This window comes from Dyadobacter sp. CY343 (genome assembly GCF_021390335.1).
GTDB lineage: Bacteria > Bacteroidota > Bacteroidia > Cytophagales > Spirosomataceae > Dyadobacter.
Window position 1 is genome coordinate 173,014 of sequence record NZ_JAJUXK010000001.1, and the last position, 57,671, is coordinate 230,684.

Annotated in this window: 46 protein-coding genes and 1 tRNA gene (2 of these 47 only partly in view); 16 read left to right on the forward strand and 31 right to left on the reverse strand. The window is 46.0% G+C overall.

From position 1 onward, the window contains the following. Window positions 1–397: the 3' end of a sugar phosphate isomerase/epimerase gene (locus LZG94_RS00655; protein WP_233789955.1), read on the forward strand. Its footprint begins 449 nt before the window's first position; the window shows 397 of its 846 coding nt (coding positions 450–846); its start codon lies beyond the left edge, outside the window; the stop codon is at window positions 395–397. 70 nt (window positions 398–467) lie between these two features. Here LZG94_RS00655 and LZG94_RS00660 read toward each other — a convergent pair whose 3' ends face one another. Then, on the reverse strand, window positions 468–2,045 hold the full coding sequence (locus LZG94_RS00660; protein WP_255700573.1) for a malate:quinone oxidoreductase: 1,578 nt from the start codon (window positions 2,043–2,045) through the stop codon (window positions 468–470). 237 nt (window positions 2,046–2,282) lie between these two features. Then, complete coding sequence (locus tag LZG94_RS00665) at window positions 2,283–2,837, reverse strand: collagen-like protein (RefSeq protein WP_215234039.1); 555 nt, start codon at window positions 2,835–2,837, stop codon at window positions 2,283–2,285. A 354-nt stretch (window positions 2,838–3,191) separates the two neighbouring features. Here LZG94_RS00665 and LZG94_RS00670 point away from each other — a divergent pair, with 354 nt between their 5' ends. Then, window positions 3,192–6,167, forward strand: coding sequence for a C25 family cysteine peptidase (locus LZG94_RS00670; RefSeq protein WP_233789959.1), 2,976 nt, complete (start codon window positions 3,192–3,194; stop codon window positions 6,165–6,167). Between the two features lie 70 nt (window positions 6,168–6,237). Further along, on the forward strand, window positions 6,238–9,561 hold the full coding sequence (locus LZG94_RS00675) for a C25 family cysteine peptidase (RefSeq protein ID WP_233789960.1): 3,324 nt from the start codon (window positions 6,238–6,240) through the stop codon (window positions 9,559–9,561). Window positions 9,562–9,564: 3 nt separating this feature from the next. On the opposite strand, the gene LZG94_RS00680 is transcribed toward LZG94_RS00675, so the two are convergent. From LZG94_RS00680 to gcvT, 8 genes are all read right to left on the reverse strand, one after another. Continuing rightward, window positions 9,565–11,514, reverse strand: a complete 1,950-nt coding sequence (locus LZG94_RS00680) for an asparagine synthase-related protein (protein WP_233789962.1) — start codon at window positions 11,512–11,514, stop codon at window positions 9,565–9,567. Window positions 11,515–11,547: 33 nt separating this feature from the next. Next, a complete protein-coding gene (locus LZG94_RS00685; RefSeq protein WP_215234035.1) occupies window positions 11,548–11,700 on the reverse strand; it encodes a lasso RiPP family leader peptide-containing protein in 153 nt (50 codons plus the stop codon). A 133-nt stretch (window positions 11,701–11,833) separates the two neighbouring features. Then, on the reverse strand, window positions 11,834–12,550 hold the full coding sequence (locus tag LZG94_RS00690) for a hypothetical protein (protein WP_233789964.1): 717 nt from the start codon (window positions 12,548–12,550) through the stop codon (window positions 11,834–11,836). A gap of 37 nt (window positions 12,551–12,587) precedes the next feature. Beyond that, on the reverse strand, window positions 12,588–13,229 hold the full coding sequence (locus LZG94_RS00695; RefSeq protein WP_215234033.1) for a uridine kinase: 642 nt from the start codon (window positions 13,227–13,229) through the stop codon (window positions 12,588–12,590). A gap of 49 nt (window positions 13,230–13,278) precedes the next feature. Beyond that, a complete protein-coding gene (locus tag LZG94_RS00700) occupies window positions 13,279–15,096 on the reverse strand; it encodes a two-component regulator propeller domain-containing protein (RefSeq protein WP_233789965.1) in 1,818 nt (605 codons plus the stop codon). Between the two features lie 50 nt (window positions 15,097–15,146). Next, complete coding sequence (locus LZG94_RS00705) at window positions 15,147–17,096, reverse strand: hypothetical protein (protein ID WP_233789966.1); 1,950 nt, start codon at window positions 17,094–17,096, stop codon at window positions 15,147–15,149. Between the two features lie 50 nt (window positions 17,097–17,146). Beyond that, window positions 17,147–17,857, reverse strand: a complete 711-nt coding sequence (locus tag LZG94_RS00710; RefSeq protein ID WP_215234030.1) for a 2-phosphosulfolactate phosphatase — start codon at window positions 17,855–17,857, stop codon at window positions 17,147–17,149. Between the two features lie 27 nt (window positions 17,858–17,884). After that, a complete protein-coding gene (gcvT, locus tag LZG94_RS00715) occupies window positions 17,885–18,967 on the reverse strand; it encodes a glycine cleavage system aminomethyltransferase GcvT (protein WP_233789967.1) in 1,083 nt (360 codons plus the stop codon). Between the two features lie 159 nt (window positions 18,968–19,126). Between gcvT and LZG94_RS00720 the strand changes: the two genes are divergently transcribed. Next, complete coding sequence (locus tag LZG94_RS00720; RefSeq protein ID WP_233789968.1) at window positions 19,127–20,299, forward strand: VCBS repeat-containing protein; 1,173 nt, start codon at window positions 19,127–19,129, stop codon at window positions 20,297–20,299. Between the two features lie 139 nt (window positions 20,300–20,438). On the opposite strand, the gene LZG94_RS00725 is transcribed toward LZG94_RS00720, so the two are convergent. From LZG94_RS00725 to panD, 4 genes are read right to left on the reverse strand one after another with little or no spacing between them, the layout of a single operon-like run. Continuing rightward, a complete protein-coding gene (locus LZG94_RS00725) occupies window positions 20,439–21,119 on the reverse strand; it encodes a zinc metallopeptidase (protein ID WP_233789969.1) in 681 nt (226 codons plus the stop codon). 9 nt (window positions 21,120–21,128) lie between these two features. Then, window positions 21,129–21,617 carry a D-glycero-beta-D-manno-heptose 1-phosphate adenylyltransferase gene (rfaE2, locus tag LZG94_RS00730; RefSeq protein WP_233789970.1) on the reverse strand — a complete coding sequence of 163 codons (489 nt, stop codon included), beginning with the start codon at window positions 21,615–21,617 and terminating at the stop codon, window positions 21,129–21,131. Between the two features lie 48 nt (window positions 21,618–21,665). Continuing rightward, entirely contained in the window at window positions 21,666–22,700 is a 1,035-nt protein-coding gene (locus LZG94_RS00735) for a lysylphosphatidylglycerol synthase transmembrane domain-containing protein (protein ID WP_233789971.1), read from the reverse strand. Between the two features lie 33 nt (window positions 22,701–22,733). Next, entirely contained in the window at window positions 22,734–23,084 is a 351-nt protein-coding gene (gene panD, locus LZG94_RS00740) for an aspartate 1-decarboxylase (protein ID WP_233789972.1), read from the reverse strand. A 205-nt stretch (window positions 23,085–23,289) separates the two neighbouring features. Between panD and LZG94_RS00745 the strand changes: the two genes are divergently transcribed. Next, window positions 23,290–24,765: a Gfo/Idh/MocA family protein gene (locus tag LZG94_RS00745; RefSeq protein ID WP_233789973.1), complete on the forward strand. Its 1,476-nt coding sequence runs from the start codon at window positions 23,290–23,292 to the stop codon at window positions 24,763–24,765. Window positions 24,766–24,916: 151 nt separating this feature from the next. Here LZG94_RS00745 and panC read toward each other — a convergent pair whose 3' ends face one another. Further along, window positions 24,917–25,759, reverse strand: coding sequence for a pantoate--beta-alanine ligase (gene panC / locus LZG94_RS00750; protein ID WP_233789974.1), 843 nt, complete (start codon window positions 25,757–25,759; stop codon window positions 24,917–24,919). A gap of 208 nt (window positions 25,760–25,967) precedes the next feature. Between panC and LZG94_RS00755 the strand changes: the two genes are divergently transcribed. From LZG94_RS00755 to LZG94_RS00770, 4 genes are all read left to right on the forward strand, one after another. Next, a complete protein-coding gene (locus tag LZG94_RS00755; RefSeq protein ID WP_215234021.1) occupies window positions 25,968–26,774 on the forward strand; it encodes a glycogen/starch synthase in 807 nt (268 codons plus the stop codon). 231 nt (window positions 26,775–27,005) lie between these two features. Then, window positions 27,006–28,844, forward strand: coding sequence for a glutamine--fructose-6-phosphate transaminase (isomerizing) (glmS, locus tag LZG94_RS00760; RefSeq protein WP_233789975.1), 1,839 nt, complete (start codon window positions 27,006–27,008; stop codon window positions 28,842–28,844). 134 nt (window positions 28,845–28,978) lie between these two features. Further along, the gene (gene gldD / locus LZG94_RS00765) at window positions 28,979–29,578 is read left to right on the forward strand and encodes a gliding motility lipoprotein GldD (protein ID WP_233789976.1); all 600 of its coding nucleotides are present in this window, start codon (window positions 28,979–28,981) and stop codon (window positions 29,576–29,578) included. Window positions 29,579–29,650: 72 nt separating this feature from the next. Then, window positions 29,651–30,367 carry a hypothetical protein gene (locus LZG94_RS00770; protein WP_233789977.1) on the forward strand — a complete coding sequence of 239 codons (717 nt, stop codon included), beginning with the start codon at window positions 29,651–29,653 and terminating at the stop codon, window positions 30,365–30,367. 3 nt (window positions 30,368–30,370) lie between these two features. On the opposite strand, the gene LZG94_RS00775 is transcribed toward LZG94_RS00770, so the two are convergent. Then, window positions 30,371–31,168 (reverse strand): SDR family NAD(P)-dependent oxidoreductase, encoded by a 798-nt coding sequence (locus LZG94_RS00775; RefSeq protein ID WP_233789978.1) that lies wholly within the window; start codon window positions 31,166–31,168, stop codon window positions 30,371–30,373. A 29-nt stretch (window positions 31,169–31,197) separates the two neighbouring features. After that, window positions 31,198–32,916 carry an IlvD/Edd family dehydratase gene (locus tag LZG94_RS00780; RefSeq protein WP_233789980.1) on the reverse strand — a complete coding sequence of 573 codons (1,719 nt, stop codon included), beginning with the start codon at window positions 32,914–32,916 and terminating at the stop codon, window positions 31,198–31,200. 161 nt (window positions 32,917–33,077) lie between these two features. On the opposite strand from LZG94_RS00780, the gene LZG94_RS00785 reads away from it, so the two are divergent. Then, window positions 33,078–34,280: a serine hydrolase gene (locus tag LZG94_RS00785; RefSeq protein WP_233789982.1), complete on the forward strand. Its 1,203-nt coding sequence runs from the start codon at window positions 33,078–33,080 to the stop codon at window positions 34,278–34,280. A 3-nt stretch (window positions 34,281–34,283) separates the two neighbouring features. Here the strand turns inward: LZG94_RS00785 and LZG94_RS00790 are convergent, their stop codons facing one another. After that, on the reverse strand, window positions 34,284–34,676 hold the full coding sequence (locus tag LZG94_RS00790) for a MerC domain-containing protein (RefSeq protein ID WP_215234014.1): 393 nt from the start codon (window positions 34,674–34,676) through the stop codon (window positions 34,284–34,286). Window positions 34,677–34,866: 190 nt separating this feature from the next. On the opposite strand from LZG94_RS00790, the gene LZG94_RS00795 reads away from it, so the two are divergent. After that, the gene (locus tag LZG94_RS00795; RefSeq protein ID WP_215234013.1) at window positions 34,867–35,277 is read left to right on the forward strand and encodes a Fur family transcriptional regulator; all 411 of its coding nucleotides are present in this window, start codon (window positions 34,867–34,869) and stop codon (window positions 35,275–35,277) included. Here the strand turns inward: LZG94_RS00795 and LZG94_RS00800 are convergent, their stop codons facing one another. Beyond that, window positions 35,278–37,608, reverse strand: a complete 2,331-nt coding sequence (locus LZG94_RS00800) for a TonB-dependent receptor (RefSeq protein ID WP_233789984.1) — start codon at window positions 37,606–37,608, stop codon at window positions 35,278–35,280. Between the two features lie 150 nt (window positions 37,609–37,758). On the opposite strand from LZG94_RS00800, the gene LZG94_RS00805 reads away from it, so the two are divergent. Beyond that, entirely contained in the window at window positions 37,759–38,517 is a 759-nt protein-coding gene (locus tag LZG94_RS00805; RefSeq protein WP_233789985.1) for a hypothetical protein, read from the forward strand. 21 nt (window positions 38,518–38,538) lie between these two features. Here LZG94_RS00805 and LZG94_RS00810 read toward each other — a convergent pair whose 3' ends face one another. The 5 genes from LZG94_RS00810 to LZG94_RS00830 all read right to left on the reverse strand — a co-directional run bounded on the left by LZG94_RS00810 (window position 38,539) and on the right by LZG94_RS00830 (window position 43,664). Further along, on the reverse strand, window positions 38,539–39,600 hold the full coding sequence (locus tag LZG94_RS00810) for a 6-bladed beta-propeller (RefSeq protein WP_233789987.1): 1,062 nt from the start codon (window positions 39,598–39,600) through the stop codon (window positions 38,539–38,541). 71 nt (window positions 39,601–39,671) lie between these two features. Beyond that, window positions 39,672–40,631 (reverse strand): 1-phosphofructokinase family hexose kinase, encoded by a 960-nt coding sequence (locus tag LZG94_RS00815; RefSeq protein ID WP_233789989.1) that lies wholly within the window; start codon window positions 40,629–40,631, stop codon window positions 39,672–39,674. A 105-nt stretch (window positions 40,632–40,736) separates the two neighbouring features. After that, window positions 40,737–41,510: an SDR family NAD(P)-dependent oxidoreductase gene (locus tag LZG94_RS00820; protein ID WP_233789990.1), complete on the reverse strand. Its 774-nt coding sequence runs from the start codon at window positions 41,508–41,510 to the stop codon at window positions 40,737–40,739. A 102-nt stretch (window positions 41,511–41,612) separates the two neighbouring features. Beyond that, the gene (gene clpX, locus LZG94_RS00825; RefSeq protein ID WP_233789992.1) at window positions 41,613–42,857 is read right to left on the reverse strand and encodes an ATP-dependent Clp protease ATP-binding subunit ClpX; all 1,245 of its coding nucleotides are present in this window, start codon (window positions 42,855–42,857) and stop codon (window positions 41,613–41,615) included. A gap of 132 nt (window positions 42,858–42,989) precedes the next feature. Then, complete coding sequence (locus LZG94_RS00830) at window positions 42,990–43,664, reverse strand: ClpP family protease (RefSeq protein ID WP_233789994.1); 675 nt, start codon at window positions 43,662–43,664, stop codon at window positions 42,990–42,992. A gap of 249 nt (window positions 43,665–43,913) precedes the next feature. Here LZG94_RS00830 and LZG94_RS00835 point away from each other — a divergent pair, with 249 nt between their 5' ends. Beyond that, window positions 43,914–44,291, forward strand: a complete 378-nt coding sequence (locus LZG94_RS00835) for a helix-turn-helix transcriptional regulator (protein ID WP_233789996.1) — start codon at window positions 43,914–43,916, stop codon at window positions 44,289–44,291. Window positions 44,292–44,350: 59 nt separating this feature from the next. On the opposite strand, the gene tig is transcribed toward LZG94_RS00835, so the two are convergent. Both tig and LZG94_RS00845 read right to left on the reverse strand, forming a co-directional pair. After that, window positions 44,351–45,700: a trigger factor gene (gene tig / locus LZG94_RS00840; RefSeq protein ID WP_233789998.1), complete on the reverse strand. Its 1,350-nt coding sequence runs from the start codon at window positions 45,698–45,700 to the stop codon at window positions 44,351–44,353. A 164-nt stretch (window positions 45,701–45,864) separates the two neighbouring features. Continuing rightward, window positions 45,865–45,946 (reverse strand) — tRNA-Leu (locus LZG94_RS00845). A 184-nt stretch (window positions 45,947–46,130) separates the two neighbouring features. Between LZG94_RS00845 and LZG94_RS00850 the strand changes: the two genes are divergently transcribed. From LZG94_RS00850 to LZG94_RS00860, 3 genes are all read left to right on the forward strand, one after another. Beyond that, a complete protein-coding gene (locus LZG94_RS00850; RefSeq protein WP_233790000.1) occupies window positions 46,131–48,416 on the forward strand; it encodes a bifunctional (p)ppGpp synthetase/guanosine-3',5'-bis(diphosphate) 3'-pyrophosphohydrolase in 2,286 nt (761 codons plus the stop codon). Window positions 48,417–48,539: 123 nt separating this feature from the next. Continuing rightward, window positions 48,540–49,043 carry a Fur family transcriptional regulator gene (locus LZG94_RS00855; protein ID WP_215234003.1) on the forward strand — a complete coding sequence of 168 codons (504 nt, stop codon included), beginning with the start codon at window positions 48,540–48,542 and terminating at the stop codon, window positions 49,041–49,043. Between the two features lie 73 nt (window positions 49,044–49,116). Next, the gene (locus LZG94_RS00860; protein WP_233790001.1) at window positions 49,117–50,412 is read left to right on the forward strand and encodes an adenylosuccinate synthase; all 1,296 of its coding nucleotides are present in this window, start codon (window positions 49,117–49,119) and stop codon (window positions 50,410–50,412) included. A gap of 163 nt (window positions 50,413–50,575) precedes the next feature. Here LZG94_RS00860 and LZG94_RS00865 read toward each other — a convergent pair whose 3' ends face one another. From LZG94_RS00865 to nirB, 5 genes are all read right to left on the reverse strand, one after another. Beyond that, a complete protein-coding gene (locus LZG94_RS00865) occupies window positions 50,576–53,518 on the reverse strand; it encodes a DEAD/DEAH box helicase (RefSeq protein WP_233790003.1) in 2,943 nt (980 codons plus the stop codon). Window positions 53,519–53,628: 110 nt separating this feature from the next. Beyond that, window positions 53,629–54,294 (reverse strand): response regulator transcription factor, encoded by a 666-nt coding sequence (locus tag LZG94_RS00870; protein ID WP_233790005.1) that lies wholly within the window; start codon window positions 54,292–54,294, stop codon window positions 53,629–53,631. 18 nt (window positions 54,295–54,312) lie between these two features. Then, window positions 54,313–55,743 (reverse strand): ATP-binding protein, encoded by a 1,431-nt coding sequence (locus LZG94_RS00875; protein WP_233790007.1) that lies wholly within the window; start codon window positions 55,741–55,743, stop codon window positions 54,313–54,315. A gap of 4 nt (window positions 55,744–55,747) precedes the next feature. Further along, entirely contained in the window at window positions 55,748–56,107 is a 360-nt protein-coding gene (gene nirD / locus LZG94_RS00880) for a nitrite reductase small subunit NirD (RefSeq protein WP_233790009.1), read from the reverse strand. A 173-nt stretch (window positions 56,108–56,280) separates the two neighbouring features. Continuing rightward, window positions 56,281–57,671 carry the 3' portion of a nitrite reductase large subunit NirB gene (nirB, locus tag LZG94_RS00885; RefSeq protein ID WP_233790011.1) on the reverse strand. 1,126 nt of this gene lie beyond the right edge of the window, so the window shows 1,391 of its 2,517 coding nt (coding positions 1,127–2,517); its start codon lies off the right edge, out of view; its stop codon occupies window positions 56,281–56,283.

Genomic DNA, 57,671 nt, shown 5'->3' on the forward strand with positions numbered 1-57,671 from the left:
CAACAGATATGAGACGGATATGGTCAATACCTGCGACCAGGCACTGCGCATGATCGCGGACGTTGGAAGTGATAATTTGCTCGTGCACCTGGATTCATTTCACATGAACCTGGAAGAAAAAGATCCCGCATTAGCAATAAGAAATGCCGGGAATAAGTTGGGGCTGCTGCATGCGTCGGGCAGCGACCGGGGTACGCCGGGTGGAGACCAGATCAACTGGGACCGCATATTCGCCGCGCTGGATCATATTCATTATCAGGGAGATATTGTAATCGAATCGTTTACGCCCGATGTAAAGATCATCGCCAAAGCTGCTTCGATCTGGCGGGTTATTGAGCCTTCGAAAGAATCGATTGCAATAGATGGACTGCACTTTTTGAGATCGCTTGCATTCTAGCTCTCGATAAAGTTTGGACATAAAAAAATCCCCGTTTTGAGCGGGGATTTTTTTATGTATCTGTCAATAATCAGGCAGTAAGCTCTGCTTCGAGGTGTGAAGTACTCAAATGCAAAACGTCAGTTGTCCAGGCTCTGGTTTTGGCTGCGAGTTCTTCATTCTTCGCAAGTGACTGACCGTAGGAAGGGATCATTTTCTTAAACTCATTTTGCCACTCGGCTGATTTCGCTTCCGGGAAACAGCGCGCGATCAGTTCCAGCATGATCGATACCGATGTAGAAGCGCCCGGAGAGGCTCCAAGCAATGCAGCAAGCGAACCGTCTGCCGCAGTCACCATTTCAGTACCGAATTCCAGAACACCACCTTCTTTCTCATCTTTTTTGATCACCTGCACACGCTGACCTGCTTTTAACAGATCCCAATCTTCCAGCTTTGCATCCGGCAAGTAATCCCTCAATGCTTCCACCCGATCCTCCGGCGACTGGCGTACCTGGTCGATCAGGTATTTGGTGAGCGGAATATTGTGTATTCCCGCCGCCAGCATTGGTTTTATATTATTGAGTTTGATTGATAAAGGCAGATCCAGGTATGAACCGTTTTTCAGGAACTTGGTAGAAAAACCGGCATAAGGCCCGAAAAGCAGCGCTTTTTGTCCGTCGATCATTCGGGTATCCAGGTGAGGTACGGACATCGGCGGTGAACCTACGGATGCTTTACCGTAAACTTTTGCCTGGTGTTTTTCAATGATCTCGGGTTTGTTGCAAACCAGCCACTGGCCGCTCACCGGAAACCCACCGAAACCTTTCCCTTCCGGAATGCGCGATTTTTCAAGCAACGGCAAAGAACCTCCTCCCGCACCGATGAATACAAATTTGGTCTGCACATAACGTGAGGCACGGCTGTCGCGTTCTTTCACTTCGATCATCCAGGAACCGTCTTTTTTCCGGGTAAGATCGTCGACTTCATGGTTGAGGAAAAGGTCCACACCTTCCTGTTCTTCAAGGTAATTGAACATTGCCCGGGTGAGCGTACCGAAATTGACGTCGGTACCCAGCTGCATTCTGGTCGCAGCTACTTTTTCATTTTTATCGCGCCCTTTCATCACAAGTGGGATCCACGATTTGATCTCTTCCTGGTCCTCGGTATATTCCATTCCCCGGAAAAGGTGGTGACTCGTCAGTGCAGTGTAGCGTTTGTGCAGGTAATCCACATTTTCATTTCCCCAGACGAAGCTCATGTGTGGAATATTGTAGATAAATGTGGCAGGCGATTCGATTACCCCGGTTTCCACAAGGTGAGCCCAGAACTCTTTCGAAACTTCAAAAGACTCGGCAATTTTCACAGCCTTTTTAGTTTCAACGGAACCGTCGGGAAGCTGCGGTGTATAATTGAGCTCACAAAATGCAGAGTGGCCGGTACCGGCATTATTCCATGCATCCGAGCTCTCAGCGGTTACCCGGTCCAGTCTTTCGAATATCGATATGGTAATAGCAGGATTCAACTTTTTGAGCAGGACGCCCAAAGTCGCACTCATGATGCCGGCTCCGATAAGAACAACGTCAGGCGTGCTCGTTTTTGAAGACTTTTTGGTATTCATAACGAATAAAGTATAATATGTTAGCGGGCGGCAAAACCCGGAAAAGTACAAAAGCTATTCTATAACAATCAACGTAATACCTTTCGTTTCGAAAATAGTATAAATCAAAAAAATAAAGTTATGGCAGGTTACAAGTTCTTGATTGGGGGCAATTAAAACTTTTTTAGTTGCAATAACTGGAATAAGTCGCTGCGCCCAAATCTTAGCGTGGTACAAAAACAAAGAAGCCGCTCCATTCAAGGGAGCGGCTTCCGAAAAATCTCTATATAAAAACAATACCAGATGCTGTTACTCTTTCAGTCCTAGCGCAGCCATAGCTTGCTTGTAATTTGTCCAGTCAACTTCTGCGCTTTGTCTTAGCTTATCTGCTGGGATAAACACAGCGCGAATCGCTTCAAACTGACGCTCGGGAGCAGCTTCCTGATCTTCCGACCAAGATAATGGACGAATGTCGACAAATATTGTATTGCCTCTCAAAAGCGTTACGAAATGGTAGTTAGTCGATTTGTTGTCCGCAAATCTTACGACACCCGGCTGCGCCCACCAGAATCCCTGGCTTTTGATAAATACGACAATAGCGCTTTTGTTAATCATTGCAGTGTCGGCAGCAGTCAAATTTGCTTTTCCAAGCGTGTATCCACCTTTCGTTGTAGTAACAGCTCCTGTTAAAATTTCTTTCGCTCCCATGCCATCGGCGCCAGCTTCACCTGGCTCACCTTTTTCTCCGGCAGCTCCTGGATCGCCTTTTGGTCCGGCCGGGCCGACTTCTCCCTGAGGGCCGTCGCAACCAAATCCAACACCAATCAATCCAATCCATGCAATGAACATTAGCTTTTTAATCATAATCGTATAAGTTTAGTTAAAGAGTTGTTGGTACTTGAGTAGAAAATGTTGAAAACAAATAAAACAGGAAATGTTACAAATACCTAGGATGCGCATCCACATAGGCCGCAAAATTAGGCTCTTTGCCCTGTTTTTTGTTGAATTGATACAAAAATTGTACCACCCACAGGGGTTACACGTTACAAATTAGCTACAATGAAAAACTTCGCCCAACCTTATAGTAAATTTGCTTCAATATTGAAGTTATTGTAGCTTTATTAATATTTTCATATATATTAAGTGTAGTAGGAAGTTTCGGGCGCGTCACCCGGTCGTGCTATGCAAAATTTATAACACTATCATAATCCAAGATTTATGAACACAAAAAATTTTACAAATTTTTTTTTCCTTCTCTCGTTCGGCCTCACACTATTTGGAGTTCAGCTACACGCGCAGACACCTTGGAGTGGCAAGTATGGGAATGAGTGGCTTGCAGGGAAATACGGCCAGTCATGGTTGAGGATCGGGGTTAGCAAAAGTGGTCTGTACAAAGTTGCATTGCCTGCAAACTTTCAGAATAAGCCCGGAAAACTGCATTTGTATCGTCGGGGAGTTGAAGTTGCCCTGGTTAGTGCCTCCAATACGGAGATCGAATTTTACGGTATCCCCAATGACGGAGCTTCCGACGCGCTGCTTTATCGCATGCCGACGTCCAGGAAGAATATGAATTTCAGTATATATTCCGATGAAAGCTCCTACTTCCTGACTTTCGATAATACGGACAGAACGCCTGCCGCTGTAGAGGCGCTAACGCCCGATGATGCCATCGCGAAGCAGGAATCGCACAAATTCACTTTTTACAAAGAATTTGTGATCGAGAATTCGCACATGACATCTTACCCAACCAGGCCTACCACACTGAACAGCTATTTCGAGGAAGGTAAAGCAGGTACCGGCACCAGATTGGGCAATAACCGTCCTCTGGCTACTGTGAATCCGAAGCCTGCCGTTTTTACATCAAATTACGTTGCAGAACCTTTCGCTTATGAGGTAAAAGCCCGGCACGGTTCTGCCGCACCGAAGCTGAACGTTCGTTTGAAGGGACGTGGGTATCTTTTTAGTGCCAATTCAACTGTTCAGGTTTGGGCAGGGAAGGATGCAGCCTCAACAGAACTGAGGGGTTCAACCACGGTTACTGGTTTTCTAGATAAAGATCTTAATGTGGACCTGCTTGATAAGGATATCGAGAATGGAAAGGGTATTCTTGGATTTATGTCGACCGGCGGAGCAACAGACGGTTTCTCAGTGTCTTACTACTCAGTTACCTACAACCAGAAGATCGATATGCAGACACTGGGTTCATACGAATTCAATTTTCCTGCATCTGCTTCGAACACGCGTTTTACGATCCTGAACCCGCCAGCTGGAACTCTCAGGTTCCTGGATATTACCAACCCCGACCAGCCAAGAGTGATCACAGGGAATGCTGCGAATATGATGATATCGCGGAATGGTAATGCACTCACGTTATTTGTAACCAAAGACGTTACGACAGTGCCTGCTACTTCGGTTACATTTCCGGCTATTTCACCTGCTAGTTCCGATTATTTGATCATTACGAATGAATTGCTCGCCACACCGGCTGCTGAATATGCGGAATACCGGAAGGATGATTCGCCAGGTAAAAAGTATAAGCCGCTGGTAATAAAAATCAAGGATGTATATAATCAGTTCAACTACGGAGAGCCTAGTCCGGTTGCGATCAGACGTTTTGTGGACTTTATGGTATCGGATAATAACAAGGATAAATATTTGCTCCTGCTGGGTAAGTCGATCACCTTTTACGAACGTACTGTACGGGAAATTCCTGAGGAAATCCCGACAATAGGCTTTCCAGGCTCCGATCTGCTGCTGGTTGACGGGCTGGGCGGCGCTCCTGACGACGTACCTGTGATTCCTTACGGTCGGATCGCGGCTGTTACGGAGCAACAAGTACGTGATTATCTTGAAAAGGTTAAGACCTATGAAAGTCAGTCCGAAAATTTAGGCTGGCGGAAAAATATCCTGCATGTAAATGGAGGAAAAGGCGAGGACCAGATTTCAGAGTTTCAAGAAAACCTGTCATTTATTGCAACAAGTGCGAAAATTGCGAGTGCTCCTTTTGCAGGTAAAGTTTACCCGAAAGTGAAGGATAAGACATTGGCAGCTAATGCTATTCAAAGTATCACACTCGCGCCGGAAGTGAACGGAACTGCACCGGGGATATCAGGTGTAGGGATGATTACTTATTTTGGTCACGGTGGAGTCGATCAAACCGACCTTGATTTCGGGTATGCGATGGATGATGCCAAAAATTATAATAATACCGGAAAGTACCCCGTGCTTTTCTACAATGGTTGTGGGGTGAATAACCTGTTCAACAACAGATTTAACCTTTTCTCTCAGCCCCTTACAAGTCCTTCTTTCAGGAGACCCATGTCACTTGACTGGCTGCTAGCACCGAACAAAGGCGCGATTGTGGTTTTTGGAAATGACTGGGATGCTTATGCAAGTACTTCCAATGAATATCTGGACAGACTTTATCTTGAAATTTTCCCAAAATCGGATGTAGATAGAAAAACGATCGGAGGTATTATTCAGGAAGTTGCTCTGAAAACCAAACTTGAAATGGGCTATTCTTACAGTGATGCTGTGAATGGAAGAACTGCTTCCTATTATGATTTCGACCGTGCCAATGTGCATCAGATCATTTTGCAAGGTGATCCGGCATTGCGTATCCTGATTACCTCAGGCGCACTTCCGGTAGAACTTGCTTCTTTCGATGCAAAGTTGGTAGAGCCAAAAAGAGTTGAGCTGAAATGGAGAACGGTTTCGGAAACCAACAACAGCCACTTCGCATTGGAAAGAAGTTATAATGGCAAGAATTTCACGGAGATCGGAATGGTTGAAGGTAAAGGCACTATCGATGAAGTTTCGGATTACCATTTCTTCGACACAAATCCACTTCCGGGAACAAGCTACTACCGTTTGAAGCAGGTTGATAAAGTTTCTGTAAAAGATGGCGCGACAATAGAAGGTAAGGCGACTTACTCACAAATTGTGTCGGTGACAAGAGAGAATACCAGCTTGCTTGTTCTTTCGCCAAACCCCACCAGAGATTTTATTAATATTGACCTGGATGCTCCTGTAAATATCGCACACTGGGACGTTTTGGATCAAAATGGCCGTGTTTATAAAAGAAACGGAAAAGGAACAAGGGTTGACTTGTCAAACCTGACCAGCGGCGAGTACATCATCAAAATTCAAACAGAAAATAATGATGTTTATTTTAGAAAGATTGTAAAGCAATAATAAAAGAAAAACACGGATAATGACGTATGTATATTATCCGTGTTTTTTTGTTTAATCCTGTCGAATATTAATGCACACGACTTTGAAAAATTTTACCTTCTCCATTCTCTTCTGTCTTCTTACCTCGGTTCCTGTTGTTGCCCAATGGGTCGCTCCCTACGCAAACAGCTGGATTTCTTACGGTAAACCTTACGTTAAGATTGCTGTTTCGCAACGAGGAATACACAAGGTTCCATTGGCTTCGCTACCTGCAAGCTTTCCAAAAAATCAGCCGGCTCAATTCCAAATCTGGCACAGGGGCAAACAGGTTTCTATTATTAGTGCTGATAATAATGAGATCACATTTTTTGGAGTGCCCAACGACGGATCCTCTGATTCGCTGTTGTACCGTCCGATGAGCAGCCGGTTAAATCCCTATTACAGCTTTTATTCTGACGAGAGCGCCTACTTCCTCACCGTTGGAGATATAGCCGGAGCCCGCGCTGAAAAAGTGACCAAGGCTCCCGATGCATCGATTAGTCCACTAGCCGCACACAATGCAATTTTGCTAAATGTATTCAAGAATGAATATTCATACAGCACAGAAAGTCCTATACGCGCACCACTATATAACAGCTTTTTTGAACAGGGAGCGAGCCATACAAGTAAGCCGATCCTTCGCGGAACACAGGGAACCTACCCATTTGAACTAACTAATAAAATCAAATCGTCTGCCCAAAAAGTAGCGGTTAAGATGCTGATGCAGGGCCGCAGCAATAACAGTCGCGCCATTGAAATTTACATTGGAAAAGATGCGCAGTCGCTCAGGCTGGTGAAAACGGTTAATAACTCTGGCTTCGGCGCTAGTGAGGCCGCATTTGATATTGAAGCTACTGACCTGGATGCGAATAATAAGGGGGTATTAGCTGTGAAATCGCCCAGTACTGAAACACTCGAAAGATTCTCACTAGCTTATTACAGACTGATCTATCCTTCCGCATTTGTCTGGAAGAGTCCTGCTACCAGTTTTTCTCTCCCGGGAATTGCTGGTCAATTTGGGCGAATCGCTATTTCCGGCGCACCCGACAATGCTACTGTATTAGATATTACTGATCTTGATAAGGTGAAAGTGATTACGGGGGACCCTAAAAATTTAATGGTGCCTGGGAACAGCTCCAAAACCTCCGAGCTCTTTGTTACAGGCGAGACATTCACCGTTCCTGCGGCCAAGATTACTCCGGTTGAATTTAAGAGTATAGACATTAAGACAATCAACTATTTTATCGTTTCCAGCGCGAACCTGAAAGATGGAGCTGAGCAATATGCGGCTTACCGGTCAAGTTCGGCGGGCGGCAAGTATAGTGCCAGCGTTATTTATATTCAGGATATCTATAATCAATTCAATTACGGAGAGCCCAGCCCGGTCGCGATTCGCAGATTTGTGGATTTCGCACTATCTACCACTGATAAAAATAAATATCTGCTCCTGCTCGGTAAGTCGAACACTCACAATGAAAGAATGAAGCGAGAGCTCCCAGACGAAGTTCCAACGGTTGGTTTTCCGGGTTCGGACTTCTTGTTAGTGGAAGGACTCGGCGGGGCGGATCAGGACGTTGCCCCAATACCTGTTGGCCGAATTTCAGCAATGTCTAATCAGAATGTGTTGGACTACCTGGAAAAGGTAAAAGATTACGAAGCAAACGAATCGGGCGACTTTGGCTGGCGCAAAACAGTTTTGCATTTGAATGGAGGTAAATCGACGTCGGAAATCAGCCAGCTTAAAAGCCAGTTGAGTTCTCTGACTCCATTTGTCACAGGCGGGTTTGTTGGCGGCAATGTGAAAGCTTTCGCGAAACAACAGGGCGTGCCGGGAGTAGAATCTGTCAATATCACACCCGAAGTGAATGAAGGCGCCGGACTGATCACGTACTTTGGTCACGGTTCGATCACTACTACCGACTTGGATATGGGCTACATTACCGATGTGGGCAGAGGGTATAACAATACGCATAAATATCCGATGATGTATTTCAATGGCTGCGGAGTCGGCAATATTTTCAGCGCCAGATTTAATACCAGCCCAACTGCCGGTGACCGGTACCCGCTTTCGCTGGACTGGCTTTTGGCACCGAAAAAAGGAGCAGTAGCCATTATTGCCAATTCATTTGAAAGTTTTGTGTCGCCTTCTGCAAAATATCTGGAAACACTTTATAAGACGATGTTCACAGATCCTGCCTCGATCAATATGTCGATTGGTAAGGTGATGCAATCTGTTGCTGAAAAGGTAATTGCAAGTGATCCAGGCGCTTATGCGATTTCAAATGTACATCAATCTCTATTACAAGGCGACCCGGCTTTGAAACTGGTTACCGTTGATAAGCCCGATTACTCGCTGGATCCGGACGAAAGTTTAATGCTCTATTCTCAAAGTGCAGATAAAAAGATCGGAGCTTCCGATTCAGTGAAATTATCAATCGCGCTGCATAACCAGGGCCGTTATATTCAAAGTGAAAAGGTTTTGGTTAAAATCATCTCCTATTTTAAAGCGGGTGAGAAATCTACCGAAAGAACAATTGCGGCATTTCCTTTACAGGATACACTCACAGTCACATTACCACGTGACCGAAATGTGGCGAGAATTGAAGTCCGCGTAGATCCGCTCAATACAATTTCAGAACTGGAAGAAACTAATAACATTGCTGAACTGGTGATCGACTGGGATGTTGCAGATAGTGAAAACCGCTATCCTCTGACCAAAGTGAAAGATCTGATAGCCCCTGTTCTGGAAGTGCAATTCAATCATGCGCCACTACGGAATGAAGCTTCAATTTCGGCAAATCCGGTATTGACATTTAAGCTGGAAGACAATAGACTGATTTCGCCGGATACATCTTTTATCGATATTTTTATAAAATCCTGCTGGGATGACAATTGTGAATACCGCCCTATTAAATACACAGCCGGCGAATTCAGAATGGACACTTTATCCAGTAGAGCATTTATGATCACTTTACTCAAAACGGATCTTCCCGAGGGAGAATATGAGCTGCTGGTGAATGTTTCTGATATGGCGGGAAATGTAAGTGTGCAGCCTTACGGTATCCGATTCAAAGTAGAAAATCCGGCAGATTCAAGAATGAGCGTTGTGGTTAGCCCAAATCCTGCTACTACTTACATTAATTTGCAAGCAAAGCTCAACAACTTTGAAGATGTAAAATCCCTGAAATACACGATATACGATCTCAATGGCCGGATAGTGGCAGAGGAAGTAAAAGAAAATAAGGGAACAAATATTCAGAACTGGTACTGGCAGCCGAAAGCCGGGCACGCGGGTCTTTTTATCTACAAAGTGACAAAGACGAATGCAGAAAACCAGGTCGAGGAAGTGAGAGGCAAATTTGTAATTTTAAGATAGCTTTTAAACAGCCTGGTTTTTGGTTTCGGCGAGCCATTCAAGCCAGGATGCAAGTGTAATAGTCCGGGTAACGTGAAACCAGGTTCTGACCTTTTCGGGGTAGGGGATCTTGTCGTTTTTCAGAATACTGACCTGTTCATCAAATTTCCTTCTGTCTACATACTCCCAAACCAATTTCGAATCGTTTAGAAAGCTTTTTGCCTGTTCATAGAGCCGCAACGTGATCTTCTGTCCGTGGGAAGAAGCAAGGGTCGCTTTGCTGCTTCTTTCCATTACCTCATCAGACAGCAGCCCGCGCATCGCTTCGCGGAAATGCTCCCGGCCTTTTCCTGATCCGTACTTAATAGAATCCGGAACCATCATGCAAATTTCAAATAGCTGCTTATCCAGAAATGGCGCACGGTTTTTCACACCGTAATATTCACCTAAAACAAATTGCTGCTCAGTAGCAGTAACAGCTCGTGGCGTGAATACATCCTCAAAATATTCCTGATGTCTTGGATCCAGATCGCCTCTGAGTGAGCGTGGAAGAACAATACCTGACTCTTCTGACTGAGGAAGTTGTAAGTATTCGTCTCTTAATATGGATTGCGGCGCCGCAACACTTGTCTGCATCCAGCGCTTCACGATATTCCCGAAAGCCCGCTTCATAAAGTAGCTTTTCGATACGCCCAATGCATTATTCACTTCGTTATATAGTGCGAAAAGCGCTCCGGCTGGCTTATTTCTCGATTCTGAAAAACGGTGGTAAAGGAAATTTTGAAGTACCAGGTCAAACTGCCGCTCAAAAGAATAATTGTCCCAGTCAGGGTAGTTCTTTGCCAATGAAAAATGCGGGACTCTTTTTCCGAGATAGTATTTCAGGTCCGCCCACTTTTTCTCCCGGAAAGAATTATTCAGAATCTCCATTCCGCTACCTATCACAGAATCACCTGCGCTACCGCGTAACAAAATGCTGCATCCCAGGTTACGGGCGTACGGCATGAGGGAAGTAATGAGAGAAGGAGAGAGCGTCGAAACCTCAGGCTCTCCGAATAGCGAAGTATGCAGCTGGATCAAATCAAAATCATCGTCCGACTGGCGCACTTCATGGTGAATAGAACCTATCTTGGAAACCACACTTCGGGAATAGAGGCTTTCATCCATTTCCTTGCTATCGTTCCGATGGTAGATCGTGTGCAGTGGACGGGACGGATAAATGTGCTTGAACATCGTGCTTACCGACGAAGAGTCCAAACCCCCACTTAAATGCGATGCTACCAGCAACGATTCATCACTTGCAGATGCGGAAACTGACTGACTGAAAATATCACGGATAGCAGGTGAAAAATCCTCAGGCTTGGAGTACCCGGCCCACTTTTCATTATTGAACGAGATATGTCGCTCTATCGATTCGCCCGCTCGTGAGACAGATAAAATATGTCCCGGGGCCAGATTTTGCACTTGCGAATAGAAAGTTCTTGAATAGTCGCTATTTCGCAGATCCATTCGGAATCTGTGATAAGTTACTATCATGGATTCATTTGGATCCAGATAGCCTTGCAGCGCTTTATTCCCTGCTATTGAAGAAAGACTAGTTGAGAAAAAAAGAAATTCACCTGGAATGTGAATATAGTATAGTGGGATTGTTCCGAAAAGCTCCCGCGCAAGATGAAGTTTGTAGTTAGCTTCATCGTACCAGATCGCAAGCCTTAGCTTGTTATCGGACGCACTCAGGATTTGCTTATATATATCAAAAGAGAACACTTCGATATGTAAAAAATTACATATCGAAGTGTTCTCTTTTGCCTTTTTGGTACTAGATAAAAGAAATTGCTCGTAAGCATCATTTCCAATATCCTTTGTTCCCAGAAAAAAATGCTCTAACTCAATTGACTTATCGAAAGTTGACTTTGAAAGTCTGAACCTGTCTTTTAAATTTTCCTGAAAGACAACTACACCTTCGATTAACAATATCGAGCATTTTAATGTGTTACAGACGTAATCTTAAGCGTCCGGTGCGAAATCGTCCGGAGGAGTAAGATCAGGTAGGCTTCCCAGTTTACCTTTTGTCAGGTTCCGTACAGAACCCATTTTCGAAAGAACCGGCTTACGATAAGACTTTTTCGTCTGTGTAGAGTGCGATGTCACTGTTCTCATTTTGTTTTGATTAGATGATTATATACCAGTATCCGACGTAAAATTAGGCACATAAATTTAATATCCAAATTTTAGAGGTATTAAATATAAGAAAAGCAAGTTTCCGCCGGATATTTAAATGTGGGTAAACACCCTATTCAATCCCGTAGTCAACGATTACTCTTGCTTTCCGGGTGCCCGAATCAATTTTTCCCGACCCGATACAAGCGTCGTCCTGGCAATACTCAAAGGATGTCTGGTTGTCTGACAGCAAACCAACCCCCAGTCCATATTGCTTTATTCCAATATACCGGTTGATGATCGAGCTATCGTTCCGCTCCACCACGCGCAGTGTCCTGTCAAAACTTTCAGCACCAACTTTCCCGGGCACATTCACATTCTCGTAATGATATTCTTCCTCATCGCGGTTATTGTAGGTATTTCCGTTCCAGGTCATTTTAGTATCAACGGGAAAAGCCATTGAAAAAAACGTCTGATTATCAATATTGGTCAAAATCTTGTCGGGATACTTCTGCACTTTGTATTCCTTGATCTTGGTCCAGTATTCTGTTTCGCTGCTCCTGGTCGATCGTGAAACGATATAAGTAAACATGCCCGCTTCATCCTCGCTTACACTTTCTACCTTGTCTTTTTCCTGCCAGTTTTTGATCACCGGATTTGCCTGCCCGGTAGAATAGATTTCCTCTTTCACATTGTACACAGTATATCTGCCGATTTCAAGCGGGAAATACCCGTACACATCAACAGGCTCTGTATTTTTCTGATCACAAGATTCCAGGGCGAAAAGCAGTAGACTTGCAGCAATTAACTTGGCTGTCAGGGATTTGTAAATGTGTGTAGCGATTTTCATGCTGTGCTTTTGATATAAGTGAGAATTCAATTCTGAATTAATGCGCCCGTTCTGCCAGCTTGCTTTTTAAGAAACCTATTAAAACCTGCAATCCTGTGTCAAAACGAGAGTTATTGTTAATAATCACATCCGCTTCCGAACGCAGGGGCAGTATAAACTTATCATAGGTTGGCGCCACGTGATGCTCCCAGCGATAAAGTACATCGTCGAGATCGTAACCTCTTTCATTATTATCACGAATGATCCGCCTTTTTATTTTAACGTGCTCCTTCGCGTCGACAAAAATTTTCAGGTCGATCAGCCTCGCTATCTCCGGGAAGTAAAAAACAAATATTCCCTCGACGATTATAATAGGCCGCGGCTCGAAGATCAGGATCTCAGGCTTGATCAGCGGGTTATTAAATGTATATTCCTTCTGATGTACTTCCCTTCCGGCGCGCAATACTGCAATATGCTCAGCGAACAGGTGATGATCGATCGTTTCGGGCAGGTCAAAATTTTCGACGCCATTTTCGTCGCGTGGAATTTCGTGAATAGGGCGGTAGTAGTTGTCCTGAGATATCCGGGTAATATCATCTTTATCGAACGAGTCGATCAGGCTCTTCATGAAATAAGTTTTTCCCGACGCGCTGCCGCCGGTTATGCCTACAATATAAGGTGCTGTTTCGTTAGGTATCATTTATTCACTTTGCGAGACTTTGCGAGAAAGCCTGTTTTAAACTATAACATTAATCAATTACCGCCAACTTTCCTGCCAATTTCTCGGTGCGGTCTCCCGATACAATGAATACCAAATAAATTCCTCCTCTCACCCGCTTGCCCGTGTAATCGAGCAGGTTCCAGGATGCGGTACCGCCCTGGGATTTTGTTTCAAAAATCAATCTGCCTGAAAGTGTTGCGATTTTTACCGTAGACTGGTCTTTCAACCCTTTGAACCCTATTATGCCGCTGTAATTCGGCCTGACCGGGTTTGGGAAAATAGTAACGTTATCCAGTTTTTCCGCAGGAGCCGACGAGCCGGTTTGGTAAGAAACCATTCCGTTGGGTGTGTCAATAAATAGCAAACCCGTTTCCGCTTCCATTTTTAATGCCTGGATATCATTGGAAGGAAGGGGGCTATTATTTGTGTCAAACTTTTCAAGCAACTCGGTTCCGTCTCCACTGAAAAGGTAAAGGCCGGTTCTCGTGGCCAGCCATTTTCTGTTACCTGGCTCTACCGCAATTGCAGTGCATTTTTCGTTGCTAAAAAGCCTGCGCTGACCGTAAATGGGCAGTATCGCATCTATCCGACTTCCGTCCAGCACGTCAGCAGCATTGAAATACCCGGCTCCCCTGTCGCTCGCAAACCAGATATATCCGTCGGTATCAATCGCAAGGCTATTAATAGAATTAGAAGGAAGCGAACCTCCGCCGACATTACTTGACAAAATCCGCTGCTGCCCACTCTCATTTTTTACAGAAATACCTCCACCCAGATAGTCGGGTATTTTAGCCCAGGTTAAACCTTGCAGGTCAGTAACGATCGAGTCAGGTCGCAGCGAGATCGTTGTATCAGAGTTTGGAAATTTAATGGATTGAAAGTCATTACCCTGATTCGTAAGTGTGCCTCGTTTTCTGTCTGCAACCCAGTATTTGCCCGGCACTGTTTGAATAGCGGAAGACAGCATTTGAAATGCCGGGCTAGTAACAGAGCTGGTTTTGTTATCTGGCCCAACTAACCTGAGCCGGTCGGTCTCTGCAACAAGTAAGCCGGTTTCTGAATTATAGATATCAAAATAGTCGCTTTGCGAGTTGAAGACTTCGGTCCATGTATTATTATTTCTTTGGAAAAACCCTTTTTTACTAAAACCTCCGTACAGTTTGTTGTCTGAAAAAGCAATGCTCACTGGCTGACCAGGTGTGACTATTGTTTTCCAGTTTGCAAAATACTGGCGGTTTACCTCCGGAAGAAGCGAGGCGGCCAGCAAGCCTGCGGAAGTAATCGCATAGATAGAATCGGAAGTGAAAGCAATATCCCTGACCGAAAACTGTGCGCCTTGCGGACCAATGTAGCGATAAGTTTCATCTACCTGCCGCAGCTCAATATCCAATTTAACGATCCCGAAATCCGTGCATAAATAAGCAAGCTGATCACGAAAAACGATTTTATTGATTGCTCTGCTTGTGGTAATGCCGGGAGTTTGGTTCAAAACGGTCCAAGCTTCGATTTGATCTGGGAGGGATTCATTGTTTAAATAAACAAAGTCGAGCAAGCCGCTGCGGTAACCTACGAGTAAGAGACTATTCTCTTGATTGAATGCAAGCGAGCTGATTCCAATATCGTTAAATCCGTCAGACTTCGACCAGCTTTTTACTTCACTTGTCTCCTGATCAATGCTAAAAAAACCGTTGTGAGTAGAATAGTAAATTTTTCCATTTGCCTCGATAATATTCTTACCGGAAAGCGGACTGAAATGGGTTTGCCATTTACCCAAAGCCAGCGACTGGCCCTGCACATGCTGGAACGTAAGAATAAAAACGAATGCAACGGGCAGAAACGGTTTCATCTTCTAACACGATTTGCTATAAAGGATAATCATTTCTGACCCGGCGCGCATTAGTTATCGACCGTTACCACCGCGGAACCTTTGCCGGTACCCGAGCCGCAGCCACTTTTTAATGTGCTGATCTTGTATTCAGTTGTTGCAGTTGGGGATACCGAAATCAGGTAAGGATTCAGGAAGGTACCATTGATTGCAGTGCCGTCGGAAAGTGTAAATGACCAGGGTGGAAGTCCATTTTTAAATTTCAGCTGAATTCTTGTAGACCTGCCCGCGGTTATAGTCCCTTTTCCGGAAATCTCTCCGATAGCCTGATCAGGAGATATTACGTCGAGTTCTTCAATCGCGCTGGACACGGCCGGTGACGAAGATATGATCCTGATTTTCTGCGTTTTGATCGAGTCGCCCGCAGCTGCATTGGAGATTTTAACCTTCATCGTAGTAGGAGTGATCGTAGTCGGAAGACTTACAAAACGACCCGATTTGTCTGTCATTTGAACCGTAAACTTATTACCCGCATTGTAGCGACCCTCTATTTTGTAAGGAATTTCTATTGTAGTTCCGGCGCAGACCATATTCTGTGGCAGCTTTTCCAAAGTAATGCTCGCTGGCGGGCTTTTTACCGAAACTTTTGCGCTTCCCGAAAATTTACCCACACCACAAAGTCCACCCGCAGAGGTAATCTGATAATTGGTATCATAAATAGGCTTTACCTTGATTATATGCGGCGATTCCTGGATATTGTTTTCATAAGTTCCGTCGGAAAGCAGGACGAACCACGGGCCGCCGCCTGTGAATTTCACCGTCAATTCACCCGTCTCATTCTCTCCCAAACGAAGTGAATCCTTTTGCAGGGTCGTAACCGTTGTTGATACGATAGACACATTTGCGGTTTGTGTAACCAGATAAGGTGCAGAAGAAACTACGCGCAGCTTGTATTCACCGGGTTTGTAATTCGCTGGTATCTCAGCATTTATATATCCAGTGCTGTCCGGTGGGGATATTGTTTTAAAAGCACCTGTCCGCTCCGCAATCTGTACCACAAACTTGTTTCCTTCCTTGAATTTACCAGTCGCATTAAATGGTACCTGAAAAGGTATTCCGCTGCACAACTTGGCAATTTTCTCAACTTCTTTCAGTTCCAGTTTGGGCTCAGGGTTACTGTTTACATTCACGATCGCCTCTCCCGAAGTAGTACCGCTCCCGCACGCATTGGCCACACCCGCAATTTTGTAAGCTTTTACGTCTGTCGGTTTCACGATCAGATAATGCGGATTCGAAAGTGTTTGCGTAACAATAGTACTGTCTGAAAGCCGGAAAGACCACGGCGCAGTTCCAGTCAGGCTAACCCTGAGTTGTACTTCCTGCCCGGGCATTGTCCTGGTCGACTGCGTTCCGTCCATGAAATCAATGCGCGCTGCCGGTGCCTGCAACAGGCGAATAGGTACTTCCTGACTTCTGATCACCGGGATCGAGCTCACTATTTGTATCCTGTAAACTTCGCCACCTATTTTGTAAGAAGGAATAACAGCCTTCACGGGACTTTTACTAACAGGCAGGGAAATAGGAATTGTTTTGCCGGAAGCGTCGATTAGCTGCGCGATGAAGGTATTGCCGTCGTCGAAAGGTCCGTTGGTGGTGAATGGAATTGTGATATTCGTGCCTGGACAAACAGTCAGGTAGGAAATATCATCTACTGTTATTTTGTAGGAATGCAGGCTGTCCGCCGGTTTTTCTGTTTTTGCCAGCTTCTCTTCTGCCGCTCTTTCAGTCAGGCTGTCCGGGGTTACTTCGGTGCCTCCACTTGTGGTGTCCACTACTGCCTGACCCGCATTCTGTGTTGTATCTGCCGCCGGAGTTGCCACAGGAGCAGCTTTGCGCAATGTATCGGGTTGAGTGACAGCCGGTTTCGTTGGCGTAGTCGCAGCCTTTTTCTTGGGAGCAAGTATTGTTTTCCGTGGCGGCGTGGTTTTTCGCTGCGCATCCACTTGATTGCAAATCAGCACTAACCCACAAAATAATAGAACGAGAAATCGCAGCATGTATAGTTTTTATATTAATTCATTGATACTAATGTGTTTCCGCGAAGTACGGGCACAATATCGTAAAGGTCTTTTTGTAGACAATAGGAAATATCCTTTTGAATACCCAATCGCTGCAAGCGGCGTACGTGCGAAGAGTTTGAGACACTGGCGAGCAAATTTCCCTTACCCTGTTCATATAATCTGTGCGCCATCAAAGTACCATCTTCCAGCAGCATAAACTGGTCTTTCAATGCATCTGCCAGCGCGCCGGCAAATAATGTATCTTCCAGATTGGGCCTGCCTTTCCAGCCCGCGCAAAGTACTAGCACGTCGTAAGGTTCGCTTTTAAGAAGATTGGCCAGTGCGCCGAGGTTCAGGAAAGATCCGATCATTACTTTTACCGCCGAAGATTTTGCCTTCGCAATCGATAACGTTCCATTGGTCGTCGTCATTGCGATCTGTGACCCGATCAGCCGCTCATTCATATAGCTGAAAGGCGAATTGTCAAGATCAAAACCTTCCACTTTCCGCGCGTCGCGCTCGGCTGCGGCGATGAATCCTTTATCCTGCAAAAACTTACATTCTTCGATACTAGCCACTGGCGTAATGCTTTTGACACCATAAGCAAGCCCGGTAACCATGCAGGAAGTGGCGCGAAATATATCCGCTACCACTACGATTGAATTGTCAAGTTTGTGTAAATGAAGCAGATCGGGGGTAAGACAAACGTCAAGTTGTTTCATTCTGAAAAGCGGTACTGATTAGAGATATTAATTTTTTACAAAAGGCAGTTTCACAATTTTAGCTTTTAAAAGCCTGTCTCTGACTTTTATAAATATTTCTGAATCAGCTTTGCTGTGTGCGACGGGCACGTAGCCCATTCCAATGCCTTTTTGCAGGGTAGGGGATTGAGTGCCGGAAGTTACCTCGCCGAGCTTGTTGCCTTCTGCATCGCAAAGTTCATAATGCCCGCGGGGAATACCTCTGTCGATCATTTCAAAACCAACTAGCTTCTTACTTAAACCAGCTTCTTTCTGTGCTTTCAGGGAATCTGAGTTATTAAAGTTTTTGGTGAATTTCGTAACCCAGCCTAATCCTGCTTCCAGCGGCGAGGTATTGTCGTCAACATCATTTCCATAAAGACAAAATCCTTTTTCCAGTCTCAATGTGTCCCTAGCGCCAAGACCAATAGGTTTAATGCCAAATTCTTCGCCCGCTTCGAAAATTGCATTCCACATTCTCTCTGCGTGCTCATTGGGTACATATATCTCAAATCCGCCCGAGCCGGTATAGCCCGTCGCTGAAATGAATACATTGGGGATTCCCGCCATCTCGCCGATTTGAAACGTATAATATTCCATGGAGGTCAGATCCACGGTGGTCAGTTTCTGTAATGTAGCTGTTGCATTCGGTCCTTGTACTGCGAAAAGGCAGGTAGTGTCAGAAATGTTTTCCATCTCCGCACCTTCGCTGTTTTTACTTTGGATCCAGTTCCAGTCTTTCTCGATATTCGAAGCATTCACAACGAGCAAATATTCATCTTCCCTGATTCTGTAAACCAGCAGATCGTCCACAACTCCGCCTGTATCATTGGGTAAATAGCTATACTGGACCTTTCCGTCAAACAATGTCGAAGCATCGTTGGCTGACACTTTCTGAATCAGATCCAGTGCTTTTGGCCCCTTCACGAGGAACTCGCCCATGTGCGAAACATCAAATACACCCACATTATTTCTCACCGCGTGGTGTTCGTCCAGATCCGAAGAATAGCGTACAGGCATTTCAAAACCAGCAAACGGGACAATTTTGGCGCCGAGAGCAACGTGGACTTGGTGTAAAGGGACAGTTTTCATGAAGGACAAATTGATTCACTTTAATTCACAAAAGTATGCAAAGCAGGTCAAAGCCGCACAAAAAAGTCTTCTTTCAGGGACTGTACTGTGGGTTTTGAAGTATATTGTGAAAAAATAGGTTAAAAGTTTTACAGCCTGAATCCGCAATATTTACTCAAAATGGAAAAAAAACTACTGCTATATGCTGCATTGCTGGCAACCGGAAGTGTATTCGCGCAAACTGCTACTTTCAAAGGCGAGGTGATCGACGATAAAATCAGTATCGGCTACGGCGTTGCTTCCGGCGATGTAGATGGTGATGGAAAAATAGATATTCTGCTGGCTGACAAAAAGGAAATTGTCTGGTATAAAAATCCGGGTAAAAAGGACGGTTCCTGGACAAAGCATATCATCGCAAAAGACCTGACCGAACAGGATAATGTGTGCATTGCCGCGAGGGATATTGACGGCGACGGAAAAGTGGAAGTAGCAGTCGGCGCGCAGTGGAATCCTTCTGAAACGAAAAATCCTAAACTGTCAGGGGCGGTATTTTATCTGGCTGCCCCGGAAGACAGGACTCACCTTTGGGAACCTGTAAAGCTGCATCACGAAGTTACCATTCACAGAATGCAGTGGGTTAAAAAAGCGGAGGGTGATTTCCAGCTTGCGGTATTACCGCTCCATGGGGAAGGGAATGAAGGAGGTGTGGGCGCGGGTGTAAAGATGATTTTGTTTGATATTCCTGAAAACAGAAAAGGAATCTGGGGCTTTGATCTGCTGGAAACCAATATGCACATGACCCACAATATGAACGCGATGGAAGTGCCGGGGCGGATTCTGGGCTTGTCGGTAGCGGGTAAAGAAGGAGTACAGGTATTCTTAAATGGCGCCGATGGCTGGGCCGCTTCCGGCAACTGGATGGTAGACGGTAAGGGAGTAGGAGAGATCAGGACAGGAAGTTTGGGTGGAAATAAACTCTTCACTGCGACCATCGAACCCATGCACGGAAACGAACTTGTGGTGTATTCGAAAGACAACCGCGCGGTATTAACCGACAATATCAAGGAAGGCCACGCGCTGGCGTGTGCCGATTTCTTCGGGCAGGGCAGGGACCAGGTGGTAATGGGTTGGAGAAATCCAAATGCAGCAGGAGAAACCGGCGTGCGGATATTTGTTGGGTCTGATACGGAAGGTAAAAACTGGAAGGAATTTGTCCTAGATGACAAGATCAAAATCGCCTGCGAAGACCTCATCATCGCCGACCTTGACGGCGACGGCGATAAGGATGTGATCGCCTCCGGAAGAGCGACGCACAATGTTGTAGTATATTGGAATCAGTTGATAAAATCATAAAAGGGGTGAGAAACATCGTTTCCCACCCCTTTTATGATTGCCAAGCTGAGCGAAGGTGAGGCTTCGACTGCGCTCAGCCTGACAAAAACGCTCAGCTTGACAAATACGCTCAGTCTGTCAAGCTCAGCGAAGCCGAAGCTTAGTCCCTGCGCCCCATTAAAAGGCTTACATAATAAAGTAATGTAGCCAGAGAGCCGATTGCAGCAACCAAATATGTCCGCGCAGCCCATTTCAGAGCGTCGCTCGACATTACGTATTCTCTTTCGTTCACGATCCTGTTCTTCTGGATCCAGGCCAGCGCTCTGTTACTTGCGTCGTATTCAACAGGCAGTGTAATAAAGCTGAAAAGCGTTGTCGCTGCGAAAAGCGCTACGCCGATCGTTAATGGTAATATAGTAGTGTTAATCAACACAATACCTAATAAAATCACCCACTGCATATAGCGTGAAGCAATACTAAGGAACGGTACCATTTGTGACCTAAACTGCAACCATTTGTAAGAAGTTGCATGTTGAACTGCGTGGCCGCATTCGTGCGAGGCAACCGCGGCGGCAGATACACTTCTACCGTAAAAAACGTCCGGGCTTAAATTAACTGTCTTATCCTGAGGGTTGTAATGGTCTGTCAACTTACCTTCCACCGAAAGAACGCGTACATCATATATGCCGCTTTCACGCAGCATGGTTTCAGCGATTTCTTTCCCGCTCATTCCATTGCTCAAACCTACCTGAGAATATTCTTCAAATTTGCTTTTCAGTTTCCATTGAACATAAAAGCTCACAAGCATTACTATACCTGCAATCACATACACTCCCATCATAGCTAGTTCTTATTTATATCCTTGTTTTATTTTCTCAATCAGCGCGGTAGTCGAGTAACCTTGTACAAGTGCTATCGTTTTTACCTCACCTCCATTACTCAAAACAAAATCTGCGCCAGCAATAGTTTCAACAGTATAATCGTCGCCTTTGACCAAAATGTCAGGTTTTACAGCTTCAATCAACTGACTAGGCGTCGGTTCGTCGAACAAAATGACAGCATCTACGAAAGACAGCGCCGCCATCAAACGGGCACGTGCGTATTCATTCACAACTGGTCTGAGCGGACCTTTCAGCCTGCTTACCGATGCATCGGTATTCAATCCCAAAACCAGCCGGTCTCCCAGTGCGTGGGCTTTTTCGAGGTAATCGATGTGACCTAAGTGCACAATATCGAAGCAACCATTGGTGAATACAACCTTCTGCCCGCCGCGTTGCCAGGCTTCGATGGTTGGAATCGCTTCTTCCAATCTTAGTATTTTGCTTTCGGTTAAATTCATATTGACTATACTAATTTTCCATCGAGTGAGACTACTTGCTGCGCTTGATTAACGTTCAGCAGGTATCGTTTCGGGTTCACCTACCGATTTATTGTTTTTAACTAAAACAAACAAAAAGGCCAGCGCGCCTACTGCCAGCATGAATACCATTTGCGCTCCATGAATAAAAGTAGCCAGTGTGATACCGTCGCTTTTAGTCAACCCATACAATACCAGTACATTACCTACCAAAAGGTGATATGCTCCGATCCCTCCTTGCGTAGGTGCCGTCATTCCTATTGCGCCTACTACCAACAAAGTCAATCCTGCTAGTGGGCCGAGGTCAGAGGTTTCCGGAATGCAGAAAAACAATACGTAAGAAACCAGGTAATATAGTACCCAGATCATCAGGCTACTCAGGATAAACAACCCCGGGCTGCGTAGTTTGCGAATGCTCAGCAAACCTTCCAGCATTCCTTTCGCAAAATCAGTAATCTTGGCGACCAATGTATTTTGTTGCAGGCGCGAGCGGAAAGCAAGGTTTTTGTATAAATAAAAACCAACCAATGCAACCAGAACAAGTCCGCCTACCAATATATAAAGGAGTATCCCACTACCCGAGCCGCTTGATTCACCACCGACTTTACTTTGGAAAAAATCCGTGAAAAAAGAGCTGAGGCGATCGAATTCAAGAATGAAATTCAAGCCGATCATCAGTACCAGCACGATCACATCGAAAATACGTTCAGCTACTACGGTTCCGAAACTGAGGTTTACCGGGATTTTTTCAAGTCTGTATAAAGTACCGCAGCGGGTCACTTCGCCCATTCTGGGCACGATGTAATTGGCAAAATAGCCGGTCAATACCGCTACCGAGCTATTTACAAGACTGGGTTTGTGTCCGAGCGGCTCCATGAGCATTGCCCACCGCCAGGCCCTGGTTACGTGTGCACACAGGAGAAAGAAGCAGGAAACTGCGATCCACCGCCAGTCGGATTTGGCGAAACGGTCGAGCATTTCACCCAGGTTAATATCTTTAAATACAAACCATAGCAATCCACCTGCCAAAATCAGCGAAATGGCATAACGTAAAATGTTTTTCATAAACAATGCGGGTAAGTGTATGGAGAGGGAATGCTAGCCAACCAAATGATTATTATGGTCTGGAAAAACCACCATCGGCCTGAAGGTTTTGGCTTCCTCCTGGCTCATTGATCCGTAAGCGATAATGATGATAATGTCCCCGATCTGCACGCGGCGCGCGGCCGCTCCATTCAAACAGATCATTCCTGAACCTCTTTCGCCTTTGATTACATAAGTAACAAAGCGCTCGCCGTTGTTATTATTGACGATATGAACCTGTTCATTTTCAACCAGTCCGGCGGCATCGATCAGGTCTTCGTCGATCGTGATGCTGCCTACATAATTCAGTTCCGCCTGAGTCACCTTAACGCGGTGAATCTTCGATTTCATTACTGTTATTTGCATTACCCGGTAAAATAAGTCGAGATAAAATGGAACGTATTATTGCCCAAAGTTACAGGAATAATACCCAGCCATCAAAACATAAGGCCCCGCCTAACGGTTCCAGACGAGTTGAATGTACCATGTGCCGCGCTTTTTTTAGAGGTGTGAAGTAATATTAAGAAGCGCCCTGCTTTACTATTAATATCCATTTATTTTTTTAAAACCGATGAGTAGAGAACATAAACCAACAGATGTAAACCGCCGGGACTTTCTGCAAAAGACTACGGCAGCAGCAATTGGTAGCTTTTTTATTGTCCCGCGACATGTATTGGGTAAAGGCTACCGCGCGCCAAGCGATAAATTGAATATAGCAGGAATAGGAGTAGGCGGAAAGGGTTTTTCAGACACTAATAATGCGTGGAATAAAGGAGCTGAAAACCTGGTAGCACTTTGCGACGTGGACTGGGGACAGGCTAAAAAGAACTTCGAACTGCATCCGACAGCAAAGAAATACAAAGATTTCCGGAAGATGTTCGACGAAATGGAAAAGGATATTGACGCCGTGACCGTTTCGACAACCGACCACATGCATGCTATCATTGCGATGGCGGCCATGCAGCGCGGCAAGCACGTATACGTTCAGAAACCGCTTACGCACGATATCTACGAGGCGCGTATGCTCACTGAGGCTGCCCGGAAATATAAGGTAGTAACGCAGATGGGAAACCAGGGTGCATCTAACCCGGCGCAAAACCAGATGAAAGAATGGTTTAACAAAGGAGTAATAGGCAATGTACACGAAGCGCACGTCTGGACCAATCGTCCCGTGTGGCCGCAGGGTATTCCTGTCCCGACAGGCAAATTCGACGTGCCTTCTGATATTGACTGGGAACTGTGGGTAGGTTGCGCGGAATGGGTTGATTACAATCCGGCGTGGCACCCGTTTAAGTGGCGCGGCTGGTGGAACTTCGGTACTGGTGCGTTGGGAGATATGGGTTGTCACCTGATCGACCCGGCTTTCCGTACGCTAGGTTTGGGTTATCCTACGGAGCTGGAATGCAGTGTCGGCCAGGTTTTCATAAAAGATTGGACACCTGAATATATTCCGGAAGGCTGCCCGCCATCGTCGAGGGTACAATTGAAATTCCCGGCTAATAAAGTCAATAAATCAGAAGTAACGCTGACGTGGCACGATGGCGGTCTGCGACCATTCCACCCGGATCTGATCCCTGCCAACGATCCGCTCGGCGAGCCTGATAGCAGCAATGGGGTTATGTTAATCGGAGAAAAAGGGGTGATGACTTGCGGTACTTACGGTGTTGACCCGAAAGTTTACCTGAAAGACGGAACGAAGCTGGAATACAAGCAGGGTGATTTTGGTAATAAATACACGCCTATGCCGGAATTCGGTCACCACGTTTCCTGGTCTGACGCTTGTAAAGCAGGTTTCAACAGCAAAGAGCACAAAGCACTAACGTCTTCATTCGATTACGCTGGTCCGTTGACTGAAACTGTAATTATGGGTAACCTCGGTATCCGCAGTTATAACCTTCGTAAGCAAAGAGCTGATGGTAAAGGATTCGACTACCCAGGTCGCAAGAAATTGCTATGGGATGGTAACAATATGAAAGTTACCAACTTCGACGACGCAAACCAATTCGTAAAACGGCAATACCGCGGCGATTGGAAATTGGGGAGTTAGATAGAGAAGCATTATTTTAAAAAAGGCGTCACGAAGTTATCGTGGCGCCTTTTGTTTTTGTCACACTGAGCGTAGCCGAAGCTAAGCATTTGTCCCACTGAGCGGAGTCGAAGTACACTTCACTTCGACTCCGCTCAGTGGGACAAAACCATTAAAACACAATATTATCAATCAACCTGACCGGCCCAAGAAATGCGGCAACGCAAATTGCATTCGTGCCAGTCGGCCTCAGTGATATAGTCGGTTGTAAGGTATTAATATCTACAATTGCAAAATAGTCGAGCTTGAAAGCTTTAATCGCGGCGAATTCAGCAGTTGCCTGCCTGATTACTTTTTCAACCGGCTCACCTTTTAAAAGATCATTTTTAGCGGCTTCCAGGATTTGGAATATATGCGGAGCAATGTGTCTTTCTTCTTCGTTCAACCTGCGATTACGTGATGACATCGCGAGTCCATCTTCTTCGCGGATCGTGGGCGCTGTAATCAGTTCCAATCCGAAACTGAGATCGCCGACGAGTTTTGTAACAATTGCGACTTGCTGTAAATCCTTTTGTCCGAAATAGGCACGATCGGGTTTTACTATATTAAACAGTTTGGAAACCACGATCCCGACCCCATTGAAATGCCCGGGCCGTGACGCGCCTTCCATCACCCGCTCTAATGCACCGAAATCGAATTTCATAACCGGCTGCTCCGGATACATTTCTTCGACCGAGGGCGCAAAGATCGCGTCACAACCTGCTTCTTCGAGCATTTTGGAATCTGCTTCCAGTGTTCGGGGATATTTGAGCAGATCTTCGGGATTATTGAACTGTGCAGGGTTTACGAAAATGCTGCAAACTGTAATATCATTATCAGTCTTGGAAGCCTGGATCAGTGAAATGTGGCCTTCGTGCAGGGCGCCCATTGTGGGGACCAAACCGATTGTCTTATGATGATAAACTTGATGATCGAGGAACTGCCGGAGTGCGGTAATTGAAGTAAATACTTCCATGGGAGAACTAAAAATCTGAGAGGAGTAGCCCGAATCACAAAAGTGCTTTATAATCTCCGAAAACCTCAGCGAGTGGGTAAGTCAAATATTTGGAATGAGTTATCCCAAACTGAGCGCAATATGACAATTAGTTTGGAATATCTTTTGAAAATGAGATTTTTTTTGTATAATTTTGCAAAACTTTTTTTCACAAACTGCTTAAAGATCTATGGAGAAACTACGAATTTTATATGTAGCCAGTGAAATCAATCCCTTCCTCCAAACCACTGACGTTGCCGATTACGTAAGAAAGCTTCCTCAGGCAATGCAGGAAAGAGGTGCAGAAATCAGAATTCTAGTTCCGCGTTTTGGTCTTATCAATGAACGCAAAAACAGGCTTCATGAAGTAGTTCGACTGTCAGGAATAAATATTACCGTAGGAGATGAAGAAAAGCCCCTGATCATCAAGGTTGCATCTATACCTAATGCGAAATTGCAGGTATATTTTATTGACAATGACGATTATTTTCACCGCAAATCGGTGTTTTTCGATAAGGAGAATAACTTCTTCGATGATAATGACGAGCGCGCGATCTTCTTTTGCAAGGGTGTTCTGGAAACAGTAAAAAAATTAGGCTGGGCTCCGGATGTGGTGCACTGTAACGACTGGATGACCGCCCTGATCCCGCTGTACCTCAAAACCACTTACCGTAATGATCCTATGTTCAAGGATACGAAAAGTGTGTTTACTGTACACAACAACGCTTTTGACTACAAGTTTGATGCGGATTTAATGAGCAAGGCGAAGGCAATGGATGTGAGTGACGAGGCCCTGGCCCATTTGCATTCAGCGGATTTTGAAGGATTCGTTAAAATCGGTTGCGCTTATGCAGATGCTGTTATTAAGGCAGACGATCATTTCAGCGACAGTCTGAACCAAATCTTCAATGATGCACCGAAACGTGTAGAAATGAACGAACAGGACGAGAACTTCTCTGAATCTTACTACAATTTGTATACGGATTTGATGAACTAGTGATTTATAGATCAGTTGAAAAAAGCCGGCAGCTTTCTGAGTTGCCGGCTTTTTTGTGCCCCATAGTCAAGCTTGTAGTGTGTTGAAAATATTTTTTGCGATGTGTTCGAACACTCCCATTAAATTGGATAATTTTTAGTATTTAATTAGAAATAAGCTTGTTATGAATACGTGATTGCTCTTTATTTGGTTTTTTGTTAAACATACACTCAAACCAAATTTACAGAAAATATGTGCGGAATTGTGGCTTACGTTGGAAGCAGGGAGGCTTATCCCTTAATATTGAAAGGTCTGAAAAGGCTGGAATACCGGGGATACGACAGTTCGGGAATAGCATTGCTGAAAAGTGGTGAATTGAATATTTACAAGAAAAAAGGAAAAGTTTCTGATCTCGAAGCAGAGCTCGCCGGCAGACATTTAACAGCGACAATCGGAATAGGACACACCCGCTGGGCAACCCACGGCGAACCAAACGATATCAACGCGCACCCGCACTTTTCAAATAATCGTAAGCTTGCGATCATTCATAATGGCATTATAGAAAACTACGCTTCGATAAAGAAAAACCTGATTCAAAAAGGTCACAAGTTCCAGAGCGAGACAGATACTGAGGTACTTATTCATTTCATCGAAGATATTCAGTCAGAAACCGGCGGCTCGCTGGAATCGGCTGTGAAGCTGGCATTGAAGGAAGTAGTAGGAGCTTATGCGATCGTTGTGATGTCGGTAGACCATCCCGGGCAACTGATTGCGGCGCGCAAAGGAAGCCCGCTGGTGATCGGTATCGGGGAAGATGAATATTTCTTCGCTTCCGACGCCACGCCCATTATTGAGTATACCAAAGATGTTGTTTATCTGGACGATTATGAGGTGGCGGTTGTAAAAGACGGAAAGCTGAGTATTCAGAATCTGGACAATACAGAAACCATTCCCTACATCCAAAAGCTGGAAATGGAGCTCGAAACGATTGAAAAGGGCGGCTACGACCATTTCATGATCAAAGAAATTTTTGAACAGCCCCGCTCAATAGGTGACAGTATGCGCGGCAGGTTACGCGCTGACGACGCACATTTGCAACTGGGCGGGCTGAGCAACTATATGGATAAGCTCGCAGAGGCTGAACGGATCGTGATCGTGGCTTGCGGTACTTCCTGGCACGCCGGCCTGGTCGCCGAATATTTATTTGAGGAACTGGCCAGGATCAATGTGGAAGTCGAATATGCCTCTGAATTCAGGTATCGAAACCCGGTTATCAAGGAAAATGACATTGTGATCGCTATTTCACAGTCGGGCGAAACAGCTGACACGCTGGCTGCGATTGAGCTGGCGAAGTCAAAGGGAGCGACGATTTTTGGCGTTTGTAATGTCGTGGGCTCCTCCATTGCGAGGGCCACGCATGCAGGTGCATATACACACGCGGGACCGGAGATTGGCGTGGCGAGTACGAAAGCATTTACCGCGCAGGTCACGGTTTTGACATTGATCGCAATTGCTACTGCCAAACGAAAAGGCACTATCTCAGAAGAAACTTACCGGCAGCTGCTGATCGAGCTGGAAAATATTCCCGCCAAAGTGGAGAAGATGTTTGAGAACGCCGACAAGATCAAGGAAATCGCGTTTATTTTCACCTATGCGCGCAACTTTATTTACCTGGGACGCGGATTGAATTTTCCAGTGGCATTGGAAGGTGCATTGAAACTGAAAGAAATTTCATATATCCATGCCGAAGGTTACCCCGCCGCCGAAATGAAACACGGCCCGATCGCACTGATTGATGAAGATATGCCGGTGGTGTTCCTGGCGACCAAAGACAGTTCTTACGAAAAGATCGTATCTAATATTCAGGAAGTTAAGGCAAGAAAAGGAAGGGTGATTGCGATCGTCACGGAAGGCGACACGCTGATTCCGGGCATGGTGGATTTTGTGATTGAAGTACCTAATACCCACGAGATTTTAACGCCGCTGGTATCTGTTATTCCTTTGCAATTACTGTCTTACTACATCGCAGTCATGCGCGGCCGGAATGTGGATCAGCCACGAAATCTGGCCAAATCTGTAACCGTCGAATAAAATTTATTAGCCCGAAAAGAATGCGGAGCCAGTTGACCGGTTTCGCATTCGTGTTTTTCAAGGATTTAATTTTGCGGAAATAATATAAACCGGTTTTCGTTAGTTTTGCGCTAATGCAATTATATGTCGGATTTATGTTGAAACGGTTTCTATTACTGATCGTATTTGGTTTGAATGTGCTTTTGCTCTCCTGCGGGGACAAAGAAAAAGACGCGGGAACCTTCGCACCGCGCCCCAAAGGCTTCAACCGGATCAACCTCCCAACCCACAGCTATCAGCAACTTTCTGAGGAGCATCCCTATACTTTTCAGGTTTCCAGGTTCGCCAAAGTAGAGCCTGATACATTTTCAATGGCGGAGAAACACTGGATTTTCATTAATTACCCAGCATTAAAAGCCAATATTCAGATCACCTACAAGGCTATTAACAACGATCCCAACAGACTGAAATCTTTCATTGACGACAGTTACAAACTCGCCGGCAAACACCAGATCCGCGCTTCTTCTATTCAGGAGCAGCGGCTTTTGAGCAAGAGCGGTCGCACTGCGATGATGTTCAAGATCGAAGGAGACGTGCCTAGCCCGTACCAGTTTTACACCACAGACAGTTCAAAACACTTTTTGAGAGGCGCTATTTATTTTCCCTCTGCATCCAAAAACGACTCTCTCGCTCCCGTAATCGACTACCTTCAAAAAGATATGATCCAGCTCTTGAATACACTTCAATGGAGATAAAATTCAAGTTGTTATTGCGGTGAAAAATGGAAGGGTGTATCTTTGAAGTTCTCACCTCAACAAGATCAGCACATGCCTAAAAAGCAACCTAAAAACCAACTTTTGCTAGACTTCTCGGTCAGGGGAAACCGGATCGTGCTTCACCTCGGACAAGTCGAAAGTCAACGGTTGGGAGATCAGCTTTTTGAAGGTTTGATCAATGGTGACTGGATGATCGAGCCGGCTGGTGAAGTGGCTGATATCTCTTATGCACAGGATATTGTTCATCAGATAGGTCACAAACTTCCTTATCCTGAGGGTATTAAGATCGCGCAGCTGCATAAAGCCGATCCCGGTTTTAAAGGTTTTTCGGCGATTTACCGTCAGAAAGGTTGGGTATTCGTCAATGCGAAATCCGACATCAACGAGCGGAATTACCATATTCACTTGCTTACCGTTTCGCTGGGACTGCATACTTTATATACCAACACAGCGTCCCTCGCCGCCCGCTCGGAGCAGCTGATATTTGAGGCGCTTTTGCCTTATAAGGAAGTGGAAAGTTTTTTCAGGACTGATATTTTCAAGATCCCTGACGCGCTCGCTTCTGATATTGCCGGTTTTTTCAAAGTGCCTTATCCAATGGTTTTGAAAAGAGCATTGGCACTAAAAATCATCACCGACGAGCAATACCGGAATTTTATGACGGCCAACCCAGCCGCTGCTTCCAAACCGCGCGAATTGTTTATTTTCAAAGACGGCAGCATCGACGATCTGGAAGCACAGCTTTTTTCGGGGAGTCTCGAAGACTAGTTTTTAATCTTTATTTACGGCCATATTACTCAGGTCGGGGAGTGGGCTTACCGAAGTCCAGCCTCCGTCGACCACCAAACTTTGTCCGGTAATATGCCCTGAATGCGGCGAAAGCAGGAATAGGGCCGCATTCGCAATATCTTCACAAATAGCGGGCCGCCCCATTGGCGTGATCGCCGACCATGTTTTAGGGTAAGTGGGGTCCTCAGCCAAAGTTCGCTCGGTCAATGTAGCACCCGGCGCGACGGTATTGATCGTGATTCCATGCGGGGAAAGCTCGATAACCAGGTTTTTTGCCAGCATTTCCAAGCCAGCTTTCGTCATAGCATAAGCCCCAAGAAACTTGTGCGCCTGGTGTCCCACAACCGAAGACATTAGCAGTACCCGGCCGCCAGATTTTTGCTTTCGCATTTGTTTCGCCGCAGCCTGGGTCAGCATAAACGAGCCCATTAAATTAACTTCCAAAACCTGCCGAAGCTTATCGGCAGGATATTCAAAAAAGTCGCCAAACAGGGTGATACCTGCATTGGCAACACAAATAGTCAGTTTTCCAAAGCATTTCACAGCTTCTTCCACCATACCGTCAATGATTTCCTGACTGGATGCATCACCGGCAAATGCAATGCATTCCCCTCCTAAGTCGCGGATTCTCCTGGCAGCTTCGGCAGCCAGATCCTGGTCAGCGTCGTTGAGGATTACGCCCGCGCCTTGCAGGGCCAGCTGTCGCGCAATCTCAAATCCTATTCCCTGGCCGGCGCCGGTGATGATAGCTACCTGATTATCAAATGGTATATTATTCATGTCACTCAAATTCATAGGTGTAAAGGGCATTAATGCGAGTCCCTTGTCACTTTATCTCCCGATCCGCCTACAAGGAAGTCGAGGTCAGCGCCTTCGTGCGCTTGAAGAACATGGTTTATATGCAGATTTACATAGCCTCGCTTATAACCCAGATCCAGCGGTTTCCAGTCACATTTTCGCGTTTCCAACTCCTCAGGGGATACTTCCAGATTGAGTCTTCTGTTTGCAACATCCAGCTCGATAAAGTCACCGTCGCGCACCAATGCGAGCGTACCGCACACCGCGGCTTCCGGGGAAATATGCAAAACAACCGTTCCAAATCCGGTACCGCTCATCCTGCCGTCGGAAATCCGTACCATATCGATCACTCCTTTCGCAAGCAGCTTTTTAGGCAGGGACATATTGCCGACTTCCGGCATCCCGGGGTATCCTTTCGGTCCTACATTTTTCAAAACGAGAATGCTGTTTTCATCCACATCCAGTTCAGGATCGTCGAGTCTTGCTTTGTAATCGTCAATATCTTCGAAAACAACCGCTCTGCCCCTGTGCTGCATGAGATCTGGATTTAGTGAAGCAGAAGGCTTGATTACCGCCCCGTTTTCACACAAATTACCTCTTAAGACAGCCAATCCGGTCAGGTCTTTAATAGGCTCTGCAAGTGTGCCAATTACTTCCGGGTCAAAGCATTCCGCCGTCGCGCAGTTCTCGCCCATTGTTTTTCCATTGGCCGTAATTACGCCGTCGTGTAGCCTGCCGATCAGTTCTTTGATCACCACGGGCAAGCCGCCCGCGTAATAGAAATCTTCCATAAAATATCCGCCCGACGGCTGCAAATTGAGCAGCAGGGGCACTTTGGCGCATATTTCGTTGAAATCATTCAGCGTCAGATCCACGCCGATCCGTCCTGCAATGGCCAGTAAGTGGATCACAAAGTTGGTCGATCCGCCGATTGCCGCATTGATCATAATCGCATTCTCAAATGCTTCTTTGGTTAATATCTGGGATAGTCTTAGATCTTCGTGGACCATCTGCACGATCCTTCTTCCGGATAAATGCGCCAATACTTTCCGGCGCGAATCTGCGGCTGGAATCGCGGCATTTTCGGGCAGCGTCAAGCCAAGCGATTCGACCATGCAGGCCATCGTGGAAGCTGTTCCCATTACGGCGCAATGCCCTGCGCTGCGGCACATACAGGCTTCGGAGGTCGTGAATTCTTCCTGCGACATTTCACCTTTCCTATAAAGCTCACTGAATCGCCACACGTCGCTGGTACCTACGGTTTTTCCGCGGTAGCGGCCGGTAAGCATTGGTCCGCCGGAAACAACGATGGTAGGAATGTCCACGCTCGCTGCGCCCATTACCAGTGAAGGTGTCGTTTTATCACAACCGCAAAGCAATACCACGCCGTCTATCGGATTGGCGCGGATCGATTCTTCTACATCCATGCTCGCCAGGTTGCGGTAGAGCATTGCTGTGGGTTTCATCAGCGTTTCACCCAGCGACATGACCGGGAATTCGAGCGGGAAACCGCCTGCTTCCCAAACGCCCCTTTTGACCGATTCGGCCAACTCGCGGAAATGCCCGTTACAGGGCGTTAATTCTGAAAATGTATTGCAGATACCGATCACCGGCCGTCCCTCAAATTCATCAGCAGGATAACCCTGGTTTTTCATCCAGGCCCTGTATATGAACCCGTCCTTTCCCGATTTTCCAAACCAGCCGCGGCTGCGTAACTTATTTTCTTCCATTGTCGCCATTGTTTACAGATAATAAGTAAAGCCTGTTCTCAGTAAAATATAATTCCGCCGACCCTTTAAAATAAAAATTGTATATTCGTTTTACACGTGCTACTGGTTAACCGATGATTTCCGGAAGAAGATATAAATTCTTGCTTTTCTTGCTTTTACCCTTGTTTGCATCACCCTCTCTTGCGCAAATTCATTCTGATGGTTTTATAGAAAAATTGCTGAAAAAGCATCCGGAACGCTTTTCAGAAATCCTTCAAAATCCTGACAAATACCAGATCCAGATTCTGTATACGCGCATTGACAGAAACAAAAAGAACGAGCCGCATTTCACTACCCATGCTTACCGGCTCAATCAAAATCAATATTTTTATCCTGCAAGTACCGTTAAGCTGCCAGCCGTCGCATTGGCTTTCGAGAAGCTGAATAAGCTGGGTATTGATAAATACACCCCGATGCTAACCGGCGCCGACCGGCCTGAACAAATGGCTGTAACGAAAGATTCTACCTCCGAAAATGGGTTACCCTCCGTCGCGCATTACGCCAAGAAGATTCTTCTGGCCAGCGATAATGATGCATTCAACAGGCTTTACGAGTTCATCGGGCAGCAGGAGTTCAATGATAGTTTGCACAAAAAAGGATACATAAACACGCGGATTATTCACCGGCTCGAATCCAACATTGGTCCTGAAAATAATCGCTATACCAACCCCATTAAGTTTGAAAAGGATGGAAAGACGATTTATCAGCAACCGGCACAATATAGTAGCAAGGAATTCAAGGCGCCTGCTCCGGTATTAGTGGGTAAAGGTTTTATGAAAGATGGTCAGCTGGTGAATGAGCCTTTTGACTTTACAGCCAAGAACAGCTTTCCGCTGGAAGAACAGCACAGGATGCTTAAAGCACTGTTTTTTCCCGATCAGGTTCCTGCCAATCAGCGTTTCAATTTGACCGAGGATGATTATCAGTTTATGTACCGGTATATGTCTCAATTTCCGGTCGAGACAGATTTTCCGGCCAATTATACAGAAGATTACTACGATGGATATGTGAAATTCCTGATGTTCGGCGCGACAAAAACCCGGTTGCCCAGACATATCCGGCTATTCAACAAGAGCGGCGACGCTTACGGTTTTCTGCTCGACAATGCTTATATAGCTGATTTTGAGAAAGGGATTGAGTTTATGCTGACCGCAGTAATATATTGTAATGAAGATGGGATCTTCAATGACGATCAATATGAATATGATACGGTGGGCTTGCCGTTTATGGCAAATCTGGGCAAGACGATCTTTGACTATGAACTAACCAGGAAGCGTTCTGTAAGGCCGGACCTGAACCGATTTGAAGTGGAATACGATAAGTAGTGATCAGGAAATCCGCATTTTAAATCTCGGCGCAATCTGGCAAATGTACAGATTGATCAAATGTCCGACGATCAGCAGCGCAGAACCTGCATAGCTCAGCCACGAGAAAATCGCATGTTTTCCTTCAAAAAGCAAAGAAACCGAAAACAGCGCCAGGGCTCCCCAAAGTAAGATCCGGAGTGGAAGAGATTTGTGGTGACGGGTTGCGTAGTAAACGGCAACACCGTTGATGAGGATAAACAAAAAGTCAAGATAACGCAGTCCGTCATGCGAATGATGTGACGCAACGCTCGAACCAAATGCCAGCGCAGGAACAAGGATACAATGGATAATGCAAAGTACAGAACCCAGAATTCCTATGTAATCGGCTTTGTTATGTGAGTGTACTGACTTCATATTTAAATACATGATGTTGCAAAAATAGCACATTGAATACTTACATGCAACCGCGTTGCAAAATATTTTCAACGTTGACCTGGTACCGGAGGCAACTGCCGGCTGGTAATTGTAAGTGATAGAACTTAACTTTGGTGTGAAAGGTTTTATAGATATCAAACTTTTGTGAAGTAATAAATTATTGGAAAAGATGGATCAATTGAAGGAAACATTGAAAGGGCACCACCTTCGTACAACAACTTGCCGGGAAGATGTACTTTCAACTTTCATTACCAAGAAAAATGCACTCTCACACGGTGACCTCGAAGGTGCGCTCGGTGAGAATTACGACCGCGTGACGATTTACAGAACCCTGAAAACTTTCCTGGAAAAGGGGATTATCCACAAAGTGCTGGACGATGAAGGGTTACGTTACGCATTATGTTCGCACAATTGTTCTGAAGAGCAACATCAGCACGATCATATTCACTTCAAATGCAATGCATGCGGCGAAACGAATTGTCTTGAAAATCTGAGCATTCCCGCGGTTCAGTTGCCTGCTGGTTATAAGCCGCAAAATTTCAACCTGCTTATTCAGGGTACCTGCCCGAAATGCAATTAATTAGCTTCCAAACTTCCATTTGAGGCGCAGCGAGGCATTTCTACCCATTTCGTCTGCATAGTACCGGAACCGGTTGAGGTAATCCCGGTAAGCGGTATTGAAGATATTCTGAATACTTACGCCGATTTCCAGCTCCTGCTTTTCTGAAAAGCGCAGTGAAGTGCCCGCTTGCAGGTTCCAGAGGCTGTATGCTTTTGGCGGCGGGAGAAAATCACTGTTCGCTGGTACTCGTTTTTGCCGCGCTACGAGCAGATTTCCAACAGAAACAAAAGTATTATGCCACTTTTCGTCTATTCCCGGTAGTTCATATTTCAATTCATTATCCAGTCGGTTCGGCGGGATCATGACCAGAAAAGCGTCATTGCGCTGGTCGTAAACGCGCAGGTAGCTTAACTTGCTCGCAATCGTTGTGTTTTTGGCAAATTTCCAGCTTGCGGAAAGGTCGATACCGGTAAAGGAAGCGTCGGTCTGGGTGTATTTGAAATAGGGGAAAGCGCCTCTGATTGTAAGAATGGGCTCTGGCTGGGGTTTTAAATAAATGTAATCGGAAATGTAATTGTAGTAGCCTACGATCTCGACTGACCATTTTTCGTCTGCATATTTCAAACTTGCTGTCGTATTTAGCGCCTTTTCAGATTGAAGCGTCGCGTCGCCTTTCTCAAAAGCAGCGGCGCCGTGGTGTACACCGTCGCTGAAAAGCTCACTTACATTGGGTGCGCGCCAGGCTGAACCTACATTCAGCCGCGCCGAAAACCGTTCGGAAAAATTGCGGGTCGCACCGATCGTTCCTGAAAAATTAGCAAACTGAAAATCATTAGCGATCTTTTCCCGATTCACGATCCGGTAAGTTTTCAATGTCCGGTAATCGTATCGCACGCCCGCTTCAAGCTCCCATTTATTAGTCACGTAACGTTCCAGCCAAAACAAGCCAATATTGAACTGGTTGAAATTGGGTATCAGCGGACGTCCGTCCATTAAATTATATTGATACAAAGTACTGATCCCGACCTGTCCGGCCAGCTTACCAGCGATCGGTTTGTGGTCCCAGACAACGTCGTTGGTCAGCGTCGACAATTTGAAAGTGAGCTCTGGCCGGTTGAGCGCGGCTATCGAATCATTTCTTGGCCGGTGCAAATCATATTCGTTCCGGTCGTTCAACTGTCGGGCAAATGTCCATTGAATGCCGCTGCCGTTTTTAAAATGGTAATGTGTTTCTGCTTTAATTAGCTCGTGGGCAACATTCTGATTCGGCCGGGCGATATTGTAGCTGAATCCGGATTTAATAAGCGGCTCACCATTTTTGATCACATTCAGAAGATCCGTAACGCTGCCAATATGAGAGCCTGAAAAAATACCGATCTTCGTCGCGAACCGGCTGTAAAACACATCTATACCAAAACCCTGATTGCGATAGCCCGCACCCAGCGAAAAGTTCTTCTCACTGATCCCGGTATTATCCAGGAAATAGCGGGGAGTCCGGATATTCCCACCACGCTTGATCGTACCCTGCGCGCGCCAGGCGAAGCCTTTCAAACCTTTGATACCGCCTTGCAAGGTAGCAGAACCAACACCCTGCCTTCCATTAGAAAAGCCGACTGCATTCACTTCGCCGCTCAACTGCTTGTTGTAGGGAAGCTCCTCCGTTTCCACCAAAATAACCCCGCCTATTGCATCAGAACCATAACGGACACCCGCGGCGCCCTTCACAACTGATAATCTTGTTGCGATAAATGGATCAATTTCCGGCGCGTGCTCCGAGCCCCACTGTTGCCCTTCCTGGCGGACACCATTGTTCATGATCAATATCCGGTTACTATGGAGTCCGTGGATAACGGGTTTTGAGATCGAAGAACCAGTTTGCAGCGTAGTCACACCAGCGACGCCTTTCAAACTTTCTCCCAGATTCTGTCCACGCGTTTTTTCAAGATCGGTGCCGGAAATAGTTGTTAAAGGTTGGGAAGAAGGCGCTTCCGAGCGGTGAGCGGTAATTTCTACATCCTGCAAATGCACTTCCTGCTCTTCCAGATTGAAGTTTTCTTCATGCCCGGCGGTCAGGTCGAGCTTGTGCTGGAATGACGCGTAGCCCACGATCCGGCATTCCATGGTGTAGGAACCCGGACAAAGATCACGCAATTCGTACCTGCCCGAAGCGTCAGTGAAAACGCCTTTATTTTGGCCAAGTATCTGAACAGTAGCCCCCACAACCGGCTGACCGGAATGTTTGTCCCGCACAACACCCTTCACAAAACACGCGCAGCCCTGATTCTGACCATAAGACAAAACAGACAGCAAGCTGAAAATAACGAGAAAAATATGGCGCTTATAGGGCATCAGAAACTGACAGAGGTATGCTATTGTTAATAAATACAAAAATAGCATTAGTGCAACTTTGTTGCAACTTAAACGAACAAGTATTTTGGGAATCTTGCCACTGATTCAATGCACGAAACGTAAATTTGGGCTTTTAAATCGCTACGAAAGTTGTCTTATCTGCTAATTTCCAAAATACTATTGATGCCGCCGCTCATCGCCGGCGTGACGCTCGCTGTGAGAAAATGGGGAGAAGGTTTTGGGGGCTGGATTGGCGGATTTCCCTGGGTAGCGGGGCCGATATCATTTTATATAGCACTGGAACACGGTTCTGCATTCGCCGCTTCCACGATCACTTCGGCGCTGCTCGGGTCGATCGGTACCATATTATTCGCGCTGGTTTACTCCGTTTTATCGCCGCGGTTACCCTGGCTGCCGACTGTTCTGATCAGTTATTCGGTGTATTTCGTTGTGGCGCTGTTGTCACTCGGCCGGGACATTTCTTTGCTCGGGGCTACTATCCTTAATATCAGCGTACTCACATTTGTTTTATATTTTTTTCCAAAACCAAAAGCGAAGACAGACTTCCGCAAACAACCTTCGTACGATATTCCGTTGCGGATGATCGTAGCGACGTTTTTCGTGGTGATGCTAACCCAAGCGGCAGATTACCTCGGGCCTACTTGGAGCGGCATCCTCACGCCGTTTCCTATTATGACTTCCACGCTGGCCGTGTTTACGCATTCGCAGCAAGGTGCCAATGCGGCGATCAGGATATTGTATGGATTAATGCTGGCAGGTTATGGATTTATCGCGTTCCTGGTAGGAGTGGCCTGGCTCGTCCCGCAAATGCCTATTGCATCGGCTTACGGGATCTTAATGGTAGGGACAATGGTAATTAACGGAATTACAGTCAGGCTGATCCGCTGAGGAACCAGCCCGACCTACATTTTAAACCCTTTCCAGCTTCACAGGATAAGTTTTCTTGGCATTCCATTGACAAACATAAATGTTCTGGTCGCCGTCAATACAAACGTCGTGACAATGCATGAAAATCGGTTTTTCCTGCACCATGATTTGCAATTCGCCATTTTTATATTCCGGCTTGGTTCCACCGGGATTCGAAATTACTTTATTGTTCTTGTCAAGAATAGTTACAAAACCCGAGTTAGGTGTTTGGTTCAAATAGCGTAACCGCGACCAGCAAACTCCTGCAAATAGGTTCTCACCCTGAAAAACGGGACGGCAAACGAATGCGCCCGGCAAAAACAATGTGCTCAGGTACTTACCGTCCAATGTAAATCTCTTGAATGCATTGTGCGCGCGCGAAGTGACGAGCAGGGTAGGGTTGGCTTTGTCACGATAATCCACCGCAACTCCGTGAGCTGTCGAAAACTGGGCGTCGCCGTCGCCGGTGCCGCCGAATTTGTCAATGAATTCTCCTTTTTGACTGTATCTCAGGATAAAGTTGGAGCCGTAACCATCGGCAACGTAAATCGTTCCGTCAGGTCCTATTGCTGTTTCTGTTGGTTTAAAAGGGTCGGTTTCTTTGTATGCGCCTACTTTTGAAGGATGTTCAATGGTGAGCAAAACTTTGCCTTTCAGGTCAGTTTTAGTCACTTTTCCTGTGTTGGGATCTGTGATGAAGAGAAATTCTTCGCCATTTGCATTCCACAAGGTCAGCCCGTGTCCGCCGGGATATTCGTGTCCCCAGCTTTCCAGCAACTTGCCCGACCGGTCGTAAATGAGGATATTATTTTTGATTTCGTCGGTCACCATGATCAGCCTGCCTTTGCTGTCCTGGACCATTTCGTGGCAGTTATTTACAGGAAATTTAGACGAATCCAGATTTCCCCAGCCCTGGTTGACTTTGTACTTATGCGTCCCGTGACCAATGGTTTCCCCATCGAGTTTCGGTTTCGCATTCAGAATGTAAAAAGGTTTAAAAGTAAGGGTTGCGGCGGCTGCGGCAGTTATTTTTGCAAACTGGCGGCGTGATTGTATTTCTGACATGACGAGTCTTTTATTTGAAAAAAGACAGTGCCAATAATTTCTTACTATGATTATAATTTAATCTGAAATGCTTAGCTCGCCGAATAGCGTTTTCCATAACGGTTCAGCCAATCCATCAGGTGATTTACATCCTGCATCTTGAATAGTTCACTGCCCGCATTCATGGTTGCAGCGGTGCCGCAAGCCACGCCCATTCTCACCGCTTCGCGATAAGATTTTCCTTGCGATAAAGTCCAGACAATACCCGCCAGCATACTATCTCCCGCTCCCACTGTACTTTTCGGCTGCACGGGCGGGGCAGGAATATGCTCCACCTGGTCTTCCGTCACGAGCATCGCACCCATTGCGCCCATTGAAACCACCACAATTTCGCATTGTCCCCTGATAATTAATGCACGCGCAGCATCGTCAACCTCGTCCATTTCCAGCTTATCGACTCCTACCAACTCACTGAGTTCTATAATGTTCGGTTTAAGGAGATAAACGCCGGCTTCAGTCGCGTATCTTAATGCGTCGCCGGAAGTATCGGCTATGAATTTAGCGCCTTGGTTGTGGGCTATTTTGGCTATTTGTCCGTAAAAATCGTTGGGTACCCCGGGAGGCAAACTCCCGCTTGCAATGATATAAGAAGGTTTTGGGTCAAATTCTTCCAGCATTTCGAGAATCGAACGTACCTCGGTTGGCATCATTTCCGTTCCCGGCATCCCGAAACGGTACTGAAAACCGGTACTGGTTTCGAGGACATGGAAGTTCTCGCGGGTCCATTGTTTGGTTTCAATAACCATGGTTTCCACACCCTCGTTCTTCACCAGCTTGTGCAGGCGCTGGCCGGTAGGTCCCCCAACAGTGAAAATAGCAATCGGATTTCCACCCAATCGATGTACGGCCTTGGCCACATTGATCCCACCACCGCCAGCCTCAAAATTAGGTGCGTCGCAGCGGAGCTTATTATCAGGAACAATGCGGTTTACATTCGAGCTTTTATCAAGAGCAGGATTGATTGTAAGTGTCACAATTGGTCCGGTTGCCATAGGAGTTGGGTTATTTGTTTATTGCGCTAATTTATGCGAATAAAAACAAAAAACGGATTAGCGCCGCTCCCTTCTTGAATTGTTCACATTGCGCAGACATTTAATTCAGTACTGGCCATCGCTTACTTCCCAGCCGCCGTCCACGGAAAAGTTTTGTCCGGTAGTGAATCTCGCATAGTCGGACATGAAGTAAACTGCCGCTCCGTCCAGGTCGCCCGGCAGTCCGTAGCGGCCTCCGTCCAGGGCTTGTTTGGAAGTAACAAATCTTGCGGAGTCATTTTGCTGGTCATCAATGCCTTCAATGATACCCGGAGTAAGTACATTGACGCGGATATTCTTGGCCGCGTAGGAAGCTGCAATGGATTTCGAAAATCCAATCACAGCGGACTTAGCAGTTGCATACGCATGATTGGAGAAATGGCGGGCGGGTGAAAAACCTAGTACAGAGCTCATATTCAGGATACTACCGCCTTTATTCATACCCATAAATGTGCGGATAGCTGCCTGATTGGACAACATGAGCGAAGTCAGGTTCCAGTCAAGCGTTTTGTTCCAGCCTTCCAGGGACAGCTCATGCAAAGGTCCGTCGCCCAGGTTTTTGCCGCCACCGCCTGCCACGTGGTACAACCCGTCAAAACTTCCGAATTCGCGAATGCAAAGCTGGATCGCGTCCATTGCGGTTTGCGGGTGTGTGGCGTCACCTTGCTTTGCGCGTGCGGTACTTCCGAGCTGCAACTCCGCTACCAGGCAGTTTTCAGGGTTGCGACCGACTACGACCACATTAGCTCCGTTCCTGACAAATGCTTTGGCTGCTGAAAAACCGAGCCCCGTCGTACCTCCAATAATTACAATCGATTTATTTCCCAGCCAGCTTTCCATATTACTATTCTATTTTTTATTGCAAAATAGGACTATTGCCATAAAAAATGAAACGCCTGACATCGTTTAGTATGTCAGGCGTTTCAAGAGAACTTGCTATTACTATGCTACTGAGCGCAATATAGACATCGAAGATTTATCAAATTTATCTTTTGCGTAATCCAGTGAAAGCGTGAATTCCTGCACATCTTTCTGAGAAGGAAGATCAAACATCGCGTCTGTCATAATGGATTCGCAAATCGCGCGGAGACCACGTGCACCTAATTTATAGGTCATCGCCTGGTCTACAATGAAGTCAAGTACCGCCTCTTCGAAATGGAGCGTAATGCCTTCCATTGCGAAAAGTTTGCTGTATTGTTTCACCAAAGCATTTTTAGGTTCGGTCAATATCCGGCGTAGCGTTTCGCGATCCAGTGGATTCAAATGCGTCAATACCGGCAAGCGACCGATCAGCTCGGGGATCAATCCGAAAGATTTAAGGTCCATCGCAGTTACGTAGCGCATCAGGTTACCTTTATCAAAAATCTCTATGATCCGATTGTCGCCCGAAAAACCGATCGGACGTGTATTGATACGTTTTCCAATATGTCTTTCAATACCATCGAATGCGCCTCCGCAGATGAAAAGGATATTTTCAGTATTGAGCGTGATCATTTTCTGATCCGGGTGCTTGCGGCCGCCTTGTGGTGGCACATTTACAGTAGACCCTTCCAATAATTTCAAAAGCGCCTGCTGCACGCCTTCACCACTTACATCACGGGTAATGGAAGGGTTGTCAGACTTCCGCGCGATTTTATCAATCTCGTCAATGTAAACGATCCCGCGCTCGGCAGCTTCCACATTGTAGTCAGCAGCCTGCAACAGTCTTGTCAAAATTGTTTCAACATCTTCCCCCACATAACCAGCCTCGGTTACTACCGTCGCATCGGCCACGCAAAAGGGTACCTGCAAAATTCTGGCAATAGATTTAGCCAAATAAGTTTTGCCAGTTCCGGTTTCGCCCACCATAATGATATTCGATTTTTCAATCACAACATCATCTTCGGTAGTAGTCTGGTTTAGCCTTTTGTAATGATTATATACAGCAACTGCCAGCGAACGTTTTGCTTCGTCCTGGCCGATCACATATTGTTCAAGAAAATGTTTGATTTCCGTTGGTGGTATTGGTTTCAGCTTGGGAAGCTTGCCTTTCTTCTCTTTTTTATCCTCCTTCGCCCCTAATTCTTCCGTAATCACCTGGTGGCCTTGGGCTATGCAGTGATTACATATATGTGCATCTATTCCGGAAAGCAATAAATCGACTTCGTTTTTCTTACGTCCGCAAAACGAACAACTTACTTGTGCCATTGGGTAAATTTAAACAGTTAGTAATACAAATTTCCGGTTTTTTGATCGGCTTACCAAATAGAAATCGGCCTTACAATAAAAAGCGCCCGGACAGACTGGCTCTCCGGGCGCTCGCATTCAGGTTCTGATAATTTATTTATCTCTTGTCAAAACTTCATCAATCAGCCCATATTCCTTTGCTTCTCCGGCTTTCAACCATTTATCACGGTCCGAATCGATCGCAATCTGTTCTGGGGTTTGTCCGGTATGGTTAGCCAGAATTTCATAAAGTTCGTGACGCAATTTCACGATTTCGCGGGTAGTGATCTCGATATCAACCGAAGTTCCCTGCGCACCACCCGAAGGCTGGTGAATCATCACGCGTGCATGAGGTAATGCAGCACGTTTTCCAGCGGCACCGCCAGCGAGCAAAACAGCACCCATTGAAGCGGCTAGACTGGTACAAACTGTCGCTACATCAGGTCTTACATATTGCATGGTATCATAAATTCCCAACCCTGCATATACCGAGCCGCCCGGGCTGTTGATATACATCAGAATGTCTTTTTTAGGATCAGCAGATTCGAGGAACAATAGCTGTGCAACGATGATATTCGCGATATTATCGTCCACACCAGTTCCCATGAATATAATACGGTCGGCCATCAAACGTGAAAAAACGTCCACCTCGCGGAAGTTCATCGGACGCTCTTCAATGACCGAGCGGGTCATATTTTCAACTGTGTGGTTCATGTAACCGTCCACCGTCAGGCCGTTCACGCCAAGGTGATGGACAGCATATTTTCTAAATTCATTTCCGTGGTTCATCGATAAACTTAAATTTTAATTGAATTTATATTTAAAGGGCAAATTCATTATAGAACAAAAAGCAATATATGTTAGTTTCTGTTTATAAAACTGCTTGCTGATTAATTCGGTTGTCACAAATTTGACCAATTCATTGAATAATCCTTGTCAATCCTCGCGATAATTTGTCGGAATTTGCGAGGAGCAGATATTAGCGGCGGTCACTACATTGCATTGTAAACGATTTTGAAAAAGATAAATACAGCGACTATGAGCGCAGCATCTAACTTATCGGAAAAGATTCGCCTGATCAGATTGCAAAAGGGTCTTTCCCAGGAAAATATGGCCGATATGCTCGGCTTGTCTACCACTGCTTACGGCGATTTGGAGCGGGGAAGGACGGAGCTTTCAGTTTCAAGGCTTGAAAATATAGCGAAATTACTCGACGTGCCTTTGCAGGAAATGCTCGGTTTTGATTCGCTTTCGATGTCTGAAACAGACTGGCTCCGGCAGGAAAATACGCGGCTGCTTGCCGAGAACCGCAGAATGCAGAATGAGCTGGACCAATGGAAGCTGAAATTCAGACAGTGGTTTGGCGAAGGTATTGTCCGGGAGATCGGCCAGCAGCGGGATCGGATCGGCTTCTAAAAAAACACCGTTCCACGCCTTGGCATGGAACGGTGCAAAATTTTCATTGCGAATTAAGATCAGGCAGCTACTTCTTCGCCTTTCGCCAGTTTCTCAAATTCACTTACTTCAATCGTCTGCTCGTCGGTACTAACCTGGTTGCGGATGATATCCAATACTTTGTTATCAAAAACCTGATTAAATATGCTCGTGTAGTTATCGCGCTCTTTATCAGCCAAGTAACCCTGTGCAACACGGTCAATCGTCTCTTTCATATTGTCGTCGTCACCGTATATTCCAAACTGGCCTTTTACCATATTGCGGGTAAATTCGAAGATCTCAGGATATTCAACTTTAACACTTTCTCTGTCAGCTACCCTGTTTTTGATCAGGCTCAGTTTCAATGATTTTTTGAAATCTTCAAACTGCTCCTCGATCTGATCGCGGGTAAATTTACCTTCATTTGAACGTTCCAGCCAGTCTTTCAAAAATTCTTCCGGTACGTCGATCGAGATATTATCGAGCAAGGCAAACTCGATATCGCGGCGAAGCAATGCTTCTGTTTCGCGCTCGTAATTTCCTTTGATGATTTCAAGAACCTTTTCTTTGAATTGTTCTTCGCTGTCAGCCTGACCTGGGCCCAGTACTTTATCAAAAAACTCCTGGTTGAATTCTGCCGGTGCCTGGCGTGTGATATCTTCCACAGTCAGAACGAAATCGCCTGAAAGCGTACCGATGTCTTCTTTTTTCTTGCCAGTTACATGCGCAATCGCCGATTCGTCGGAGAATGTATCCTGAATGTCAAAAGTGATTACGTCATCTTTTTTCACTCCGATAAATTTCGCAACTGCTTCTTCCTTCACTTGTTTCGTAGGAATGGCAGTACGGGTTGTGAATTCGCTTGAATCCTGTTTCAATTCACCAAAGATCATATCACCGGCTTCACTTACTTCCGGGTGAATGCTATCTGCAAAACGCTCGCGCAGGCTGTCCAATGTTTTGTTCAATTCATTGTCATCTACATTGATCGTGTATCTTTTTACCGCAGGCAGCTCTGAAAGATTTACTTCAAAGTCAGAAGCAACACCCAGTTCGTACACAAACTCAAATTCAGTCGCTTTGTCCCAATTTACTTCCGCCGCCTTGTCGCGATCAGGAACCGGATCACCCACAACCTGCAATTTATTTTCTCTGATATAATTGCTCACCGCAGTGCTCAGCAAATTGTTGACCTCGTCAACTAAAATGCTTTTTCCATACATGCGCTGGATCACGTGGGAAGGTACTTTTCCTGGGCGGAACCCTTTCAGGTTGACCTTTTTAGAATAGTCCTTTATCGTTTTATCGACCTTAGGCTGGTAATCTTCTTTGTTTAACGTTACTTTCAATGAAGCCAACGTTGGTGAGCTTTTTTCTAACAGAACTTCCATATTTCGCTTATGCTAATGGTAACACCTTGGGTATAAAACAGAATTGAAAAATAAAAATGCCCTCAAAACGAAGTCCTGAGGGCATTTGACGGGTCTTACTACGGAGCAGCACATTTTCTAATTTTGGGATAGGAATTTGTTGCCCCGTCATTCCCTTTTAATCGTACGGGCGGAGGGAATCGAACCCCCACGCCTTGCGGCACTAGATCCTAAGTCTAGCACGTCTACCAGTTCCGCCACGCCCGCTCACTTTTTCCAGATTCAATCGAGGTCAATATTGCTGCCCTTTCTCGAATTGGGAGTGCAAAGGTATTTCTATTTTTTAGATAGATGCAAGCTTTTTTGAAAATTTTATCTTTTGGTAACAGGATATTGAAAAATGTCGCCGGAATTTATTATTTTGGTGAAGCATACCAATTAAAAAACAGCAGTGGAGCAACTCGTTGAGGCCCTCAATATTGATCTTGAACAGGAGCGGAAGGATATTCTTAAAAAATATCGGAGGTTATTACGTACAGCCAAGCCATTCTTAAAGGATAATGATGCCAAACTAATCAAAAAGGCATTTTACACGTCCGTTGAAGCACATAAAGATATGCGTCGGCGGTCGGGTGAACCTTACATTTACCACCCGCTTGCAGTAGCACAAATCGTGGTTGAGGAGATAGGTTTAGGTACCACCGGTATCGTCGCTGCCTTGCTGCACGACGTGGTAGAAGATACCGATATGCGGATCGAGGATATTGAGCGGCTTTTTGGTAAAAAAGTAGCCAAGATCATCGACGGACTTACCAAGATCTCAGGCAGGTTTGAATACGGATCTTCGCAGCAGGCGGAAAATTTCCGGAAAATGCTGCTTACCCTGTCGGATGATGTGCGGGTCATTTTGGTAAAACTGGCTGACAGGCTGCATAATATGCGGACGCTCGACAGTATGCCGCGCGACAAGCAGCTCAAAATTGCTTCGGAAACGATATTCATTTACGCGCCGCTCGCGCACAGGCTTGGACTTTACAGCATTAAATCCGAGCTGGAAGAACTCTATCTGAAATACACCGAACCGCAGGAATACCGCGCTATTGCCCGGAAACTGAGAGAAACGAAAGGGATCCGTGACCGCTTTATCGCGAAGTTCATGGAGCCGATCGCGCAGGATCTCGAATCTGCTGGGTTGAATTTTATCCTGAAAGGCCGCCCCAAGTCGATTTATTCGATCTGGAACAAAATGCGGAAACAGAGTAAGCCTTTTGAAGAGATCTATGACCTTTTCGCGATCCGTATCGTACTCGAATCCTCGGCTGAAAATGACCGTGAAAAAGCGATCTGCTGGCAGGCGTATTCTATTGTTACTGACCACTATAAACCCAACCCGGACCGGCTGAAAGACTTTTTGAGTACGCCACGGGCAAACGGTTACCAGTCGCTGCACTCGACAGTAATGAGCAAAAGCGGCCAGTGGGTGGAAGTGCAGATCCGCACAACTAGGATGGACGAAATCGCGGAAAAAGGCTACGCGGCGCATTGGAAATACAAAGGCAACGATACCAAGGTACGCGGCAATATAGAACAGTGGATCACGCAGGTGCGCGAGACGCTGGAAAATGGTTTTGGAGACAAAACAGCCGCGATAGAGTTCCTGGACGAGTTCAGGAGTAATTTGTTCAATGAAGAGGTTTTTGTTTTTACACCAAAAGGAGAACTGAAAGTATTGCAAAGCGGCGCTACCGCACTCGACTTTGCATTCGATATTCACTCGGAAGTAGGCGCTCATTGTATGGCGGCGAAAGTAGGAGGGATATTGGTCCCGATCAGTTACGTGCTCAATAATGGCGACCAGATCGAGATCATTACTTCCGGTAAACAAAAACCAAACGAAGACTGGCTGCGAATTGTAGTTACCTCGAAAGCCAGGGCCAGGATCAAGGATTTTCTCAAAGAAGATAATCGCCGCTACGAAACCGACGGGCGGCAGATGGTCGAGAAGAAGCTTAAAATCCTGGGAATTGATCTGACAGCCGAAGTTGTAAACCAGCTGCGCGCGTTTTTTGAATGCAAAACTTCTACCGACTTCTTTTACCGGATCGGTAAAGGCTACATTCATCTGGACGAACTGAAAAGGTTCAAGCGGGACAAAGAGTCGAAAGAGCGCAAAGCCGCGGATACGGCTACTCCTTCCCCTGGAAATGGGTCCGGCGACGGAAAAACGCTCACGAAGTTTCTCAAACAGATCCACGGCGACCGTGCAGACAGCGATACGCTGCTCATCGGCGACGATATGGACAAGATTGACTACAAGCTGGCCGCCTGCTGTAACCCGATCGCAGGAGATGACGTTTTCGGCTTTGTGACGATCAACGAAGGCATTAAAATTCACCGCACCACCTGCCCGAATGCAGCTGAGCTGATGTCCAAACACGGGAACAGGATCATCAAGGCAAAATGGGAATCCAACAAGGACGAAGCATTCCTAGCCGGGCTATATCTGTCCGGAACCGACCGTGTCGGATTGGTAAATGACGTAACCAGAATTATCTCTAACGAGCTGCATATCAATATGCGGGGACTCACGATCGATACTAAAGACGGGGTTTTTAATGGGGATATTAAACTCTATGTACAGGATACCCGACATTTGGATATCCTGATAAATAAACTCGAACAGGTGGAGGGAGTTTACAACGTTCAGCGCTTCGACACCAACCTCAGTCACACTTAATTGGGTGAACGATTATCAATATGCAGTGTTATTAAATCTGGTTGGTTCCCGGTGTTGTTAAATTGCCAGACTGACTATGATTTACTGTAAAAAAGCGTATTTTCGCGCAAGAATATCACAGATATGCCACAAGCCAGCAAACCAAATTTCGAAGCCGCCAAGAAAATTCTGACGGCTTACCTGGAAAATAAAGGACTTCGTAAAACACCTGAGCGTTTTGCGATATTGGAAGAGATCTACACCAGGGAAGATCATTTTGACGTCGATGAGCTTTATATCAGTATGAAGAACAAGCGTTATCGGGTCAGCCGCGCTACTGTTTACAACACGTTGGACGTACTGGTAGACTGTGACCTCGTTACCAAGCATCAGTTTGGCAAAAACCTGGCGCAGTTTGAAAAATCATACGGAAACAAGCAGCACGATCACCTGATCTGCACCGATTGCCACAAAGTGATGGAGTTTTGCGATCCCAGGATTCAGTCCATTCAGAACATGGTGGGAGAGATGCTCAATTTCAGTGTGATGCACCATTCCCTGATCTTTTACGGCAATTGTACCAAAGAGAATTGCCAGAACCGCAACGAAATCCCGCGGGAAACCTCGGCAGCTTACGAGGATAGATAGTTTAGACAGACCGGGCAGCTGGTAATTCGGCTGTCTGCCTTACACCATATTAGTTTCAGTAATCAAAAATTGAATGAAAGTTGACGTACTACTTGGGCTCCAATGGGGAGACGAGGGAAAAGGTAAAATTGTGGACGTTTTGGCGCCGCGATATCAGGTTGTAGCCCGTTTTCAAGGTGGCCCGAATGCCGGACATACTTTGGAATTTGACGGTATCAAACACGTTTTACACCAGATTCCGTCAGGGATTTTCCGCAGCGATATCCAGAATATCATTGGAAACGGTGTTGTATTGGATCCGATCGTTTTCAGAAGAGAAATTGAAAACCTGGGAAAATATAACCTGGACCTGATCAGCAATCTGTATGTTTCCAAAAAAGCATCCATCATTGTCCCGACTCACTCCCTGCTCGACGCAGCGTACGAGAAATCAAAAGGTGATTCTAAAATCGGTTCTACGCTAAGAGGAATTGGCCCGGCTTATCAGGACAAAACAGCGAGATTAGGTCTGCGAGTAGGTGATGTACTTTCGCCCAATTTTGCTCAGAAATACAAAAAACTGGTTGATGCGCATAAAGTCATTCTCGATTTCTACCAGTTTGATTACGCAGAAGCATTGCCGAAAGCGGAAGAGAATTTTTTCGCTGCGGTTGAATTCATGAAGCAATTCACGCTGGTTAATAGCGAATACCTTGTGAATGATGCATTGGTACAAAACAAAACGGTTCTGGCCGAAGGTGCACAGGGTTCTTTACTGGATATTGATTTCGGTTCTTATCCGTTTGTAACGAGCTCGACTACCATGGCCGCCGGCGCGTGCACAGGATTAGGTATTGCCCCGAGTCAGATAGGAGAGGTTTTTGGTATTTTCAAAGCCTACTGTACCCGTGTTGGCAGCGGCCCTTTTCCTACTGAACTATCAGATGAAATTGGCGAGAAAATGCGTCAGGAAGGTCGTGAGTTCGGTGCTACTACCGGTCGCCCACGCCGCTGCGGCTGGCTCGATCTGCCTGCATTGAAGTATGCGATTATGATCAATGGCGTTACGCAGCTGATCATGATGAAAGTCGATGTACTGACGATTTTTGATTCTATCAAGGTTTGTACCCAATACAAACTGGCAGACGGAACACTAACCGAACAACTTCCGTACGATCTGTGTGACGAAACGGTTGAGCCGATTTACAAAGAATTCAAAGGCTGGCAGCAGTCGCTCGACGGAATCCACGATTTCGACGCAATTCCGGAAGAGCTGCTTGCTTATGTGAAGTATTTGGAAGAAGAACTAAAATTGCCGATCACCTTCATTTCTACCGGCCCCGATCGCGAAGCGCTGATCAGCCGCGAAACGTCTGCGTTGTCGGTTTAAGTTATTCTTCTGATTTAATTTTCTCAGCCTGAGTTCCTACTCTGTCAGCCTGAGCGTAGTCGAAGGGCACGTGCCTTCGTCTTCGCTCAGGCTGACACAATATCATCAGCTTTGTTGGTTACCTGTCAAGCTGAGCGCAGCCGAAGCTCGCCCTGCACCAGCATCAAGCCAGCAAATTCAATACATCCTCCCGGCTCAGCGACTTGATAAACCCTTCCTCATTAGAGATCAGATCATCCGCTAATTGCTTCTTGGTGCGCTGCAAAGCAAGTATCTTCTCCTCAACCGAATTTTTGGTAATAAACTTATAGGTGAATACCGTACGATCCTGACCAATGCGGTGCGCGCGGTCGACTGCCTGGGCTTCAATAGCTGGGTTCCACCAGGGATCGAGGATGAATACGTAGTCGGCGGCGGTCAGGTTTAGGCCGAGTCCGCCGGCTTTTAATGAGATCAGGAATATCTTGATATCCTCCCTTCCCTGAAAAGTTTCAACCTGCTCCTGCCGGTTTTTGGTTGAACCGTCGAGGTAGGCATATTGCGTTTTATTTTCGTCGAGAAAGTGTCTGAACAAGTCAAGGTGTTTGATATACTGACTGAAAACCAGAATCTTATGATCCTCGCCCATCGCAGTCTGCATTTTGTGCAGTACATCTTCAAACTTTCCCGAACCATATTGGTATTCAGGATCAACCATTACCGGGTGATTGGCGAGCTGCCGGAGTTTGGTCAAGCCTTGCAGAACGACCAGCTGCGATTTTGAAATACCTTCTTTATCAATACTTTGCAGGATCAGATTGCGGTAATATGCCTTGGCTTCTTCATAAGCTTTCTCCTGCTCCTCGGACATATCGCAATACTGGATACTCTCCACTTTCTCAGGAAGGTCCGTAGCAACCTGCGATTTTAACCTCCTTAAAATGAATGGTTTAATAAGATTATAAAGCCGTTTTGTCTTTTCCTCGTCACCTTTTTTCTCAATAGGAATCTGAAATTCATCCCTGAAAAAAGCCTGGCTGCCCAGCAAGCCCGGATTCACAAACGACATTTGCGACCACAAATCCAGCGTATTGTTCTCCACCGGTGTGCCTGTCAATACCAGCCTGTGCGTCGAATTAAGCTTTCTGACTGCCTTGGTAATAATGGAAGCCGGATTTTTGATCGCCTGCGATTCGTCGAGAATAATGTAATTGAAACGGTAATTTTCAATGATATCAATATCCAGTCGGACAATTCCGTAGGAAGTCAGGATCAGGTCATAATTGTCAAACTGGGAAGTATCTTTCTCTCGGTTGGTACCGGTATATAGGAAAACTTTTAGATCGGGTGTAAACCGTTTCGCTTCCAACTGCCAGTTATAAAGCAGGGAAGTCGGCATAATGAGCATCGAAGGCTGTCCCGCGCCATTTTCTTTTTCCGATTGTAGCAATGCAAGCGTCTGAACCGTTTTTCCCAAACCCATATCATCTGCCAGACAACCTCCCAGGCGATATTGTTTCAGAAATTGCAGCCAGTCGTAACCCGTTTTTTGATAGGGGCGAAGCGTTCCTTTAAAGTTTAGTGGCGGCGCTGCGGGTTCTATTTGCTGGAAATTGCGCAGGTTTTCAAGTTTTCGGCTGATTACCGCGGTCGCCAGATTTTCTTCCTGCAATTCCTGCACAAGTGCCAGATGGTGCATGCGCAGCCGCAGCTCGTCCTCGTTTTCAGAATGCTCGGTAAATGAGAAGAACTCTGAATATTTGGTAAACCACCACTCAGGAATAACTGCTACCTCGCCATTTGGCAATAAAAACTCTTTCTTCCTATTTAATATGTAGTTTCTGAGCTCGATAAAAGGAATCTCAAACTCTCCAAACCTGACTTTTGCATTGATATCAAACCAATCGCGACCTTCCTGAATCGAAATATCGAGCGAAGAATAACCCAGGAAATAACGTTTGCTGTCGTTCGTATTTTGTCTGACGATAATGCCGTTTTCCTGCAATATACCCGCATTGCTTTGCAGCCAGCCAAAAGCCTGCGCCTTGGGCATCTGCACATTCCCGCTCCGCATATTAAGCCCCCATTCTTTCAGCAAGCGCACATTTTCACCTTCCACATCAATGCTGCGCCTTACTTTATTGAAAAAATAATCGTTTCCCTTTTTCTCCATATGCACGCTCGAAGGATGTGCAAAACTGTCGTAATGGAAGGAAAAACCGGCATATTGGAATGAAAGATCAAATGCGACGTCGTGGTCTTCTTCTTCCAAAACAGCTACATCCTCCGAATCCTGAAAAAGTACAGGTGTTTTTTTAGGTGAAGCTGAATATTCTGAAATAGTAAGGATCGTTTTGGGGGAGGAAGACACATTTCTGATCTCAAAACCCCGCGCGACCACATCATAGGAAGCAATCAGCGGCGCAACAAATCGACCATAATACTGCTCCTCAACCTGACCGGGAATAGCGATGAATTTTTTGTTCAAAAACGGTTTGATCTTCTTACCATCCACATTTCCTTCAAAGCTATACAAACGACCGTCTACGATAAGCCAGGCAGGATCTTCGCAAACCAGGAATGCATTCTTGTATTGAAATTCAAGCTTTTGGTACTTATGTCTGATCGTTGGAAAATAGTGGGTATTGTCTTCATTTCTGATAAAGTGAAAACGGATCGACGCTTTTTCGGGCTCAGTTTCGACGGGTTTCCAAAGCGGGTTACCGTCGCTTCCCATGATAAAAATGTCTTTTCCGGACAGCTTTTCTAAAATTCGGGCTTTACAGTTTTCGAGATAACCGGCAATCGCTTCCTGAATGGACTTGTCACCTTTCTGAGGATCGTAAATTTTCAGGAAATAGTCTACTGCATTCAGTTTTTTGGTATTGAATTTTCTCAACACCTGGTCCTGCTGAATATCGTCGATCAGCTTGACGAGTTCGAGATCCCGGCTATCCAGCCCGCTCATGAACTCCTTTACATTCTTAGAGGAAATATTCTGGATCTGAAAGGTAAACTCTCCGTGCGCATTCAGTTGAACAGCAAATGCTTCAAAAATATACCCTAAATACTCATGGTTCAGAATCGAATAAACAATCTTAAACGGCTCAGCAGGAGATACTTTCATTATCTGATTTGCTTCAAAGGGTAAGTGTTGACGAAAAGCCTATCAAGGTTTGGATTAACCTCTTTTGGAAATTGATAAACTTCAAATATAGATTAATTCGCCCCTAAATCCTACTTCTTCAAAGCCAGACTAACCAGCTCGGCGGTGTTCCTGACATTCGTTTTTTTCATGATACTCGCGCGCTGATTGGCGACGGTATTGGAGCTGATCTCGAATTTTTCGGCTATATCCTTGCTGCTCATTCCTTCGATCAGGCATTTCAAAATCTGCTGCTCGCGGGGTGTCAGGATATTCCAGATCGATTTACCCTCCATTTCAGCCGGCTCCACTTCCGGCTCAGGCGTGATCAGGACTTGTTTGAGCAATTTTTTAATGATAATAGAAGAAGCATAAGGCGGAAAGTACAGCTCACCTTTTGCAATAGCACGTATCGCACGCAGCATTTCGTCGCGGCTGGTATCCTTTTGCAGGTAACCCGACGCGCCGCTCAGTGCAGAAGTAAGAATATAGTCCGCATTGTTATGCATACTGAAAACCAGGATTTTGACATTCGGAAATGCAGGTACGATCTGCCTGATCACATCCATTCCCGAAACGCGCGGCATTGTCAGGTCCAGCAGAATGATGTCGGGATTCACCTTTTCAACCATATCCCACACTTCATCCCCATCGGAAGCCTCACCCGCAATGCGCAGGTCCTCCTCATCTTCCAGCAAAGTGATAATCCCCTGTCTCACAACCGAATGGTCGTCCACAACTAAAATCCGTATCGGCATTCCTGTTCAGGTATCAGTTTATAATTCGACTTCCAGAACCAGCTTGGTACCCCCGTCAATTTTAGAAATAATCTCTATTTTTCCATTGAGGAGCTGGCTTCTCGTGCGGATGTTTTCCATTCCGTTACCGGATGTAACCGGGAATTTTTCAGTTCGTAAATCATCTACCGAAAACCCCTTTCCATCGTCCGCGATCTCCAAAATAACACGATTCCGGGTGTGTTCCAACTTAATCTTGATCCGGCTGGCCTGCGCGTGCTTCACGGCATTGTTCAATGCTTCCTGCGCAATCCGGTAAAGACTGGTTTCCATTAAGTTGCTCATCGGGATCCGCTCGCTGGTATCTCCTTCAAAATCAACCTGTGCGCGGGATACCTCGGTAGTTTGTTCGCAGAGCAGTTTCAGGGCAGAGGTGAGGCCGAAATCATTCAATACCGACGGCATTAAGTTGAAAGAAATCTGGCGGGTGGTCTGGATAATATCCTGAATGAGCGAAACGAGCTGCTCAAATCGCTTCTGGTTTTTTTCGTCGTGAAATTGTACGGATTTTAACTTTTCTGCGTGCAGTTTCAGGCCGGTCAGCATTTGCCCGATCCCGTCGTGCAGTTCCAGCGCAAATCTTTTCCTTTCCTCTTCCTGCCCTTCGATCAGTGAGGCCGCGCGGATCCGGTCTTCGGCGAGCTGGAGTTCGTATTTTTCTTCTTCAACTACCAATAATTCTTTTTGAATATCAAGCAGTTGCAGGTTTGTTTCTTTTAATTTTTGGTTAGATAGCTGCAATGCAACCTCCGATTCCGTCAGCATGCGCACAACCCGCCTGGTAGTATTCACGACCGGCCTGAAAATGAGCAAACCTTCCGCCAGCAAAACCAGGATCGTCATAATGCCGAGGATCCATTCAATTCGTTCCAGATTTTCCAGGCGCTGAAAACTTTCCTTGTCAAACTGGAAAACGATCTTGTCCATCTGGTCCAGGTACAGCGGCTCATTTTTCAGAATAACCTGCAATGCATCCTGCATTTCGGCTGACGAAATACTATCCTGATCTACTGCCAGAAACTGGCTGTGCATTTCGTCGAATACCGGTTCCAGCTCGCTAAACATCGTATCCAGCGCCGCGCTTTTCCACGTTACCACGCCATCTTCAATAGGTAACCTTCTGCTGGCCAGCTGCTCGTGGCTGGTTCTCCATTGGTTTAAAAGAACAGAAAACCGAACACTGTCCGAAGCAGGTGTTTTACTGACTTTGAGTAATGCAAGCTTGGTGAGCCGCTGGCTGAGCATTCGCTGCCGGCCAGCCACATTCACGACCCGACTATCGTGGTTCAGGCTGCTGATAGTTCTTCTGATCAGAAATAACCCGCTGATAGTCAGCATGGCGACTACACAGAGTGCTACTACATAAAACCTCGTCAGACTTCCTGCTACCCGCTTGTCGAGTCTCTCCATTTGCTCATAATCCGATATACACCAGGTTTTCCCTGACCATCACCGGGAAAGTTTTAATTTGATAGGCATCGTCATTGAAACACTGCCCGGTTTTTAATGAAAATGTTTTTTTGTGAAACGGACAAGCCACTTTCGGTTCTCCTTCGTGGCTGCCGATCATCCCGCGCGAAACCGCCATTTGCTGTCTGTGCGGACATTCATTGTCTGTCGCGTACCATTCGCCGCGGCGGGCAAAGTTAAATATAGCGATTTGTTTGCCGTCAATAAACGCGCAGCCGCCGCCATCTTCGGGAATATCGCTCACCTCGCAGGCAATATGCCAGGTAACTTGGGTGTCTGTCGGGGTTTGTGTTTCTGTGTTCATAGGAGTTTTGATGAGTTTATGAGCCGACGGGGAATGATTGAATGATTGAATGATTGAATGATTGAATGATTGAATGATTGAATGATTGAATTTCTTTGGGTGTGATTCATGAATCCAACAATGAATGACAATGACTGACCACAAATGACAATCAGTGACTTAAATAACCATCCCTACGCCCACTCCTTTGCCCTTTTCTGTTCCCTCATTTCTTCAAATTGAATCGAAGGATCTTTGGCTGGGGTATTGACAAAATGGGAGAACCGTTTCCTCAGCTCCGGATTATCCACTACTTCTTTCCATTCGCATTGGTACACGTCGATCAGCTGCTGCAAGTCGCTTTCCAGCTCGGCCGCAATGCCCAGCACATCATCCACGACCACGGCTTTCAGATACGACATGCCGCCTTCCATTTTGTTCAGCCAGGTGGCGGTCCGCGCCAGTGGGTCGGCTGTTTTAATGTAAAACATCAGGAAACGGTCGATCAGGCGGAGACAGGTTTCTTTGTCCACGTCGGTAGCTAAAAGCTGCGCGTGCTGGGGTTTGGAGCCGCCGTTTCCGCACACATACAGATTCCAGCCTTTTTCCGTCGCAATAATCCCGAAATCCTTGCTCTGCGCCTCAGCGCACTCACGGATACAGCCCGAAACCGCAGATTTAAGCTTATGCGGCGAGCGCAAACCTTTATACCTATTCTCTACCTCGATGGCAAAACTCACCGAATCCTGCACGCCAAATCGGCACCAGGTAGAGCCTACGCAGCTTTTTACAGTCCGCAAAGATTTTCCATACGCGTGGCCGCTCTCGAAACCCGCATTGATCAGTGCTTCCCAGATTTCCGGCAAATCGCCCAAATGCGCGCCGAACAAATCAATCCGCTGGCCGCCGGTGATTTTGGTATATAATCCGTATCGCTGCGCGACCTGCCCGATCACGATCAGTTTTTCAGGGGTAACCTCGCCGCCTGGTATTCTCGGGACAACCGAGTAAGTGCCTCCTTTTTGAATATTAGCAAGATATCTGTCGTTTGAATCCTGAATAGGCGCGCGGTCTTTTTGCAAAATGCTTTCATTCCACAAACTCGCCAGCAGCGAAGCCACAAGCGGTTTACAAGTCTCGCAGCCGTCACCTTTTCCAAAGGTATCAAGTACATTTCCATACGTTTTCAATCCATTCATTTTTACCAGATCCAGCAATTCCTGGCGGGAGTAGTCAAAATGCTCGCAGACCACATTCCGGACGTAAACGCCGTTTTGTTTCAATGTGCCCGTGATAATGTCTTTCACCATCGGAATGCAGCCGCCGCAGCCTGTACCCGCTTTGCAGGATTTTTTGATGGAATCGATGGTATGGTTGCCTTTTTCGCTCACTTCCTGGCAGAGCATTCCTTTGGTAACCGCTTCACAGGAGCAGATCAGCGCATCGTCGGGGAAGCTCATCACCCCGGCACCCGCTTCTTCGCCGCCTCTAGATCCCAATATCAGATCTTCCGAATCGGGCGGTAGGATCGTTTTGTTCTTGCACGTTTGCAGCAGCATATTGTATTGCTCCGCGTCGCCCACGA

Coding starts and splice junctions, on each gene's coding strand:
- LZG94_RS00665 (WP_215234039.1), bottom strand. CDS start 2,837: ATGATTAAAAAGCTAATGTTCATTGCATGGATTGGATTGATTGGTGTT.
- LZG94_RS00670 (WP_233789959.1), top strand. CDS start 3,192: ATGAACACAAAAAATTTTACAAATTTTTTTTTCCTTCTCTCGTTCGGC.
- LZG94_RS00675 (WP_233789960.1), top strand. CDS start 6,238: ATGCACACGACTTTGAAAAATTTTACCTTCTCCATTCTCTTCTGTCTT.
- LZG94_RS00685 (WP_215234035.1), bottom strand. CDS start 11,700: ATGAGAACAGTGACATCGCACTCTACACAGACGAAAAAGTCTTATCGT.
- LZG94_RS00690 (WP_233789964.1), bottom strand. CDS start 12,550: ATGAAAATCGCTACACACATTTACAAATCCCTGACAGCCAAGTTAATT.
- LZG94_RS00695 (WP_215234033.1), bottom strand. CDS start 13,229: ATGATACCTAACGAAACAGCACCTTATATTGTAGGCATAACCGGCGGC.
- LZG94_RS00700 (WP_233789965.1), bottom strand. CDS start 15,096: ATGAAACCGTTTCTGCCCGTTGCATTCGTTTTTATTCTTACGTTCCAG.
- LZG94_RS00710 (WP_215234030.1), bottom strand. CDS start 17,857: ATGAAACAACTTGACGTTTGTCTTACCCCCGATCTGCTTCATTTACAC.
- gcvT (WP_233789967.1), bottom strand. CDS start 18,967: ATGAAAACTGTCCCTTTACACCAAGTCCACGTTGCTCTCGGCGCCAAA.
- LZG94_RS00720 (WP_233789968.1), top strand. CDS start 19,127: ATGGAAAAAAAACTACTGCTATATGCTGCATTGCTGGCAACCGGAAGT.
- LZG94_RS00725 (WP_233789969.1), bottom strand. CDS start 21,119: ATGATGGGAGTGTATGTGATTGCAGGTATAGTAATGCTTGTGAGCTTT.
- rfaE2 (WP_233789970.1), bottom strand. CDS start 21,617: ATGAATTTAACCGAAAGCAAAATACTAAGATTGGAAGAAGCGATTCCA.
- LZG94_RS00735 (WP_233789971.1), bottom strand. CDS start 22,700: ATGAAAAACATTTTACGTTATGCCATTTCGCTGATTTTGGCAGGTGGA.
- panD (WP_233789972.1), bottom strand. CDS start 23,084: ATGCAAATAACAGTAATGAAATCGAAGATTCACCGCGTTAAGGTGACT.
- LZG94_RS00745 (WP_233789973.1), top strand. CDS start 23,290: ATGAGTAGAGAACATAAACCAACAGATGTAAACCGCCGGGACTTTCTG.
- panC (WP_233789974.1), bottom strand. CDS start 25,759: ATGGAAGTATTTACTTCAATTACCGCACTCCGGCAGTTCCTCGATCAT.
- LZG94_RS00755 (WP_215234021.1), top strand. CDS start 25,968: ATGGAGAAACTACGAATTTTATATGTAGCCAGTGAAATCAATCCCTTC.
- glmS (WP_233789975.1), top strand. CDS start 27,006: ATGTGCGGAATTGTGGCTTACGTTGGAAGCAGGGAGGCTTATCCCTTA.
- gldD (WP_233789976.1), top strand. CDS start 28,979: ATGTTGAAACGGTTTCTATTACTGATCGTATTTGGTTTGAATGTGCTT.
- LZG94_RS00770 (WP_233789977.1), top strand. CDS start 29,651: ATGCCTAAAAAGCAACCTAAAAACCAACTTTTGCTAGACTTCTCGGTC.
- LZG94_RS00775 (WP_233789978.1), bottom strand. CDS start 31,168: ATGAATAATATACCATTTGATAATCAGGTAGCTATCATCACCGGCGCC.
- LZG94_RS00780 (WP_233789980.1), bottom strand. CDS start 32,916: ATGGAAGAAAATAAGTTACGCAGCCGCGGCTGGTTTGGAAAATCGGGA.
- LZG94_RS00790 (WP_215234014.1), bottom strand. CDS start 34,676: ATGAAGTCAGTACACTCACATAACAAAGCCGATTACATAGGAATTCTG.
- LZG94_RS00795 (WP_215234013.1), top strand. CDS start 34,867: ATGGATCAATTGAAGGAAACATTGAAAGGGCACCACCTTCGTACAACA.
- LZG94_RS00800 (WP_233789984.1), bottom strand. CDS start 37,608: ATGCCCTATAAGCGCCATATTTTTCTCGTTATTTTCAGCTTGCTGTCT.
- LZG94_RS00810 (WP_233789987.1), bottom strand. CDS start 39,600: ATGTCAGAAATACAATCACGCCGCCAGTTTGCAAAAATAACTGCCGCA.
- LZG94_RS00815 (WP_233789989.1), bottom strand. CDS start 40,631: ATGGCAACCGGACCAATTGTGACACTTACAATCAATCCTGCTCTTGAT.
- LZG94_RS00820 (WP_233789990.1), bottom strand. CDS start 41,510: ATGGAAAGCTGGCTGGGAAATAAATCGATTGTAATTATTGGAGGTACG.
- clpX (WP_233789992.1), bottom strand. CDS start 42,857: ATGGCACAAGTAAGTTGTTCGTTTTGCGGACGTAAGAAAAACGAAGTC.
- LZG94_RS00830 (WP_233789994.1), bottom strand. CDS start 43,664: ATGAACCACGGAAATGAATTTAGAAAATATGCTGTCCATCACCTTGGC.
- LZG94_RS00835 (WP_233789996.1), top strand. CDS start 43,914: ATGAGCGCAGCATCTAACTTATCGGAAAAGATTCGCCTGATCAGATTG.
- tig (WP_233789998.1), bottom strand. CDS start 45,700: ATGGAAGTTCTGTTAGAAAAAAGCTCACCAACGTTGGCTTCATTGAAA.
- LZG94_RS00855 (WP_215234003.1), top strand. CDS start 48,540: ATGCCACAAGCCAGCAAACCAAATTTCGAAGCCGCCAAGAAAATTCTG.
- LZG94_RS00860 (WP_233790001.1), top strand. CDS start 49,117: ATGAAAGTTGACGTACTACTTGGGCTCCAATGGGGAGACGAGGGAAAA.
- LZG94_RS00865 (WP_233790003.1), bottom strand. CDS start 53,518: ATGAAAGTATCTCCTGCTGAGCCGTTTAAGATTGTTTATTCGATTCTG.
- LZG94_RS00870 (WP_233790005.1), bottom strand. CDS start 54,294: ATGCCGATACGGATTTTAGTTGTGGACGACCATTCGGTTGTGAGACAG.
- LZG94_RS00875 (WP_233790007.1), bottom strand. CDS start 55,743: ATGGAGAGACTCGACAAGCGGGTAGCAGGAAGTCTGACGAGGTTTTAT.
- nirD (WP_233790009.1), bottom strand. CDS start 56,107: ATGAACACAGAAACACAAACCCCGACAGACACCCAAGTTACCTGGCAT.